Origin of the sequence: Streptomyces fradiae ATCC 10745 = DSM 40063 (assembly GCF_008704425.1) — a bacterium.
GTDB lineage: Bacteria > Actinomycetota > Actinomycetes > Streptomycetales > Streptomycetaceae > Streptomyces > Streptomyces fradiae.
Genome location: NZ_CP023696.1, coordinates 2,910,007 through 2,966,832 on the forward strand (window position 1 = coordinate 2,910,007; position 56,826 = coordinate 2,966,832).

The following is a 56,826-nucleotide window of genomic DNA, read 5'->3' on the forward strand; positions in this document are numbered from 1 at the left end:
CGTAGCCGCCCCGCCCCGACGGGCCGGCCGACCGGGCAACCCCGGCCGGCCGGCCCGTTGCCGTACGGGGACGGGAGGGGACGGGGGGGGAACGGGGGGGCGAGGCGGCGCCGACGCGTCCGGAGCGGACGCCACGCGGGCGCCACGAGTCGGGGCGGTCGCTCCGGTGTGGTGGCGGGCGGGGCGGACGCCACGAGGCGGCGCGGTGGGCGCGGACATCACGAGGCCGAGGCGACGGGGGCGCGGCCGGGGCGGTCACCGGACGGGGCGGACGGGGTGGACGGGTCGGACGGGGCGGACGGGGTGGGCGGCGTGAGCGCCACGAGGCCGTGGCGGGCGGCGTGCGGTCGGCGCGGTCGCTACGGGGCCGTGTCGGCGAGGAAGGGCCACAGGGCCTCCCGCCAGGCCTCCGGCTGGTCGTAGTGGAGGTAGTGGCCCGCGTCCGGCACTTCCGCGTACCGCCCCTCGGGCAGCACCCGGACCATCTCCTGCGCCTCCGCCCGGCCCAGCTCGCCGTCGAGGCCGCGCACCACCAGCGTCGGGCACCGCACCTGGGCCAGGGTGTCCCAGTGCGCGTCGTGCACCCAGGTCGAGCGCGCGGCCAGCATCTGCTGCGGGGCGAACACCGGGCGCCACCCGTCGGCCGCCTCGCGCATCACCTCCGCGAAGAACGCGCCCCGCGCCGCGTTGGGCCGCTCGACCCAGGGGTCGTCCTCCCCGAACCACCTGCGGACGTCCGCGAGCGTCCCGAAGGGCACCGGCCAGTCCCGGAACCACTGCTCCCACTCGCGCTGCGACGCCGCCCCGAGCGCGGACGCCCGCATGTCGGCGATGACCAGCGCGCGCACCAGGTCGGGGCGCTCCGCCGCCACCTGCCAGGCCGTCAGCGCGCCCATGGAGTGGCCGATCAGCGTGACCGGGGCGAGGCCGAGCTGCTCGATCGCGGCGACCGCGTCCGCCACGTACGCCTCGCGCGTGTAGGGGCCCGCGGCCGGCTTGTCGCTCTGCCCGTGCCCCCGCTGGTCCAGCGCGACCGCCCGGTAGCGCTGCGACAGCCAGCGGGACGTCTCCGCCCAGTGCGACGCCCGGCCCATCAGCCCGTGCAGCAGCAGGACGCCGCCCCCGGTCTCGGTGCCGTCGTCGCCCGGCCCCTTGGCCGGCTCGGCGAACTCCCAGGCGGCGAGGCGTACGCCGTCGGCCCCGGTCAGATCGGTGCGTCGCACCATGTGCCCTGGCACCCCCTTCAGTCACGTCGGAACCACGTCGGGACCCACGTCGGAACTCCCACGCCAGAGTATCGAACTTGCATTCGAACACCGGTCCGGGCGCGGCAACACCGCTCTTTCGAGTGACCCCGTTCCGGGGTTGACGTGCCCCGACGGGGGGAGATCTTCAACGGGAGGCGGACCACTCGGGGAAAAGGGGTCCGACGGGAGCGACCCTGAGAGCTCGGGGCTCCGGGTCGTACACGGGGAGGACGGGTCCCGGTGCCGTAAGGCGCCGGGACCTTTCACATGCGGGGTACGGGGCCCCTCGCCGAGCGCGGTGCCGGGGCCCCGGCCGTGCGCGCGGGCGCGGCGGGGTGCGGTCGGCGGGCCAGTTGGACGGTGGCGGCGGCGCATCGCACGGCTCCCCTCCCCAGGACGGACGGATCCAGGTCCCGGCCTGAGGCCCAGAGTGGCACGCGCGGAGCCGCCCTGCTGCCGTTCCGCGCGAAAGCACTCCGTAGGGTACGGCCGCCGCGCCCGTTCGGAACAGGCCGCCCGGAGCGCACCGGCTCGGGCGCCGTCCGCCCCGCCCCCGCACGCCCCGCCGCACGGGCGCCGTCCGCCCCGACCTCGCAGCCCCGTCGCACGGGCCGGGTGCCCGCGCGCGCCCCCGCGCCCGCCGCTCGGCCCGCGGGCCGCCCGCCGGAGCCCCCGCGCGGGCACAGGAAGGGCCCGGACCTCACCACCGGTCCGGGCCCCGCCGTCACCACGCCCGCCGTCACCACCGCGCCCCGGCCCCGCGGGGCGCGCGTCAGGAGAAGCTCAGCGCTTCGCGACGAAGACGTGCGACGCCACCTCCGCGTTCAGCTCCGCGGCCTCGCCGCTGCTGCCGACCAGCACACCGCCCGGCGACTCCGTCACGCTCACCACCGAGCCCGGCTGCACCCCCGCGCGCCGCAGCGTGTACATCAGCTGCGCGTCCGTCTGGATGGGCTCGCCGATCCGGCGCACCACCACGGTCTTGCCCTCCGTGCCCGCGTCCAGCTCGGCCAGGGACACCATGTTCTCGTCGAGGAACGGGTCGGCCTCGGCCTGCTCGCCCAGCTCGTCCAGGCCCGGGATCGGGTTGCCGTACGGCGACTCCGTCGGGTGCCGCAGCAGTTCGAGCACGCGCCGCTCCACGGCCTCGCTCATCACGTGCTCCCACCGGCACGCCTCGGCGTGGACCTGCTCCCACTCCAGGCCGATCACGTCGACCAGGAGGCACTCCGCGAGCCGGTGCTTGCGCATCACGCGCGTCGCCAGCCGCCGGCCCTCCTCCGTCAGCTCCAGGTGCCGGTCGCCCGCGACGGTCACGAGCCCGTCGCGCTCCATCCGGGCCACCGTCTGGCTCACCGTGGGACCGCTCTGGTCGAGCCGTTCCGCGATGCGGGCGCGCATGGGCACCACACCCTCTTCTTCCAGCTCGAGGATGGTGCGGAGATACATCTCCGTGGTGTCGATCAGTCCGGACATACGTGCCCCTCGATGCGTGACTTTTCAGTGTGCGCGGCCCTGGCTCAATTGTTGCGCATCCCGTGGGCGGCCGTGCCGCCGCCGACCCGCCCCCGGCCGGATACCGGCCCGACGCCGACCCGTCGCCGTATTGACACGGGAATGGTCCAGACCGCACCGTGATCCGCGACACAGACGAGAGGATGGCCGCCGATGGGCGACAGTACGCTGGCCGATCAGTTCTTCGACGCCGCGATCGGGCTGCTCCAGCGCGTACGGGACGAGGAGGCCGGGCCCATCGCCGCGGCGGGCGCCGCCGTCGCCGACACGGTCGCCTCGGGCGGTCGCCTCTTCGCCTTCGGGGCCGGGCACTCGTCGCTGCCCGCGCAGGACGTGGTCTACCGCGCCGGCGGCCTCGCCCTCATGAACCTGCTGCCCGTGCCGGGCGCCGTCGGCGTCGACGTGTCGCCCGCGACGCTCGGCTCCGCCCTGGAGCGGGTCGAGGGCCTGGCCGCCGCGGTCCTGGACTCCTCCCCCGCGCGCGCCGGCGACCTCCTGGTGATCATCTCGCTGTCCGGGCGGAACACCCTGCCGGTGGAGATGGCCGCCGGGGCCCGCGCCCTCGGGCTGAAGGTCGTCGGGGTCACCTCCGTGGCGTACGCGAAGGAGACCCGCTCCCGGAACGCCTCGGGCACCTTCCTGAAGGACCACTGCGACATCGTCCTCGACTCCAAGATCGCCGTGGGGGACGCGGAGCTGGTGCACGAGGGCGTCGCGGCGCCGTTCGGGCCCGCGTCCACGGTGGTGACCTGCGCCCTGATGCAGGCCGTCATGGCGGCGGCGGCCGAGGAGCTGGTCCGCCGGGGCGTGGAGCCCCCGCTGCTGCGCTCGGGCAACGTCGACGGGGGCCACGAGTGGAACGGCCGCGTGATGGACCGGTACGCGGACCGGATCTTCTACCGGCGCTGACGCGCCCCCGCGCCGGGCGCCCCGGGCCGGCCCGCCCGCACCGCCGCGGCGAACGGCGCCCACGCGCCCGCGGCGACCGCGGGGGCGGGCCCGCCCCCGCGGGCCCGGCGGGCCGCTTGGAGTCCCGCACCGGAAGCCACCGGAGGAGCCGTCGGCCACCTCCGGGCAGTCGCCGCCCGCCCCGTCGCTGTAGCTGTTCCTGCGCCGGCGGGCGGTGCTCAGGTCGACCTGGGCCCTCGCGGAACTCCTCTGGCCGCTGCCCCGACCACGGCAAGGGACGCCTCCGGCGGCAGCGCGACGGCCGCCGGCCGGTCGTACGACTCCGGCAGAGCCGCACGAGCCCTGCGCGGTCGACGAGTCGGCCGCTGTGCAGGTTCTCCGTCTTCGCACGTACGGGCGCTCTCAGGCCCCGCCCAGGTCCAGGGACGCCGCGACCCTGACCGCGACGCTCTCCGCGTAGGCGACGTCCGGGCGCTCGAAGGGCGGCCGGGTGGACGAGCGCAGGAACGTCACCACGCCCAGCGTGCGGCCCCGGCTGCGCAGCACCGCGCACAGGGCGTGCGCCGTGCCGTCCGGCCACAGGCGCTCCGCCGCCCACGCGTGCGCGGGGCCCGACGCCCAGGTGCTGGCCCGGACCGCGCCCGCCCGCTCCAGCGCCCGCAGGGCCGGGTGGCCGGGCCCGTACGGGACGGGCAGCCCGCCGCCCGCGACGGGCGCCACGGGGCCGGGCGCCTCCGCGGGCGTGGCCGCCACCCGCACCAGCCGGGCGCCGTCCTCGCGCACCACGTCCAGCAGGGCGTCGTCCGCGAAGCCGGCCAGCGCGAAGTCCAGGTACACGGTCGCCGCCTCCATCGGGTCCTCGCACTCGGCCGCCGCGGCGCCCGCCCGGTGCAGCTGGCTCGCCCGGAACCGCAGCCGGTCCCCGTCCTGGCCCGCGAGGCGCGCCTCGGTCACGTCCTCGAACAGCCACGCCACGCCCAGCGGCGCGGGCTCGCGCGACAGCGGCGACGTGAGGCGCACGAACCCGCTGCGCCAGCACCGGCGGCGCTCGCCCCGCGCCGTGCGCAGGGACGCCCACAGCTCGGCCGGGGCGGCCGGGTCGCCCTCCGCGAGGACGTGCTCGACGGCGGCCTCCAGCTGTTCGGCGCCCTGCGCCAGGACGTCGCCGAGCGGGCGGCCCAGCAGGGCGGTGCGGGAGACGCCGAAGGCGCGGGCCGCCGGGGTGTTGACGACGGCGGCCCGCAGGTCGGCGTCGAAGACGACGAGCCCGCAGGGGGCCTCGGCGAACAGGGCCTCGCTGAGGGCGACGGACCGCTCGAAGTCGAGCTGGGCGTGCACCTCGCCGAAGGCGCAGTACACCCCGGCGGGGCGGCCGTCGGCGCCGCGCACCGCGGACACCTGGGTGCGCACCAGGACCCGGCCGCCGCCCTTGCGGAGCAGCGCGAACTCGTGGAGGTCCCGGCCGGGCCCGTCCATGGCGGCCATCAGCCGCGCCTCCACGGCGGGGGCGTCGGCGGCGCGGGCGGCCCAGCCGGCGAGGCCCCGGCGGCCGACTGCCTCCGCGGCGGGCCAGCCCAGGATGCGCTCGGCCTCGTGGTTCCAGTGGGTGACCGTGCGGTCCGCGTCGAGCGCGAACAGCGCCGCGTCCATCCCGTCGAGCAGCGCGCCGAGCAGATCCCCGTCGGCCCTGGCCGTACCGCTGCCGAACGCACTCACCCCGGCACCCCCTGCGAGACATGAGCCGTCAACGCGCCCGTACGCGCGGCGCGTCCCGCCATTCAACTGGAACGTGACCCAGGACACACGGGGTTCGGAAAATTCGTTTGAACGTGGCGGGGGCGGTTCCTAGGGTGGGGGCACACGAGAAAGGAGGTGATCCGGAAGTGGTTTCTTTTCGGGTGCGTGAGGTGACTGCGGGCTGAGGCCTGCCGTCACAGGACGGCAGGCCTCCTGCCGTACACCCAAGCAGTCACCGGCCCGCGGGCTCGTCGGCACATCCGGCCGACCTCTCCCTCCGCGAGGGGGAGAGAGCAGAGCCCGCGGGCTTCTGCGTGCCCGCCGGCCGAATGCAGGCCCCGGCGCCCGGCGACTTTGCCCGACCACGGCCCCCGGTCCCCGGTCCCGCGCCGGGCCACGGCCCCCTCCCCCCGCCCCTGCGCAGCTACGGGGCGAGGCGTTCCACCCGCCAGCCGGCGGTGCCGTCGCCGTCGGCCTCGTGGACGTACCGGAGCCGGTCGTGGAGCCGGTTCTCGTGGCCCTGCCAGAACTCGACCGTGTCGGGCGCGACCAGGAAGCCGCCCCAGTGCGGCGGCACGGGGACGTCGGTGCCCTCCGGGTAGCGGGCGGCCAGCTCCTCGTACCGGGCGAGCAGTTCGGCACGGGAGGCGATGGGGGTGGACTGGGTGCTGGCCCAGGCGCCGAGCCGGGAGCCGTGCGGGCGGGTGCGGAAGTACGCGGCGGTCTCGTCGCGCCCGACGCGGGTGACCCGGCCGGTGACGACGACCTGGCGGGCGATCGGGTGCCAGGGGAAGAGGAGCGAGGCGTGCGGGTTGGCCGCCAGCTCCGTGCCCTTGCGGGAGTCGTAGTTGGTGTAGAAGACGAAGCCGCGCGCGTCGAAGTGCTTCAGCAGCACCGTGCGGGCCGAGGGGCGGCCCTGGGGCGTGGCCGTGGCCACGACCATGGCGTTCGGCTCGTGGATCGCCGCGTGGCCGGCGGCCTCCTTGAACCAGAGCGCGAACTGCTCCATGGGGTGTGCGGCGAGGTCGCGCTCGGCGAGCTCGGAGGTGTGGTACTGCTCGCGCATGGGCGCCGGATCGTAGGCGGGGTCCAGGGCGGGGTCCAGGGCGTCGGTCACGGCGTCCATCCTGCCTCAGGGCAGTCCGGCCGCAGCAGTCTGCCCGGCGGGCGGGGGGCTTAATCGCGTCGGCCCGGAACGGCGGAGTGTGCCTGATGTCACGCTTCCCCGCATCGGGGGAACCCGACAGACTCGACGCTGGGGCACTGTTCGGTCCCTCCAGACCCACGTGCACGTCGCGTACGCCGGCACCCCGTCGCGTACGCGCGCACACGGTCACCATCCGCCGGCACCCGCCGGCACCGTCGGCACCGTCGACACCATTGACAACCGTCGACAACCGTCGACAACCGTCGAGACACGCCACAGAAGCACTCACGCCGCACACATCACGCATACGTCATCCACACGTAGACACGAGGAGCCGCCAGATGTCCGACTTCGTACCCGGACTCGAAGGAGTCGTCGCGTTCGAGACGGAGATCGCCGAACCGGACAAGGAGGGCGGCGCCCTCCGCTACCGGGGCGTCGACATCGAGGACCTGGTCGGTCACGTGTCCTTCGGGAACGTGTGGGGCCTGCTGGTCGACGGGGCGTTCAACCCGGGCCTGCCCCCGGCGGAGCCGTTCCCGATCCCGGTCCACTCCGGCGACATCCGCGTGGACGTCCAGTCGGCGCTGGCGATGCTGGCGCCCGTGTGGGGCCTGCGGCCGCTCCTCGACATCGACGAGCGGCAGGCCCGCGACGACCTGGCTCGGGCGGCCGTCATGGCCCTGTCGTACGTGGCGCAGAGCGCGCGCGGGCAGGGCCTGCCGATGGTGCCGCAGAGCGAGATCGACAAGGCGCAGTCGGTGGTCGAGCGGTTCATGATCCGCTGGCGCGGCGAGCCGGACCCGAGGCACGTGAAGGCCGTCGACGCGTACTGGACGTCGGCCGCCGAGCACGGCATGAACGCCTCCACCTTCACCGCGCGGGTCATCGCGTCCACCGGCGCCGACGTGGCGGCGGCGCTGTCGGGCGCGGTCGGCGCGATGTCGGGGCCGCTGCACGGCGGGGCGCCGTCGCGGGTGCTCGGCATGATCGAGGAGATCGAGCGCACCGGCGACGCCGCGGCGTACGTGCGCAAGACCCTCGACAAGGGCGAGCGGCTGATGGGCTTCGGCCATCGCGTGTACCGCGCCGAGGACCCGCGCGCGCGGGTGCTGCGCCGCACGGCCCGCGACCTGGCGGCGCCGCGCTTCGAGGTGGCCGAGGCGCTGGAGAAGGCCGCCCTGGAGGAGCTGCACAACCGCCGCCCGGACCGGGTGCTCGCGACGAACGTGGAGTTCTGGGCGGCCATCGTCCTGGACTTCGCGGAGGTCCCGGCGCACATGTTCACCTCCATGTTCACCTGCGCCCGCACGGCCGGCTGGTCGGCCCACATCCTGGAGCAGAAGCGCACGGGCCGCCTGGTCCGCCCCTCGGCCCGCTACGTCGGCCCCGGCACCCGCGACCCCCGCGAGATCGCCGGATACGAGGACATCGCGTCCTGAGGCGAGGCTGAGCGGAAGGAGCGGGGCCCGCGCGGCGCGGCCCCGCTCCTCCCCCGCGTCCGGTCACGCCGGGGGCCCGTCCGCCGACGGCCCCGGCGGGCACCGGTCGCGTCGTCCCGTCGGCGCACCGCTCCGGCGACGATGCCGGAGATCCACAGCAGAGGCTCCGTCCACCCGCGCACAGCGCCCGTTCCGCGACCATGGCCGGATCCCGCCGACCGGACGCACCCCAGAGCGGTCCCCCATCCCGAAAACAAGCAAGCGTGCTTGCTTTTTGTGGAGGGGGCTGGGACAGTCGGCGGGCGTTGCCGTGTCGGCTGGCGAGGGAGTGTGCTGTGGACCATCCCGTGCTGGAGGATCTGCGGGCGGAGAGCGACGAGTTGGACCGGCTCGTCGGCGGGCTCGGGGCCGGTGGGTGGGGGCGGGCGACGCCCGCCGCCGGGTGGAGCGTCGCCCACCAGATCGCCCACCTCGCCTGGACCGACGAGGTGGCGCTGACCGCCGTCACCGCGCCAGGCGCCTTCGCCGCGCATGTGGCCGAGGCGGCTGAAGTCACTACCGAGGGAGGGGACTTCGTCGACCTGGCCGCTCGGGCCGGGGCCCGGGACGAGCCGTCCGTGCTGCTGGAGCGGTGGCGGGGTGGGCGGCTGCGGCTGGAGGAGGCCCTGCGCGGGCTGCCGGACGGGGCCCGGGTGCCCTGGTACGGGCCGCCGATGAGCGGGGCCTCGCTCGCCACCGCGCGGCTCATGGAGACCTGGGCGCACGGGCAGGACGTGGCCGACGCCCTCGGGGTCGTACGGGAGCCGACCGCGCGACTGCGGCACGTCGCCCGCATCGGCTGGCGGGCGCGGGACTACGCGTACGCCGTGCGCGGACTCACCCCGCCCGGCGAGGAGTTCCGCGTCGTGCTCGACGCCCCGGACGGCGCTGTCTGGGCGTACGGGCCCGAGGACGCCGGGCAGGGCGTCACCGGGCCCGCGCTCGACTTCTGCCTCCTCGTCACCCGGCGGGCCCACCGCGCCGACCTCGCGCTGCGCGCCCACGGGCCCGACGCCGACCGGTGGCTGGACATCGCCCAGGCGTTCGCCGGGCCGCCGGGGGCCGGGCGGGAGCCGAGGGGGGACGGGGAGGGGAGGGCCTGGGCGGACCCGGACGGGGCCGGCGCGGGGGCCGGCGCGGGTGCGGGGCCCGGCGCGGGCGGGGTGGGCGGCGCGGGTGCGGGCGGGGCCGGTGCGGGTGCGGGCGGGGCCGGTGCGATGGACGGCGCGGGTACGGACGGGGCCGGTGCGGGTGCGGGCGGGGCCGGTGCGGTGGACGGCGCGGGTACGGACGGGGCCGGTGCGGGTGCGGGCGGGGCCGGTGCGGGTGCGGGCGGGGTGGGCGGGTCGGGTGCGGGGGGCACCGGGGCCGGTGCGGGCGGGGCCGACAGGGCCGGCGGGGTGGGCCGGTGAGGGGCGGGGTGTTGCGGGTCGGGAACTGCTCCGGGTTCTACGGGGACCGGTTCTCCGCCGTCCGCGAGATGCTCACCGGCGGGCCGCTCGACGTGCTCACCGGCGACTACCTGGCCGAGCTGACCATGCTGATCCTCGGCCGCGACCGGCTGAAGGACCCCTCCCTCGGCTACGCCCGCACCTTCCTGCGGCAGATGGAGGACACCCTCGGCCTCGCCCACGAGCGGGGCGTGCGGATCGTCGCCAACGCCGGCGGGCTCAACCCCGCCGGGCTCGCGGGCGAACTGCGCGCGCTGGCCGGGCGGCTCGGGGTGCCCGTCCGGGTGGCGCATGTGGAGGGCGGTCAACTGCCCCTGGACGACGGCGCCCTGACCGCCGACGCCTATCTGGGCGGGGCCGGGATCGCCGCCTGCCTCGACGCGGGCGCCGACCTCGTCGTGACCGGCCGGGTCACCGACGCCGCCCTCGTCACCGGCCCGGCCGCCGCGCACTTCGGCTGGGCCCCCGACGCGTACGACGCGCTCGCCGGGGCCGTCGTCGCCGGGCACGTCCTGGAGTGCGGCGCCCAGGCGACCGGCGGCAACCACCCGTTCTTCCGCCGGTACGACGTGCGCCGCCCCGGTTTCCCGCTCGCCGAGCTGCACGCCGACGGCTCCGCCGTCATCACCAAGCACCCCGGCACCGGCGGCGCCGTCGACGTCTCCACCGTCACCGCCCAGCTCCTGTACGAGACGCGCGGCGCCCGCTACGCCGGGCCCGACGCGACCGCCCGCCTCGACACCGTACGGCTCACCCGGGAAGGTCCCGACCGGGTGCGGATCGACGGGGTGCGCGGCGAGCCCCCGCCACGCCTCCTCAAGGCCGGGATCACCCGCCTCGGCGGCTGGCGCAACGAGGTCGTGTTCGTGCTGACCGGCCTGGACGTCGACGCCAAGGCACGGCTCGTACGGGAGCAGGTCGAGGACGCGTTCGCGCGGGCCGGCGCCCGCCCGGCCGAGGTGCGGTGGGAGCTGGCCCGCACCGACCGGGCCGACGCCGCCACCCAGGAGACCGCCAGCGCCCTGCTGCGGCTCGTCGTGCACGACCCCGACCGGCGGGCCGTGGGCCGCGCCGTCACGGGCGCCGCCGTCGAACTGGCCCTCGCCAGTTACCCGGGCTTCCACGTCACCGCCCCGCCCGGCCGGGGCGACCCGTACGGGGTGTTCGAGGCCGTGTACGTCGAGCCGGGCGCCGTCACCCACACGGCCGTCCTGCCCGACGGGCGGCGCGTCCCCGTACCCGTGTCCGCCCCCTCGACGGCACCCCTGCGGGACGTCCCCGAGCCGCCCCTGCCCGAGCCCCTGCCACCCGGACCGGTCCGCCGCGCCCCGCTCGGGCTCGTCGCCGGGGCCCGCAGCGGCGACAAGGGCGGCGACGCCCACCTCGGCGTCTGGGCCGAGACGGAAGCGGCCTGGCGGTGGCTCGCCCACACCCTGACGGTGGAGCGGCTGCGGGAGCTGCTGCCCGAGACCCGTCCGCTGCCCGTCACCCGGCACGTCCTGCCGAACCTGCGCGCCCTCAACTTCACCGTCACCGGCCTGCTCGGGGAGGGCGCCGCCGCGCGCGCCCGCTTCGACCCGCAGGCCAAGGCGCTCGGCGAATGGCTGCGCGCCCGCCACCTCGACGTACCGGAGGCCCTGCTGTGAGGACCGTCCACGACACGCGGGAGGTCGCGCCGTGACCGTGCTCGCCTCCGCCCTCGACCCCGCCTCCCCCGCCTACGCGGCCAACCGCTCCGCCATGCTCGCCAAGCTCGGCGCGCTCGACGCCGAGCACGCCGCCGCCCTCGCCGGGGGCGGACCCGAGTACGTCGACCGGCACCGGGCGCGCGGCAAGCTCCTCGCCCGCGAGCGCGTCGAACTGCTCCTCGACGACGACACCCCGTTCCTGGAGCTCTCGCCGCTCGCCGCCTGGGGCTCGGAGTACCCGGTCGGCGCCTCCCTCGTCACCGGGATCGGCACCGTCGAGGGCGTCGAGTGCCTGATCACCGCCAACGACCCGACCGTGCGCGGCGGCGCCTCCAACCCGTGGACGCTGCGGAAGGCCCTGCGCACCAACGAGATCGCGTACGCCAACCGCCTCCCGGTCGTCTCGCTGGTCGAGTCCGGCGGCGCCGACCTGCCGTCCCAGAAGGAGATCTTCATCCCCGGCGGCGCGCTCTTCCGCGACCTGACCCGGCTGTCCGCCGCCCGCATCCCCACCGTGGCCGTCGTGTTCGGCAACTCCACCGCCGGAGGGGCCTACCTGCCCGGCATGTCGGACCACACGGTGATGATCAGGGAGCGGTCGAAGGTCTTCCTCGGCGGGCCGCCGCTCGTGCGGATGGCGACCGGCGAGGAGAGCGACGACGAGTCGCTGGGCGGCGCCGACATGCACGCCCGCACCTCCGGGCTCGCCGACCACCACGCCCTCGACGAGCACGACGCGATCCGCCAGGCCCGCCGGATCGTCGCCCGCCTCAACCACCGCAAGGCGCACCCCGATCCGGGCCCGGCCGAGCCGCCCCGGTACGACGCGGAGGAACTGCTCGGCATCGTGCCGGGCGACCTGCGCACCCCGTTCGACCCGCGCGAGGTGATCGCCCGGATCGTGGACGGCTCCGACTTCGACGAGTTCAAGCCGCTGTACGGGACGAGCCTGGTGACCGGCTGGGCCCGGCTGTGCGGCTACCCGCTGGGCGTCCTCGCCAACGCGCAAGGGGTGCTGTTCAGCGCCGAGTCGCAGAAGGCCGCCCAGTTCATCCAGCTCGCCAACCAGCGGGACATCCCCCTGCTGTTCCTGCACAACACCACCGGCTACATGGTCGGCCGCGCCTACGAGCAGGGCGGCATCGTCAAGCACGGCGCCATGATGATCAACGCCGTGTCGAACAGCCGCGTCCCGCACCTGTCGGTGCTGATGGGCGCCTCGTACGGCGCGGGGCACTACGGGATGTGCGGCCGGGCGTACGACCCGCGCTTCCTCTTCGCCTGGCCGAGCGCCAAGTCCGCCGTGATGGGCCCGCAGCAGCTCGCCGGGGTCCTGTCGATCGTCGCCCGCGCCTCCGCCGCCGCCAAGGGGCAGCCGTACGACGAGGAGGGCGACGCCGCGCTGCGCGCCGTGGTCGAGCGGCAGATCGAGGCCGAGTCCCTGCCGGTGTTCCTGTCGGGGCGGCTGTACGACGACGGGGTCATCGACCCGCGCGACACCCGCACCGTCCTCGGGATGTGCCTGTCGGCCATCCACACCGCACCGGTCGAGGGCGCCCGCGGCGGCTTCGGCGTCTTCCGGATGTGAGGCTCCCGTGATCGAGACCCTGCTCGTCGCCAACCGCGGTGAGATCGCCTGCCGCGTCTTCCGCACCTGCCGCGACCTCGGCATCCGCACGGTCGCCGTGCACTCCGACCCGGACGCGGGCGCCCTGCACGTGCGGGAGGCCGACGCGGCCGTGCGGCTGCCGGGCGCGGCCCCCGCCGACACCTACCTGCGCGGCGACCTCGTCGTCGCCGCGGCCCTCGCGGCCGGCGCCGACGCCGTGCACCCCGGCTACGGGTTCCTCTCCGAGAGCGCCGCCTTCGCGCGCGAGGTCGAGGCGGCCGGGCTGACCTGGGTGGGCCCGCCGCCCGGGGCCGTCGAGGCGATGGCGTCCAAGACCCGCGCGAAACGGCTGCTGGGCGTCGAACCGCTCGACCCGGACGCGCTGACCGAGGCCGACCTGCCCGTGCTGGTCAAGGCCGCGGCCGGGGGCGGCGGCCGGGGCATGCGGGTCGTACGGGAGATGGCGGCGCTGCCGGGGGAGCTGGCCGCCGCGCGGGCCGAGGCCCTGGCGGCGTTCGGCGACGGCGAGGTCTTCGCCGAGCCGTACCTGGAGCGCGGACGCCATGTGGAGGTGCAGCTCCTGGCCGACGCGCACGGCACGGTGTGGCCGCTCGGCACCCGCGACTGCTCCCTCCAGCGCCGCCACCAGAAGGTCGTCGAGGAGGCCCCCGCGCCGGGCCTGCCCGAGGCGCTGGTCGAGGAGCTGTACGGCACGGCCGTGCGCGCCGCCCGCGCCGTCGGCTACCGGGGCGCGGGCACCGTCGAGTTCCTCGTCGGCCCGGACGGCACCGCGCACTTCCTGGAGATGAACACCCGGCTCCAGGTCGAGCACCCCGTCACCGAGGCCGTGTACGGCGTCGACCTGGTGGCCCTCCAGCTGCGCGTCGCGGAGGGCGCCGCCCTGCCGCCCGAGCCGCCCGCGCCGCGCGGCCACGCCGTGGAGGCCCGGCTGTACGCGGAGGACCCGGCGCGGTCCTTCGCCCCGCAGACCGGCACGCTGCACGCGCTGGACGTACCGGGCGTGCGCCTCGACACCGGGTACGCGGCGGGCGACGCCGTGGGCGTCCACTACGACGCGCTGCTCGCCAAGGCCGTCGCCCACGCGCCGACCCGCGCGGAGGCGCTGCGCCTGCTGGCCCGCGCGCTGGAGCGGGCCCGCGTGCACGGGCCGGTCACCAACCGGGACCTGCTCGTGCGCTCCCTGCGGCACCCGGAGTTCGCGGAGCCGGGCCGCGCCGACACCGGCTTCTACGCCCGGCACCTCGACGCCCTGACGGCCCCGCTCCCCGGCGGCCGGTACGCGGCCGTGGCCGCCGCCCTCGCGGAGGCGTCCGCCCGTCCGGGGCCCGGCGCGTGGCGGAACCTGCCCTCCCGGCCCCGGCTGCGCGCGTACGGCGACGGGGCGGGGGCCGGCGGGGCGGGGGGCGGCGGGGCGGGGGTCCCTGAGGCGGGCGGCCACGAGGTGCGGTACGCCCGCGTCCGGGGCGGCTACGCCCTGCCGGACGACCCGGACGTGCGGGTCGTGTCGGCCACCGCGCGGGAGGTGCGGCTGGAGGTGGGCGGCGTCGTCCGCCCGTACCGCGTGACCGTGCGCCCCGGCTCGGACACCGTCCACGTGGACGGCCCGGACGGCGCCCACCGGTTCACGCGCCGCCCGCGCTTCCCCGACCCGGCCGAGCGGACCGCGCCCGGCTCGCTCCTGGCGCCCATGCCGGGCACCGTCGTCCGGGTCGCGGAGGGCCTGGCGGCGGGCGCCCGCGTCGAGGCGGGCCGGCCGCTGCTGTGGCTGGAGGCGATGAAGATGGAGCACCAGGTCACGGCGCCCGCCTCCGGTGTCCTCACCGCGCTGCACGCGGCGCCGGGCGACCAGGTCGAGCTCGGCGCGCTGCTGGCCGTGGTGGACCCGGCGCCCGCACCGGACGGGCCGGACGGGACCGGCACTCCGGGCGGCCCCGGTGGCCCGGGTGGCCTGGAAGTCCCGGACGACCCGGGCGGCGCGGAGGCCCCGGACGGCTCCCAGGCACCGGCTGCTCCCTGACGCCCCTGCCCGTACCGCCGTACCGCCGTACCACCCACGCCGCCCACCCCCCACACAGCCCGCACGCCCCGCACGCCCCGCTCACCCCGCACGCCCCGCTCACCCCACACACCCCGCACGCCCCGCCCGTCCATTCCGCACAGGAGGTACAGGCATGACCCCCGTCACCGGCACCAGCGGCACCACACCCCCCGCCCCCTCCCCCACCCCCTTCGAGACCGCCGAGCAGCGGGCGCTGCGCACCGCCGTCGCCGCCCTGGGGCGCCGCCACGCCGAGGGCCACGACGCCGACCCCGACGTGCTGTGGCGGGAGGCCGGCAAGGCCGGGTACCTCGGGGTGAACCTGCCCGAGGAGTACGGCGGCGGGGGCGCCGGGATCACCGAACTGGCCCTGGTACTGGAGGAGCTGGGCGCGCAGGGCTGCCCGCTGCTGCTGCTGATCGTGTCCCCGGCGATCTGCGGCACGGTCATCGCCCGGTTCGGCACCGGGGAGCAGAAGCGGCGGTGGCTGCCGGGGCTCGCGGACGGCAGCCGGATCATGGCGTTCGGCATCACCGAGCCGGACGCGGGCTCCAACTCGCACCGCATCACCACCACCGCGCGCCGCGCGCCCGGCGGCGACTGGGTCCTGTCGGGCCGCAAGGTGTTCGTCTCCGGCGTGGACCTGGCCGAGGACACGATGATCGTCGGCCGTACCGAGGACGCGCGGACCGGCGCCCTCAAGCCGTGCCTGTTCGTCGTGCCGCGCGACACGCCGGGCTTCGGGCGGACCCCCATCGACATGGAACTGCGGGCCCGCGAGCGCCAGTTCGAGCTGGTCCTGGACGAGGTGCGGCTGCCGGCCGACGCGCTGGTCGGCGACGAGGACGCGGGGCTGCTCCAGCTCTTCGCGGGGCTCAACCCGGAGCGGGTGATGACGGCGGCGTTCGCCCTGGGCATGGGCCGGTACGCGGTCGGCAAGGCCGTGCGGTACGCGCGGGAGCGGCAGGTGTGGAAGGCGCCCATCGGCGCCCACCAGGCCATCGCGCACCCGCTGGCGCAGGCGCACATCGAGCTGGAGCTGGCCCGGCTGATGACGCTGAAGGCGGCCCTGCTGTGCGACGCGGGCGACGACGAGGGCGCGGGCGAGGCCGCGAACATGGCCAAGTACGCGGCGGCGGAGGCGTGCGTACGGGCGGTGGACCAGGCCGTGCACACGCTCGGCGGCAACGGGCTCACGCGCGAGTACGGGCTGGGCAGGCTCGTCACCGCCTCCCGCGTGGCCCGCATAGCGCCGGTGAGCCGGGAAATGATCCTCAACTACGTCTCGCACCAGTCCCTGGGACTGCCCAGGTCCTACTGACCCACGCCGCCGGAGCCCGCTCCGCCGGACCGACCCCCCTCGGAGGCGAGCACCATGTCCCTGGTCACCACCGCCCACGACCGCGCCGTCGCGACCCTCACCCTGAACGCCCCGGACACCCGCAACGCCCTCTCCGCCGCCCTGGTCGCGGAGCTGGCGGACGCGCTCGACCGGTGCGCGAAGGACCCGGCGGTACGGGCGGTGGTGCTGGCCCACACCGGTGCCACGTTCAGCGCGGGCGCCGACCTGAAGGCGCCGCCGAGCCCGTACGCGTTCGTGGCGCTGCTGCGGCGGATCGTGGAGCTGCCCAAGCCGGTCGTCGCACGGGTCGCGGGGCGGGTGCGGGCCGGCGGGGTGGGGCTGGTGTCGGCGTGCGACCTGGTGGTGGCGTCCGAGGACGCGGACTTCGCGCTGACGGAGGTGCGGATCGGGGTGGCGCCCGCGCTGGTGTCGCTGACGCTGCTGCCGCGCCTCGACCCGCGGTCGGCGGCCCGGTACTACCTGACGGGCGAGCGCTTCGGCGCGGCCGATGCGGCGCGGATGGGCCTGGTGACGGCGACCGCCCCGGACGTCGACGAGGCGCTCACACCGCTGCTCGACGCCCTGCGGAAGGGGTCGCCGCAGGGGCTGGCGGCGGCGAAACGGCTGGTGGCGGCTAGGGTGCTGGAGACCTTCGAGCGCGACGCGGAGGAACTGGTGCAGCGCGCGGCGACGCTCTTCGCCTCGGCGGAGGCGCGCGAGGGGATGACGGCCTTCCTGGAACGACGGGACCCCGCATGGGCGATCTGACACCCCGCACGGGCGACACGCCCCCGAAGCAGGACCGCAGCCGCGCGACCCGGCGGCGGCTGCTCGAAGCCGCCGTGGCGTGCCTGGCGGAGCGCGGCTGGTCGGGCTCCACCGTGTCCGTCGTCGCCGAGGCGGCCGGGGTGTCGCGGGGGGCGGCGCAGCACCACTTCCGTACGCGGGAGGAGCTGTTCCTCGCGGCGGTCGAGTACGTGGCGGAGGAGCGGTCGCAGGCGCTGCGGGCGCTGGGCGGCAGGAGCCGGGCGGAGGTGGTGGAGGCGCTGGTCGCCCTCTACACGGGGCCGCTGTTCCGGGCCGCCCTGCACCTGTGGGTCGCCGCGTCCGACGAGCCGCAGCTGCGCCCGCGCGTGACGGAGCTGGAGGCGCGGGTGGGCCGGGAGGCCCACCGGATGGCGGTGGAGCTGCTGGGCGCCGACGAGGCGGAGCCGGGGGTGCGGGAGACGGTGCAGGGCCTGCTGGACATGGCCCGCGGGCTGGGCCTGGCGACCCTGCTGACCGACGACGCGGCCCGCCGGCAGCGGGTGGTCGCCCAGTGGTCCCGCCTCCTGGACGAGGCCCTGGGCTGAACGGCGGCCCTGGGGCTCTGGGGGGCGGCTCTGGGCTGAGCGGCGGCCCCCGGGGGGCGGCTCTGGGGCCGCCCCCCGGAAGGACACGCCTCCGCGGAGTACCCCCGGGGGCCCGGCTCCGGGCCCCCGATCCCCGCCCCCCCCGGGGCCGACCCCGCGGGCGGCCTACGGGGCGGGGCCCGTCGCCGCGTCCGTCAGCTCCCGGGGGCGGGGCGGGTGCGGGAGCGGACCGCGCCGATGCTGGCGGCGATCACCAGGGCGATGGCGGCGGCGTCCGTCGCCGACAGGGCCTGCCGCAGGACCAGGAAGCCGGCGAGGGCGGCCACCGCCGGTTCCAGGCTCATCAGCACGGCGAACGTGCCCGCCGGGATGCGCCGCAGGGCGATCAGCTCCAGGGTGTACGGCAGCACCGACGACAGCAGCGCCACCGCCAGGCCCAGCGCCAGCGTCGACGGCACGGCCAGTCTCGTACCGGCCTCCGCCAGGCCCAGCGGCAGGCTGAGCACCGCGCCGACCGCCATGGCCAGCGCCAGCCCGTCGGCCTGCGGGAAGCGCCGCCCGGTCCGGGCGCTGAACACGATGTACGTCGCCCACAGGGCGCCCGCCGCCAGCGCGAAGCCCGCGCCCACCGGGTCCAGCCGGTCGAACCCGCCGCCGCTCAGCAGCACCACGCCCGCCAGCGCCAGGCCCGCCCACACGAGGCTGAGCAGCCGCCGGGACGCGACGACCGACAGGGCGAGGGGGCCCAGGACCTCCAGGGTGACGGCCGCGCCCAGCGGGATGCGGTCGATGGCCTGGTAGATGCAGATGTTCATGCCGCCCATCGCGGCGCCGAACGCCACGACCGTGCCCCAGTCGGAGCGGCTGTAGCCGCGGACGCGCGGGCGGCACACGAGCAGCAGGACCAGCGCGGCCAGCGTCAGCCGGAGGGTCACCACGCCGAGGGCGCCCGCGCGGGGGATCAGCAGCACCGCGAGGGCCGCGCCGAACTGCACCGACAGCGCGCCGCCCACGACCAGGGCGACCGGCCCGGCGGCGCCCCCGCGTCGGGGGGCCGCCGGGCCGGTCGGGTGGGCCGCCGCCGTCTCGGGGAGGGCGACCGCCGAGGCGTCTGCGGAACGGGCGTCGGCGTGGTTCACCGGGACCTCTTCATTCTTCTCATGCGTACGCGGGAAGGCCCGCCCCGGACCGGAGGGGGCTGTTCCACTCGTGGAGTGACCCCCACACGGTAAGCAGTGAAACCGGTGTACGGCTATGGCACCCGGACGCTTCTCACCCGTCGGACGCCGGGCCGGGGCGCGGGCGAGCGGACGCGGTCGCGGGGCGCGCGGCCGGGGGCGGGGGCGGGCGGCTGGCCGCCCTTCCGGGTGGTGGGTCGCGCGGCCGGGGCGGGCGGGCCGCGGGCCACCCATCCGGGAGACGGGTCGCCCGGCCAGGGGACGGGTCGCCCTTCCGGGGGACGGGCCACCCGGCCGGGGGGGGGGGACGGGCCACCCGGCCGGGGTGCGGGCGGCGGGTCACCGGGCCGCGTCCGAGGGCGGGGCGCCCGGCCGGGGGGCGGCGGGCGCGACCGGCAGGGCCTCGGCGAGCACCTCCGCCAGGTGGCGGGCGCGGGCGCCGGCGAGCTGGGCGAGCTGCGTGCGGCAGGAGAACCCGTCGGCGAGCAGCTCCGTGCCGCGCGCGGCGGCGCGGACCGCGGGCAGCAGCCGGTCCTCGGCGCAGGCGACGGACACCTCGTAGTGGCCGCGCTCGAAGCCGAAGTTCCCGGCGAGGCCGCAGCACCCGCCGCTCAGCTCCCCGGTGAGCCCGGCCCGCTCCCGCAGCCGGCGCTCGGCGGCGTCCCCCAGGACGGCGTGCTGGTGGCAGTGGGTCTGCCCGGCGGCCGGCCGGTCCAGGCGCGGCGGGCTCCAGTCCGGCGCCAGCTCCTCCAGCGCCTGCGCGAACGTCCGCACCGACCCGGCGACCGCGCGGGCCCTCGGGTCGCCGGGCAGCAGCTCGGGCAGGTCCGTGCGGAGCGCCGCCGCGCAGCTCGGCTCCAGCACCACCAGCGGCAGGCCCCGCGCGAGGACCGGGTCCAGCGCGTCGAGGGTGCGCCGCATCACCGCGCGGGCCCGGTCCAGGCGGCCCGTCGACACGTAGGTGAGCCCGCAGCACACCCGGCCCGGCGGCAGCGCGACCGGGACGCCCGCCGCCTCCAGGACGGTGACGGCGGCCCGGCCGACCGAGGGCGTGAAGCGGTCGGTGAACGTGTCGGGCCACACGTACGCGCGCGGGGCGCCCTCCGGGGCCGTACGGCGGGACGCCCACGCGCGGAACGTCCGGCGGGCCAGCACCGGAAGCTCCCGCTCCGGCGCCACGCCCGCGGCCCGCTTGGCGAGCGCGGCGAGCGGCCGGACCCGCGCGGCGGCGTTGAGCAGCGGCGCGGCGGGCGAGGCCAGGCGCAGCAGGGCGGGCAGGGAGCCCATCGCGTAGTGGGCGGCGGGCCGCAGCCGGCCCGCGTAGTGGTGGTGCAGGAACTCCGCCTTGTACGTGGCCATGTCGACGCCGACCGGGCAGTCGGAGCGGCAGCCCTTGCAGGACAGGCACAGGTCGAGCGCGTCCCGCACCTCCGGGGACCGCCAGCCGCCGGTGACGACCTCCCCGGCGAGCATCTCGTGCAGGAGGCGGGCCCGGCCGCGCGTGGAGTGCCGCTCCTCACCGGTCGCCCGGTAGGAGGGGCACATCACGTCCGGCCCGGCGGCGGGCCCCTCGGCGCGGCACTTGGCGACGCCGACGCAGCGCCGCACGGCGGTGCCGAAGTCCCCGCCGTCGTCCGGGTAGCCGAAGGCGACGTCGACGGGGGTGCGCGGCAGCACGTCGAAGCGGAGGTTCGCGTCGAGGGGCGCGGGGCGGGCCAGCACGCCGGGGTTCATCGCGCCGTCCGGGTCCCACAGGTCCTTGAACCGGCCGAACAGCGCGACCAGTTCGTCCCCGTACATGCGCGGCAGCAGCTCGGCGCGGGCCATGCCGTCGCCGTGCTCGCCCGACAGGGAGCCGCCGTGCGCCACGACCAGGTCGGCCAGCTCCTCCGAGAAGCGGCGGAAGCGCCGTACGCCGTCGGGGTCGTCCAGCCGGAAGTCGATCCGCGCGTGCACGCAGCCGTCGCCGAAGTGCCCGTACGGCGTGCCGCGCAGCCCGTGCGCGGCGAGCAGGGCGCGGAAGTCGCGCAGGTACGGGCCGAGGCGCGCGGGCGGCACCGCGCAGTCCTCCCAGCCGGGCCACGCCTCGGCGCCGTCGGGGGTGCGGGTCGCGGTCCCGGCGGCGTCCTCCCGCACCCGCCACAGCGCGCGCCGCCCGGCCGGGTCGGCGACGACGGCGCCGTCCAGCGCGTCGGCGGCGCGCAGCACGGCGCGGGCGTGCGCGGCGGCCTCGGCCGGGCTGGCCCCGCCGGTCTCCACGAACAGCCAGGCCGCCCCGCGCGGCAGCCGGGCGCGGGCGGCCGGGTCGCGGACCAGGTCCTCCGCCATGCCCTCCACGGTGAGCGGGCCCAGCGGGAGCAGTCCGGGCGCGGCCTCGGCGGCGGCGCTCTCGTCGGCGTAGCCGAGGACGGCGAGCGCGCGGGCGGCCGGCTCCTCGACCAGCCGGACGACGGCCTCGCTCACCACGCCGAGGGTGCCCTCGCTGCCGCAGAAGGCGCGGGCCGTGTCGGCGCCGCGCTCGGGGAGGAGGGCGTCGAGGGCGTACCCGGAGATGCGGCGGGGCAGGCCGGGCGGGAAGCCGGTGCGGATCGCGGCGAGGTGGCCGCGGACCAGCTCGGCCACGCCGTCGGGGGCGCCCCGGCCGTCCGGCCCGAGGCGGAGGGCGGCGCCCCGGTAGGTGTGGACGGTCAGCTCGCGGACGTTGTCGGCGGTGGTGCCCCAGGCGACGGAGTGGGCGCCGCAGGCGTTGTTGCCGATCATGCCGCCGAGGGTGCAGCGGCTGTGCGTGGACGGGTCGGGGCCGAAGGTGAGCCCGTACGGGCGTACCGCCTCGCGCAGCCGGTCCAGGACGACGCCGGGCTGCACGGTGGCGGTGCGGGCGGCCGGGTCCACGTCCAGGACGGCCCGCAGGTGGCGGGTGAGGTCCAGGACGACGCCGGTGCCGGTGGCCTGCCCGCCGATGGACGTGCCGCCGCCGCGCGCCACGACGGGGGCGCCGTGCTCGCGGCACACGGCCAGGGCGGCGGCGATGTCGTCGGCGTCGCGGGGGGCGACCACCGCGAGGGGGACGCGGCGGTAGTTGGAGGCGTCCATGGTGGCGAGCGCGCGGGCGCCCGGCCCCGCGTCCACCTCACCGCGCACGGCCGCGCCCAGCGCCCTGGCCAGCTCCGCGTCGGGCACCGGGGCGTCCCGGCCCGGCCGCCGCCCCGGCCTGCCGGGCCCGCTCCGGCGCCCGGCGCCCCGCGGTCCCGCGCCTTCCGGCCCGGCGGCCCGCGGTGCCCCGTGCTCGCGGGCCCGCTCGCCGCGCCCGTCCGGCATCTCCTCGCGCCCGTCCGGCATCTCCTCGCGCCCGTCCGGCATCTCCTCGCGCCCGTCCGGCTTCTCCTCGCGCCCGTCCGGCGTCTCCGCGTGCCCGTCCGGCTTCTCCTCGCGCCCTCCGGACCGTTCCTCGCGCCGGCCCGGCCGTTCCCCGTGCCTGTCGGGCCCCTTCCGGCGCCCGTCCGGCCGGCCCCCGCGCGCGTCGCTCCGACCCCCGGTGTCACCCATGTCCCCAGCATGCCCACCGCGTCCCCGCGCCTCACCCCCGCCGCCGCGCCCCGGCAGGCGGGCCGCCCGGCAAGCCCGCGCCCCGCCCGCGCCCCTCCCCGCGCCCCGGCGGGCGGGCGGGCCGAGACCACCATGAGCACCCCGGACGCGGGCGCGCGGCAAGCGGAGGATGGGACTCCGCCGAGGGGTGCGGGGGTGTCCGGCGCCGGGGGGCGGGCGTCTCAGACGGCGGACGCCGGGCGTGGCGGGCGGCGCCGAGCCGATAGGCTCCGGGCGTGGCTGATATCCAGATCCCCGCTGACATCAAGCCCGCCGACGGCCGTTTCGGCGCGGGCCCCTCCAAGGTGCGGACGGAGGCGCTGGACGCCCTCGCCGCCACCGGCACGTCCCTCCTCGGCACGTCCCACCGCCAGGCCCCCGTCAAGAACCTCGTGGGCGAGGTCCGCGACGGCGTGCGCGCCCTGTTCTCCCTCCCCGAGGGGTACGAGGTCGTGCTCGGCAACGGCGGCTCCACCGCCTTCTGGGACATCGCGACGCACGGGCTCATCGAGAACCGCTCGCAGCACCTGTCGTTCGGCGAGTTCTCCTCCAAGTTCGCCAAGGCGGCCAAGCTGGCGCCGTGGCTCCAGGAGCCGACCGTCATCTCCTCGGAGCCGGGCACGCACCCGGAGCCGCGCGCCGAGGCGGGCGTCGACGTGTACGCGCTCACCCACAACGAGACCTCCACCGGTGTCGCCGCGCCCGTCCGGCGCGTCGCCGGCGCCGACGAGGGCGCCCTGGTCCTGGTGGACGCCACCTCCGGCGCGGGCGGCCTGCCGGTCGACATCACCGAGTCGGACGTCTACTACTTCGCCCCGCAGAAGTCCTTCGCCGCCGACGGCGGCCTGTGGATCGGCGTGTTCTCCCCCGCCGCGCTGGAGCGGGCCGCCCGCGTCCACGCGTCGGGCCGGCACGTCCCGGAGTTCTTCTCCCTGCCGACGGCGATCGACAACTCCCTGAAGAACCAGACGTACAACACCCCCGCCCTCGCCACGCTGTTCCTGCTGAACGAGCAGCTGAAGTGGATGAACGGGCAGGGCGGCCTGGACTGGGCGGTGCGCCGCACCGCCGCCTCCGCGCGGACGCTGTACGGCTGGGCGGAGGAGTCGAAGTACGCGTCGCCGTTCGTCGCCGACCCGGCCAAGCGGTCGCAGGTCATCGGCACGATCGACTTCTCCGACGACGTCGACGCCGCCGCCGTCGCCAAGGCGCTGCGCGCCAACGGCGTCGTCGACACCGAGCCGTACCGCAAGCTCGGCCGCAACCAGCTGCGCATCGCGATGTTCCCGGCGATCGACCCGGCGGACGTCGAGGCGCTGACGGCCTGCGTCGACTACGTCATCGGCCGGCTGTAGCCCCGCCGCCCCGCCTCGGGGCCGCACCCGAAGGGCCCGGTACCGCACGCCCCCCGGCGCGCGGTACCGGGCCCTTCGCCCTGCGGGGGTCCCGTCTCGCGAGACCCCCGCGGGGCGGGCCGGGCCTACCGGCTGAGGGCGCGGTAGCGGCGCACGGCCAGCGGGAGGCAGACGGCCGTGATGACCAGCGGCCAGACCACGGACATCAGCAGGGCGTGCTCCTGGATCCAGCTCCCGTCCGACGCCACCTCGTTGCCGAACAGGGCGCGGGCGGCCGACGCGGTGGAGGAGAGCGGGTTCCACGCGGCGATCACGCCCAGCCAGTCCGGCATCGTCGACGGCGGGACGAACACGCCGGAGACCATCGTCAGGGGGAACGCCACGGCGAACAGCGAACCGGCCGCCTCCGCGCTCGGCAGCAGCAGCCCCAGCCACACCCCCAGCCAGACGAGGGCGAACCGCAGCCACAGCAGCAGGGCGACCGCTCCCGCCGTCGCCGCCGGCCCGCCGTCCGCGCGCCAGCCCATGACCAGGGCCGTCAGGACGAGGATCGCCAGCTCCGCGCAGGCGATCAGCAGGTCGGTCACCCCGCGCCCGGTGACCACCGCCGAGGAGGCCATCGGCATGGACCGGAACCGGTCGGTGACGCCCTTCTGCACGTCCGTGACCACGGCCGTGGCCGTGTTCATGAAGCCGAAGGCCATGGTCATCACGAACATGCCGGGCATCAGGAAGTTCCGGTAGTCGGCGGCCGTGCCCTCGCCGCCGCCCGGCGGCCGCATCGCGCCGCCGAAGACGTAGCCGTACAGCAGCAGCGAGACGATCGGGAAGCCGAGCTGCCAGAGGATGTAGACGGGCTTGCGGCGGTAGTGGGTGAGCGAGCGGCGGACGATGCTCCAGCAGTCCGCCACCGCCCAGTAGGCCCGCGACCGGCCCTCGACGGGCCGCGGAGCCGGAGTCTGTTCTCGGGAGGGGGCGAGGCCGGGGGCGGGGAGGGGCGCGGTGGCGCTCACGCGGCGGCTCCTTCCGGCGTACGGCCGAGGGCGCCCGGTCCCGTACCGCCCGGACCCGTGCCGCCCGGTCCACCGCCGTCCGGTCCCGTGCCGCCCGGTCCACCGCCGTCCGGAGCCGCCTCGTCGGTACGGGGGTCCTCGGCCCCCGTACCGGTCAGCCGGAGGAAGACGTCGTCGAGCGTCGGCCGGCGCAGCCCGATGTCCTCCACCGCCACGCCCTCGTCGCGCAGGGTCCTGGCGACCTCCGTCAGTGCCGCCACCCGGTCGCGGACCTGCGCGTGGACCCGCCGCCCGGCCTGGTCCACGCGCGGCTCCCCGTCGCCGACCCGGGCCACGATCCCGGCCACGCGGGGCAGGTCGGCCGGGTCGGCGGCGACGACCTCCACGCGGTCGCCGCCGACCCGGTCCTTGAGCGCCTCGGGCGTGTCGTCGGCGATGGCCCGGCCCCGGTCGATGACCGTGATGCGCGAGGCCAGCTGGTCCGCCTCGTCCAGGTACTGCGTGGTCAGCAGCACCGTCGTGCCGCCCTCGACCAGGGCGCGCACGGCCTCCCACACCTCGCCCCGGCCACGCGGGTCGAGGCCCGTCGTCGGCTCGTCGAGGAAGAGCACGCGGGGCGCGAGGATCATCGACGCGGCCAGGTCGAGCCGGCGCCGCATGCCGCCGCTGTACCCCTCGACGCCCTCGTCGGCGGCCTCCGCCAGGTCGAACCGCTCCAGCAGCTCGGCGGCGCGCGACCGGGCGCCCCGGCCGCCCAGGTGGAAGAGGCGGCCGAACATCTCCAGGTTCTGCCGGCCCGTCAGGACCTCGTCCACGGCCGCGTACTGGCCGGTGAGGCCGATCAGCGCCCGCACCCGGCCGGGGTGGCGGGCCACGTCCACCCCGGCGACCTCGGCGCGCCCGCCGTCGAGGCGCCGCAGCGTGGACAGGACCCGCACGGCGGTGGTCTTCCCCGCGCCGTTGGGCCCCAGCAGCCCGTGCACCGTGCCGGTCCGCACGGCCAGGTCGAAGCCGTCCAGCGCGTCCTTGTCCCCGTACCTCTTCCGCAGGCCCTCGGCCCTGATCGCGTACGTCGTGTCCACGCGGCCCCCCTCCTCGTCGGCTCCAGAAACTGAGTACACCGTACCGCATTGACCGTACGGCGTACTCAGTTTTTTCGGGGGCCGGGGCGCCGCCCCGTACGCTGACGCCATGACCAGCGGCGCGGGCGACACCACCACGAGCGGCAGCGGCGACATCCGCCGCAGCCTGGAGCTCCTGTGGGGCGGGGGCGAGCCGCCCAGCCGGGGGCCGAAGCGCGGACTGACCCTGGACGCGGTGGTCACGGCCGCGATCGAGCTGGCCGACGCCGAGGGGTTCGACGCCGTCTCCATGCGGCGGCTCTCGACCAGGCTGAACATCGGCACCATGTCGCTGTACCGGTACGTCCCCGGCAAGGCCGAGCTGCTGGACCTGATGCTCGACCGGGTGCAGGGCCTCCCGCCGGGCACGCCCGAGACCCCGGACGACTGGCGCGACGGGGTGGAGGCGCTGGCCCGCGGCCACCTCGCCCTCTACCGGCGCCACCCCTGGCTGCTGAAGGTCAACCAGAGCCGCAGCGTCCTCGGTCCGGGCGCCCTGCGCGCGCTGGAGGCGGCGCTGGCCGCGCTGCGCGGGATGGGGCTCGGCGACGAGGAGACCCTGTCGGTGATCATCGCCGTGCAGGCCTTCACCCTCGGGATCGCCCGGATGGAGATCCAGGCGACGGAGGCGGCCCGGGAGACCGGGGTCAGCGACGAGGAGTTCTGGAACAGACAGGAGCCGGTCCTGTCGCGGGCCATGGGGAGCGGCGAGTTCCCGATGATGGCCGAGCTGTCGGAGGACACCTTCTCGAAGGAGTTCGACCACTTCGGGTTCGGGCTGCGGGCCCTGGTGCGGGGGTTCGAGGCGCGGGTCGCGGAGGTACGCGCGGAGCGGGGCGGTCCGGGCGGGGGCGGATGACGGCGTGACCCCGCCGGGGCCGGCTGACGGGGTGACCCGGCGGTGGCCCGTGGCGGGAGGACCCGGCGGCGGCCGGTGACGGGGCGTCGGGGCCGGGGTGGGGATCGGGGCCGCGGCGGGGCGTCGCGGGGCCGGGGTGCGGCGTCGGGCCGGGGTGGGGCGTCGGGCGCCGGGGGTACCGGGCGCGTCCTGATGGAGCAGTCGGCGCGCGGGCGGGCCGGGGGTCGCGCAGCATCGGTGGGGTACAGCCGACGCCGCCGCACAGACCTGGAGGCACGCAGTGCGTCTCGGAAACTTCCTGACGGCCGCCCTCGCGGGGGCGGCCCTGACCGTCCTGGCGGGCGCCGTCCCCGCCGCCGCCGCGCCCGCGCCGGCCGTCTCCCACTGCGCGCCCGCCGCGCCCCTGCGCCAGAGCGCGGCCGAGCGGCCCGCCGGGCCCTCGGTGGGGCTGTGCGTCACGCTCAGCGGGGTGAACATGAACGTCACCGCCGCCGCCGACTGCGCGTGCAGCGTGTCCGGGACGTGGACCGCCCGCCGGGACGGCGAGGACGCGGAGCTGTCCGGGACCCTCGGCGGTCGCGCCGAGTACGCCGGCCCCGGTACGTACGAGATCACCGCGACCGTCAGCGTGGGCGGGGCGGAGCGGAAGGGCGCCGCGCCGCTGGAGGGCACCGTCACCGGGACGTTCGCCCTCGCGGCGCCCCTGCCGGCCGCCGCGCACCGCGTGGAGGTCACCCCGGCGGGGCCGCTCTCCCCCGGCACGACCACGGCCCTCACGTACACCGTCGAGCGGATCACCGACGGCGGCGACGGCAGCGCCCGCCTCGGGGTCATCGCCGAGCCGGACACGGGCGTCCAGCTCGCCTCCACCGACGTGCGCTGCGTCAACCCGCTGACCGGCCGCTACCCGTCGACGGCCCGCAGCCCGCACGCCGTGGACTGCACGCTCACCGACCTCCAGCCCGGCCGGCCCGCCACCGTGACCGTCCATGTCACGGTGCCGCCCGGCGCCTGCTCCACCGTCGTCTCCAAGCTGGGCTACTGGTCCCCGCAGGGCCAGCAGGTGGCCGGCGGCATGGTCAACGGGCCGACCGTGCAGTGCGCTTGACGCCCCCGGGCGGCACGGGCGGGGACGGCGCGGCGTACCGCCGGGCGAGGGCGGTCCCTCACCCACCCGGCGGTACGTGCCCCGGAGCCGCCCGCCCGGCGCCGGGGCGCCCGGACCGGGGCACCCCTCCGGGCCGGCACCACCGGCGCCGGGGCACTCCTCCGGGCCGGGGCCACCGGCGCCCGGGCGCCCGGACCCCGCGGCGCATCAGGCGCCCGGCGCCCCGCCCCCGCCGCCCTTCCCGCCCCTGGCGCGCAGCCTCCGCAGGCCCAGCAGCAGCGCCGCGCCCAGGGCGAGGAGGCCCACGGTGTAGGCCGAGCCGCCCGGCGCGCCGTCACCCTGGGCCTGCCCCCCGCCCGTACCGGCGGCTCCCGTACCGCCCGTACCGCCCGTACCGGACGGGCCGCCCGGCGCGTCCGGTGAGGGCGCCGCGCCCGTGCCCTCCACGGGCACCCGCGCCACCCGGCTCCGCGCGCCCTCCGTGCCGAACAGCAGGGCGGTGCCGTCCGCCGTGTACGTCACCGACTCGGACTGGCCCAGGATCGGCGCCCGCACCCGGTCGTCGGCGCCGAGCCGCCCGTCCTTCCAGGCGTAGCCGCGCGCGCTGAAGTAGCCGCGCAGCACCAGCCGCGTGCCGTCCGGCGAGAAGGCGCCGTCCGTCACCCACGGCACCTCCCCGACGCGCCGGAAGACGTTGACGCCCTCGGCGGACAGCTTCGCCGGGCCCTCGTAGAGGCCGCCGCCCTCCTCGTTCTTCGAGGCGATGTAGGCGCGGCCGGTGCGCGGGTGGACCATCAGCGCCTCCGCGTCGCGCGGCCCGTCCTCGTAGCGGACGGTGTACTGGGTGGCGTCCACGGCGGTGTCGCGCAGCCGCTCGGGCTCGCGGAAGCGGTAGATCCACACATGGCTCCAGGAGCCGTTGAGGTTGTCCCCGATGTCGCCGACGTAGACGTACCCGTCGGGGCCCACGGAGATCGCCTCCATGTCGCGGGGCTTGCCGACCCCGCGCAGGGTGACCGTGGCGACGGTCTCGCCGGTGCGCCCGTCGACGGCGAAGACGCGCGGCTCGTCCTGGTCGTTGTGCGTCCAGTAGACGCCGGGGTGGGCGCGGCTGGCGGCGAGGCCGCTGGACTCGGTGATGCGCGGGTCGGTGAGGGTGAACCCGTCGTCCTCGGAGGCGGCGGAGACGGCGCTGGTGCCGGAAGCGGCGGAAGCGGCGGAGACCGCGGCGACCGGGGAGGCGACCGGAGAGCTTGAGGAGGCCGCGGGGGCGGCCACCGCGGGGCCGGCCGGCGCGAGCAGCGCGACCGCGGCGAGGACGGCGACGGGCGGGCGGTGGAGGGGCATGCCGTCCAGTGTCCATGGTCACGTGGCGTCGGGCACCGCCCACCGGCCATGATGGCGGCCATGCGTCCCAGGTTCATGTTCGTCGGCGACTCCATGACCATCGGCAGCGCCGGCGAGCACACCTGGCGCTACCGGATGTGGCAGCACCTGGAGGCGTCGTTCGGGCCCGGCGGGTACGCCGTCGTGGGCCCCCGCACGGCGCTGTACGACCACGAGGCCGGGGCGCCGGTGTCCACGGCGTACGCGGACCCGGCGTTCCCCGCGCAGGCGCGGGCGCACCTGGCGGGGTGGGGCGAGGGGTGGCTGCACATGGCGCCGGTCGTCGGGGAGGCCGTCGCGGCGGGCCGGGCGGACGTGCTGCTGGTCTCGCTGGGCCTGATCGACCTGGGGTTCTACACGAACAGCGACCAGACGGCGCGCAACGTGCGGGCGTTCGTCGCGGCGGCCCGCGCCGCGAACCCGGACGTGCGGGCGGTGCTGCTGCCGGTCATCCCGAACGTACGGGCCGAGGAGGAGCCGCCCTTCGCGGCGGAGTGCGCCCGCTTCAACGGCCTCCTCGCGGCGGTGGCGGCCGAGCTGTCCACGCCCCGCTCGCCGCTGGTGCTGGCCGACCCGCCGGCCGGGTACGACCTGCGGGCCGACACGTACGACGGCACGCACCCCGGCCCGTCCGGGGAGCACAAGCTGGCCGCCGCGTTCGCCGGCGCCCTGCACCGGGCCTGGGGGTGGGGCGGCCCGTACCGGCCGGCCCACCCCCGCGGGGCTCAGAAGTGCACCCGGCGGTTGTCCGGGGTGACGCGGTAGCGGATGTCCCACAGGTTGCGGCGCACGTAGGTGCGCTGGAGCCAGCGGTCCCGGCCGTCGTAGCGGGCGGTGAAGGTGGACCGCGCGTGGACGCCCTTGCGGTTGTTGATCAGCAGGGCCTGCCCGGGGCGGAGCCGTACGGTGTGGGACACCGCGCGGCAGACCTCCTGGAGCCGGTCGAGGGCGGCCTCGGCGCCGCTGGTCAGGGCCCGCACGCCGTTGGCGGAGATGACGATCTCCGGGTGGTCGCCGACGCCGCTGATGAGCGGGACCGGGTCGGAGAGGACCTCCGTGTCGCCGGCCACGTCGCGGGTGTAGCTGCCGGGGGCGTTGAGCCGGAACAGCGGGGAGCGCAGGGTCTCCAGCACCTCCGGTTCGAGGGCCGCCGAGATGTCGCGGGCGTCGGCGTAGCTGGTCATGGCGACGCCCTCGTGGTCGGCGCGCAGGCAGCTCAGGACGAGGAAGTCCGGGTTGGCGATGTCGTAGCGGCCGATCACGTCGTGGGTGATGTCGCTGTGGTAGTTGAGGAACACCTCCGAGCCCTGGTTCGTCTGGGTGCGGGCGCCGCCCTGGACGGGGATCACGTCGTGGACGAGGCGCCCGTCCTTCTCCGTGGTGACGCCGATCGGCTCGCCCAGCAGGCCGCTCAGGCCGAGCAGGACGCCCTCCGCGACGAAGGTGGCCTTGCCCCGCGCGGGCCCGCCGTCGCCGGGGGTGTCCGGCAGGACGGGGTCGACGGGCAGGTTGCCGACGAGGGCGACGCCCGGCGCGTCGATGTGGCGGCCGAAGTCGACGAGCCGCTGGAGCAGACCGGTCGGCAGGGCGGCGAACGCCTGGAGGTAGCGGGTCATCGCGTGGTCGACGTCCGCGGTGGGGTCGCCGACGGCGGTGAGGGCGGCCCCGAGGGCGTCGCGGACCTCGTCGGGGAGGCGGATCTCCGCGAAGGTGGGCACCGGGGCGGGTGCGAGCGGACGGTCGGCGGTGGCGGTCATGTCGGTCACACTCCTTGCAGTGCGGGTATGGAGCCCGGTTCGGGCAGCGGGGCGTCCGGGTCCTGGAGGCGGTCGTGCAGCCACTGCGCCAGGTGCAGGGCGGCGTCCTCGCCGGACGCGAGGTGGGTGGCGACCTTGCTGCCGCGCAGCGCCGTGACGGGCACCCCGGCGTACGTGCCGGGGGCGAGGCCCTGGCGGCGCTGGAACTCCTCCAGGTCCACGAAGCCGCCGATGACGGCGACGAGCGGCCCGGTGGTGAGGCGGATGGTGTCGATGTTGGCGTGGTGGAAGGCGCTGAACGCCCGGTCGGCGTCGGCGTCGGTGTCGTACGACAGGGCGACGGAGCGCTGGTTGAGCACCACCGCCGACGCCTCGGTGCCGGCCTCGCCGATGACCGAACCGGTGGTGAACGGCGCCCGGTTGAGGCGGCAGACGATCTCCACCCGGTTCTTCTGCGCCAGCCGCACCGACCTGCGGTGCAGCACCTTCGCCCCGTACAGCGACATCAGCGCCGCGATGTTGTACGAGACCTCCTTCAGCAGCCGGGTGCCGCTGACCAGGTGGGGGTCGGTGCTGTAGATGCCGTCGACGTCGGAGTGGATCTCGCAGCGGGGCGCCCCGACGGCGGCGGCGACGGCCACCGCCGACAGGTCCGAGCTGTTCTTGCCGAGCCAGGTCGGGCGGCCCCGCTCGTCGGCGGCCTGCCCGCCCGGCACGACGACCACGTCGTGGTCGCGCAGCGCGGCGCGCAGCGGCTCGGGGTCGGTGTGCTGGAGGCGCGCCCACATGAAGTTGGAGTTGGTGACGAGGCCCAGCTGGTGCCCGGCGAGGACGGTCGCGGAGCGCCCGACCCGGTTGAGGGCGGTGCACAGCAGCTGGGCGCCGATGGTGTCGGCGAGGGTCAGCAGGCCGGCGACGGTCTCGTCCTCCGGGTGCGGGTTGACCTGGCTGAGGCGTTCGCGGAACTGCTCGGTCTCGCCGGGCTGGCCGCTGACGACCACGACGAGCCGGGTGCCCTCGCGCTCGACCCGGTCGCTGAGCGCCTGCGCGAGGTCCCCGTACGCGGCGAGGGTGCGGAAGCTGGACCCGCCGAACTTCAGGACGGCGGGTGCGTTCACGGCCTGGCCTCCAGGGTGCCGCGGGCGACGATCTCCTCGCCGATCTGGAGGGCGTTGAGGGCGGCGCCGATGCGCAGGTTGTCGGCGACGAGCCACAGCCAGAAGGCGCGCGGGTTGTTCTGCGTGACACGGACGCGGCCGACGTGGACGACGTCGGAGCTGTCGACCACGGCCGGCGTCGGGAACGCGGTCGCGCTCTCCCGGTCGTGCACCCGCACCTCCGGCAGGCCGGCGAGGACCTCGACCAGCTCGGCGCGGTCCACCGGCTCCTGGCACTCCACGTACACGGCCTCGGAGTGGCAGTTGGCGACGGGCACGCGGACGCAGGTCGTGGTGACGTCCAGGTGCGGCATGCCGAGGATCTTGCGGGACTCGCGGAGCATCTTCTCCTCCTCCAGCGTGAAGCCGGAGTCGAGGAAGCGGTCGATCTTCGGGATGACGTTGAAGGCGAGCGTCGGGCGGAAGTGGTTCGCCTCGAAGTCGGCGTCGGGGCCCTGGAGGGCGGCCCGGCTGGACTCCTGGAGCTCCTCCACGCCGGAGTAGCCGAGGCCGGAGGCGGCCTGGTACGTGCTGACGACCGCGTTGCGGATGCCCCAGCGGTCCTCGACGCCGCGCAGCAGGCGGACGAGCGGGATGGTGGAGCAGTTGGGGTTGGCCACGACGCCGGAGGCGGGGCGCCGGTCCAGCTCGTGCGCGTTGACCTGCGGGACGACGAGCGGGGTGTCCGGGTCCATGCGGAAGGCGATGGTGTTGTCGATGACGAGCGCGCCCGCCTCGGTGGCGACGGGCACCCACTTCTCGCTGACGGCGGTGCCGGCGGAGAAGAAGGCGACGTCGGCGCGGCCGAAGTCGAAGTCCTCGACGGCGACGACGGTGTACTCGCGCTCGCCGACGGTCAGGACGCGCCCGGCGGAGCGGGCGGAGGCGACCAGGTGCAGCTCGCTGTAGCGGAAGCCGCGGGACTCCATCAGCTCCAGGAGCGTGCTGCCGACGGCGCCCGTGGCACCGACGATGGCGACGCGCGGGGCGGAGGCGGTGGAGGTGGCGGTCGTGGCCGTGGTGGCTTCGGTGGCCGTGGTGGCTTCCGGGGCCGTGGTGGCAGGAGTCATCGCGACTCTCCAATCGTGATCTTGTCGTCTGCGGTGGTGGTCCCGGCGGTGGTCCGGGCCTCGGACGGCAGCGGTGCGGACGGAGAAGCGGGGGCGGACGGGGAGGCGGAAGCGGCGGGGGCGGCCGGCTTCCCGGCGGTGGGCGCGGTGCCGGCGGCCGGGCCGGCGGGCGCCTCGGGGGCGGGGCGGCGCGGGCCGAAGGTCCAGCCGAGGTTCACGCCGAGGCTGGCGCCGACGATGAGCGGGATGCCGAGCGCCTGGAGCAGGGAGATGCTGTGCCCGTACACGGCCCAGTCGCAGAGCATGGCGACGGCCGGGTAGACGAAGGCCAGGACGGCGATCTTCGCGGTGGGCAGCTTCTGGTACGAGGAGTACATCAGCACGTACATCAGGCACGTGTGGATGAGGCCGAGGCCGACCAGCCAGCCCCAGTCGGCGCCCATGCCGGCCATGTCGCCGAAGGTGGCGAAGGGGAGGAGCAGCGGGATGCCCAGCACGACCTGGATCAGCGCGACCAGGTGCGGCCTGACGCCCGTGACGCGCTTGGTGATGACGGTCGAGAAGGCGTAGAACACGGCGGCGAGCAGCGCCATGCCGAGTCCGGCGAGGTAGCCGCTCTTGGCGCCGTCCTGGAAGTCGGAGACGGACACCCCGGCGACGAGGATCAGGCCGGCGAACGCGACGACGAGCCAGCCGAGCTTGGTCGCGGTGATCTTGTCGCGGAAGAGGACGGCGCCGAGCAGCATCACGTAGAACGGCTGCGTGTGGTAGACGACGGTCGCCACGGAGATCGAGGTCGACTCGTACGCCTCGAAGAGGAACGCCCAGTTGAAGACGATGAAGGCGCCGCCGAGGGCGGCCATGCCGACCTTCTTCGGGGTCAGTCCGTGGTTCTTGAAGAAGCCGCGCACCAGGCAGTACAGGCCGAGCGCGATCGCGCCGAACAGGCAGCGGAAGAAGACGACGTTGAAGGGCGAGGCGCCGGACTCGACGACGAAGATGCCGAGGGTGCCGGACAGGACCATCGCCGCGGTCAGTTCGATGGAGCCTTTCAGCTCGGTGTTGCCGGAGCGTGTCTCCGTACTCATAGGGGGTCCTCTCACACGGGGTGGGCGGGGTGGGCGGGGGTGACGGGGGTGACGGGAGGTGACGGGGATACCGGGGCGCGGGGCCGGGCGGGGCCCGCGGGGCGGGCGGGTCAGGCCAGGGGGACGGCGTAGTGCAGGCCGCCCCTGGTCCACAGCTCGTTGAGCCCGCGCGGCACGCCCAGCCCGGAGGCGGCGCCGAGGTTCCGCTCGTAGAGGTCGCCGTACGTGCCGCCCGCCCCGAGCGCGCGGGCCGCCCAGTCCTCGTCGAGCCCCAGCGCGGGGCCGTGCCGGCCCGCCAGCCGGGCGGCCTCGGCGATCCCGGCGGCCCGCCCGCCGGGACCCCGCTCCGCCTCGTCGGCGTGGTGCTCGGCGGCGACGAGGAGTTGCAGCACCCAGCGGCACAGCCGGTACCAGTCGGGGTCGTCGTCGCGGACGGCGGCGGCCATCGGCTCGCGCGAGATGGCGTCGTCCAGGATGACGTGCGCCTCCGGGTCGGGCAGCGCGGCGCGCTCCCCGGCGAGGGCGGTGCGGTCCAGTACGTACGCGGCGCAGTCGCCGCTCGCGTACGCGGCCAGGGTCTCGGCGGGCGTCGGGTACGCGACGGGCTCCACCGACAGGCCGCGCGGGCCGTACCAGGCGGCGAGGTTGGCGGCGCTGGTGGTGCCGGCCTGCACGGCGAGGCGCCTGCCGGCCAGGTCCGCGGGGCCGTGGACGCCGCTGTCCCGGCGCACCAGGAAGCCCTCGCCGTCGTAGCAGGTCACCCCGGCGAAGAGGACCGGCCACGCGGCCTCGCGGCCGAGCGTCCAGGTCAGGTTGCACACGGTCAGGTCCGCGTCGCCGGAGCGCAGCGGGTCCAGCCGCCCGGCGGGGTCGGCGGGCAGCCACTCGACGGCCTCCGGGTCGCCGAGCGCGGCGGCGGCGACCGCCCGCGCCACGTCCGTGTCGAGGCCGGTCCAGCGGCCGTCGGCGCCGCGCAGGGACAGCCCGCGGATGCCCCGGCTGACGACCGCGCGGACGGCGCCGCGGGCCCGGACGCCGTCCAGGGTGCGGCCGGCGGCGGTGGCCGGGCGGTTCAGGGTGAGGGCGTCGCTCATGTCAGGCTCCCCTGCGGGTGGTGGACGCGGGTCAGTTGCTCGCGGTCGAAGCGGCGCTCGTTGTAGCCGAGCATGTCGATGAGGCCCTGCGCGGACAGCGGGCGGCGGGCGGCGGCCGGGTCGGCGGTGACGGGCATGGCGCCCGGGTCGCCCCAGCGGAGCAGGCCGCGCGGGTCGACGAAGGCGCGGGCGCGGTTGGCGTTGTCGAGGTGCAGGCAGTACGGCACGTCGAGGTGGCCGCGGGCGAACGCGGCGACCAGGGCCGCGCCGACGGTCGGCGCCAGGTCGAGGGTGGAGTCCACGAGCATCCGGGCCTCCTCGTAGACGCCGGTCTCGGTGGCCTGGTGCGGCCGGCCGTGGCGGGCCTCGTCGTCGGCGACGTACGCGGCGAACTCCAGCGCGTCGACGTTCTCCTGGACCGTGGGGATGCGGTGGGCCTCGGCGGGCGTCTTGACGATGAGCCGCTCGGTGCCGCTGCGGACGGCGAGCCGGGCGCTGTCCTCCAGGATGCGGAACGAGCCGACGGGGGTGCGCGGGTAGACGCCCATGTAGGTGTAGAGGACGACGTGCCAGTCCAGGCCGGAGAGGCGTTCCCCGGCCAGGCGGCGCAGCGCGGCGAGGGCCTCCAGGTCCTGGCCGGCGTGGGTCTGCTGGGCGTAGCTGAGGGAGATGCTGCGCAGCCCGTGCTCGGCGAAGAAGAGGGCTTCCAGGACGCTGAGCGCCACGAGCAGGCCGGGCGGGCAGAGCTGGCCGAGCATGCACCCGCCGAAGCTCTCCAGGTGCATCTGCCGCTCCTGCGCGGCGAGCAGCTCGCAGCAGCGCGACCACGCGTCGACGGCCTCGGTCAGCGGGACGCGGCTGTAGGGCAGGCAGTACGAGACGGGGCCGCCCTCGGTGGCGTCGATGTCGGCCTCGACCATGGCCTCGAACAGGGGGTACGGGAGGGCGGAGCCGTGCCGCACCTGGACGGGGAAGTCCGGTCCGGCGACCCCGTCGAGCATGGCGGTCGTCGCCTCGGCGCCGTGGGCGACGAGCGGGAAGCCGTTGAGGTCGGCGCCGGTGCGCAGGGCCTCGCGGGCGGAGTCGTGGTCGTTGACGCGGGTGTAGCTGTCGAGGGTGACGGTGCCGACGGAGGCGGCGCGGGCGGCGCGCACGCCGAGGAGGCCGTCGCGCATGACGGGGATCTCGGCGAAGCCCATGCGGGGCTGGACGACGAGCCCGCCCGCCTGGCTGGTGCGGTGCACGAAGGCGGAGAAGCGGTTGCCGGTGCCGGGGCGCACGGCGGGGGCGGGGGCGCCGGAGCCGGACGTCGGGGCCGGGGGCACGGCGGGGGCCGTGGCGGTGCCGGTCGCCGGGGTCAGGAGGCTCATGCCAGGGCCTCCGCCATCCGGTCCTCATGGGCCTCGCGTGCCTTGTGCGCCTCGTAGGCCTCGCGGGCCTCGCGGGCCACACGGACCCCCATGGCCTCACGGTCCTCACCGGCCTCGCGGGCGGCGGGCGCCTCGGTGCCCGGCACGCGGACCGGGGGCCGGGGGCGCGGCAGGGCGCGGGGCGCGGGGCGCCCGGAGAGGCCGAGGAACTCCTGGAAGTTGCGCAGCCCGCCCTCGGACTCGAAGACGCCGTCGAAGCCTCCCTCGGCGAGGCCCTCGATGAATTGCACGTTCTCCGCGCCGCGCACGCCGAGCTTGCCGCCGATGACGACGCGCAGGTCCTTCAGATCGGGTTCGCTGCGAATCTTCTTGATGAGCCGGAGGCCGTCGATGTGGCCGTGCCCGTTGACGGTGCTGAGCACGAGGACGTCCGGCCTGGCCTTCCGGCATTCGTCGATGATGACCTGGTCGGGGACGCAGGCGCCGAGATTCCGGACCTCTCCGCCGTGTTCCTCCAGGAGCAGTTGAAGGAAGACCAGGTTCCACATGTGGGCGTCGGAGGAAACGCTCGACACGATGAATTTTCTGGCCGGGCGCACGATATTCGTCATGACCTTCTCCGCAATGGGGGGAGTGACGGATGAAATGCTGTCCGCTCGGGTGCTGGGGGGTCCAGGACGGACCCCAGGGCATTCCCGATGGCGCTTATCGCCCGCTTCGATGCCCGGCGGTACGGGGTGGCGGATGCGCGGCCCGCGCCCGGGGCGCCCGACGACGCGCGGCGGTGCGCGTCGGTGCGTCGGCGCGCGTCGTGTCGGTGCACGACGGTGCGTGTCGGCGCTGTGGTGCCCGGGGCCCGGCGCGGTACGCCGAGGTGCCGGTGGTGCCGGTGGTGGCGGTACGGGGAGTGCCGGCGGTGAGGGGCGCGGGGCCGGGCCGCCGCGCGGGGCGCCACCCCGCCGAGGGGGCGCGGGGGGTGCCGGTGGCGCGGGGGCTGCCGGGGGGCGGCGCGGCGGGCCGGCCGTGGCGCCCGCGCGGCAGGTCAGTCCGTCCCGCCGCCGAGGGGGGCGGCGCGGTCGGCGACCCGCTCGTACTCGCTCGCCATGCACTCCATGGTCCGCTCGACGAACAGCCGCATCTCGCGGGTCTGCCGGCGGCCCCGGCGCCAGGCGAGCTGGGTGTACACCTCGAACGGCGGCTCCCAGGCGAGCGCCGCGAACGAGCCGGCCGCCAGGTCGTCGGCGACGGTCATCGTGGGCAGCAGGGCCACGCCGAGCCCGGCGGCGAGGCCGCGCTTGATGGACTCGATGTTGCCGAACTCCAGGAACGGCACGGGCTCGCCGGTGCCGTCGTTCAGCTCGGCCTCGAACAGCTCCCGGTAGGCGCAGCCGGCCTCCGGGGCCAGCACCTGCACCTCGCGGAGCTGGTCCAGGGTGACCTTCTCCTCGCGGGCCAGGGGGTGGCCGGGAGCGGCCACGACGACGAGCGGCTCGGCGCCCAGCACCTCGCTGTCGACGCCGGGGTGCTTCGTCTCGGCCTCCATGAGGAAGCCCATGTCGAAGATGCCCTGGCGCAGCGCGTACAGGGTCTCCGCGCAGAGGCTGGGCCGCAGCACGAGCTGGAGCTGCGGGTAGCGGTGGTGGAAGAACTCCAGGACCGGCGGCATGCGGTAGGAGGTGATGCTCTCCATGGTGCCGACGGTGAGCATCCCGGACGGCTCGCCGCCGCCCGCCGCGATGCCGCGCGCCTCACCGGCGAGGGCGAGCATCTGCTCGGCGTACGGGAGGAGCCGCTGCCCGGCGGGGGTGAGCTGGATCCGGGCGCCGAGCCGCTCGAACAGCTCGGTCCCGAGGGACGACTCCAGGCTCTTGATCTGGGCGGTCACGCTCGACTGCGCGTACCGGAGCTCCGTCGCGGCCCGGGTGAAGCTCAGCAGGGTCGCGACTTTGTGGAAGGTGGTCAGTTGCCGAATGTCCACGGGGACTCCCAGGGTTCGGTCACGGGGGCGGGTGGCGGCCACGAGGTCACCGCTGCCAGGTCCAGTCGTCCTCGCCGCTGTCGGTCGACGTGGGGGCCGGCGAGGTCGACGCGGAGGCGACCAGGGCGGACGACGCGTCGACGCTCGCCACGGCGGCGGAGCCGGCGAGGGCGGCGAAGCCGAGGACGGCGGTGGCGGCGGCGGCACGAACGACGAGACCGAGCGGGAACATGGCTGATTCCTTAAGTTGAAAGGCGGACTGAAACAGGCACGGTTTACGCGTCCGAAACTCGCCTGTGAAAGGCGCGAAGACGCGCGGTGTGCCGACGCACGGAAAGAGCGATGCGCCAGACGTACTTCCGGAAGGCCGCCGACGGTTCCGGTGCCGTCGACGGGATCAAGCTTTGCCGGTCGCGCGGTGCCGGTGAAGCGGTATCCGGTGGCCAGATCCGTCCTTGACCCAAGGTGTCCACGCCCGGAGCACCGCGTTCCGGCCCGTTCGGGGCACCCGCATGGGCTCTGACGTGGACGGAAGGGCAATAGAGCCTTGTTGCCGAAGTGGAACCGGCCCTATCATCGCGCGGATGCTCCAGGCATATTCGCGGCTCAAGGGGGAGAGCTAGATTGCTCGAAACGCTCGGACTGGACGGAACCGCCGAGTCGGTCTACCGCCTGATGCTGAGATGCCCGGGCGACGACGAGGAGCGATTGGGGAGCCGGCTGGGCATCCGGGTCGAGTCCGTGCGTACCGCGCAGGAGCGGCTGGCCCGTCTGGGCCTGGTGCAGGACTCGTACGAGCACCCCGGCCGGCTGCGGGCCGTCAGCCCCGACCTGGGCCTGGAGTCCCTGCTCGCCCGCCAGTCGGCAGAGCTGGCCGCGCACCAGCACCGGATCGAGATGTCCCGCGCCGCCGCCGCGAAGCTGATCTCCGAGTACGCGGGACAGGAGGCCGACGCCGCCAATCCGGGCGTCGAGCAGCTCGTGGGCCTCGACGCCGTGCGGGAGCGGCTGGCGTCGCTCCAGCGGGACATCCGCCACGAGGTGCTGTCCTTCGCGCCGGACGGGGCGCAGACGGAGGACGCCCTGCGCTCGTCGCGCCCGCTGAACGAGCAGCTGCTGCGGCGCGGGGTGCGGATGCGGACGGTGTACCTGGACTCGATGCGCAACAGCGCGGCCACGGTCGCCCACGCGGACTTCCTCACCGAACTGGGCGCCGAGGTACGCACGGTGGCGGCGCTGCCGACGCGCATGCTGATCGCCGACCGGGAACTGGCGCTGCTGCCCGTGGACAGCGAGGACACCAGCGCGGGCGCGGTGATCCTGACGGGCCGGGGCACCCTGACGGCGCTGTGCGCCCTGTTCGACAGCATCTGGGAGATGGCCGCCCCGCTGGGCACGGTGCGCCGGCGGGACGTGAACGGCCTGAGCGGCCAGGAGGCGACGGCGCTGCGGCTCCTCGCGGAGGGCCACACCGACGAGGCCATCGCCAAGCGCCTGGGCGTCTCGCACCGCACGGCCCGGCGCATCGCGACGCAGCTCATGGAGCGCCTGGGCGCCCGCAGCCGCTTCGAGGCGGGCGTCAGGGCGGTCCAGAACGGCTGGCTCCCCCGCGACCGCTGAGCGCCGCCGCGCACCCGGGCCCCCGGCGCGGGCCCCCGGCGCGGGCCCCCGGCACGCGGGCTCCCGGCACACCCCCTCCCGGTGCCTGCCCCCCGGCGCGCTCCACCCTCCCGGCACGCGGGGCCTTCCCGGCACGCGCCCTCCCGGTACGCGGAGCCTCGCCCCGTGCGGGCCCTCCCCCGGGCCCAAACCCAGGCCCGAAGCGGCCACCCCGCGCGCTCCCGCCCCGAAGGCCCAGCCGCGGCCCCCTCCGGTGCCGCGCGCACCCGCCCCCGCCCGCTCCCGCCCACGCGGCGGTCCGCTACCCCGCTCCGCCGCGGCGCCGCTCCCACTCGGCGCGGGTCAGCGCGTACGCGACCTCCCCGTGCTCGGAGCCCTCGATCCGCTCGGGCCACTCCCCGAAGTACGTCCGTACGTACCCGAGCCCGCTCTTCTCCATGACGCGCCGGGACCCGGTGTTGACCGCCATGGTCTCGGCGGTGACCCGCTCGGCGCCCAGCACCGTGAAGGCCCGCTCGACGAGCGCCCGCGCCCCCTCCGTGGCGTATCCGGCGCCCCAGGCCGCGCGCCGCAGCCGGTACCCCAGCTCCAGGGTGTCCGCGCTGTCCTCGCGGACCGGCCGCAGCTCGAACCACCCGAGGAACACGCCGCCCTCCCGCGCGGCCCAGAACCCCGGCAGCCCGCCGAGGCACGCGTAGGGCCGCATGAGCCGGGGCAGCACCCGCTCCCGCACCTCCTCCGGCGGCGTCGGCCGCCCACCGGTGAGGTACCGCATCACCTCGGGGTCGGCGTCCAGCCCGACGACCAGCGGCTCGTCCCACACGGTGAAGCGCCGCAGCTCCAGCCGGTCGGTGCGCAGAAAGGGCTCGTCCTCGACAGTCACGCTCCCATCGTCACCACCCCCGCCGCCCGGCCTCCACCGATTAACCGGGACACCGACCCCCGCGAGGCCTACCGCTCCCGCAGCACCGGCTCGAGCATGTCCCGCAGCTGCTCCTCGTTCAGCGCCTTCATGGCCCGCGCCGCGATGCGACCGTCCCGGTCGATCACGAGGGTGGACGGGATGATCTGCGGGTTCAGGCTGCCCTTCGGGAACCGCAGCAGCAGCTCCCCGTAGGGGTCGTAGATGCTGGGGTACGTGACCCCGTAGTCCTCCTCGAACTTCACCGGCTGGGTCTTGTCGCGGTTGCGGGTGTTGATCCCCACGAACTCCACGCCCTCACCTTTGAGTTCTTTCGCGGCCTTGGCGAAATGGGGCGCCTCCGCCCGGCAGGGGTCGCACCACGACCCCCACACGTTGAGCGCGACGACCTTGCCCCGGTAGTCGCCCAGATCGATCCTCTCGCCCTGAAGGCTCTCCCCGGTGAGCCGGGGCGCCGCCACTCGGCGGGCCTTCTCGACCCGGTCGACACCGTCGTCACCGGCCGTGAACCCGGCGGTCGGCGGGGTTCCCCGGCCGGGAGACCCCGTGGTGCAGCCCGGTATGAGGAGGAGGCAGGCGGCAGGCACCAGGACGCGCGCCCGAAGGCGCCGCGCCGGCCGCCGCCGGACAAGGGCGGTCACGCTGTCGGCAGTCATGGCGACAGCCTTCCACCGCCCGGCAACCCACGGCGCGGCGGGCCCGCGCCGCGAGCCGCCCCTCCGCTCCGCATGCTTGAAGCAACCGCGAGGAGGCCGTCTTTTCGACCGTGTGTCGAGGACTGTACGGTCCGAGCGCGTTTCAGCGAAGGGGAAGTGAGTCGATGGCCCGAGTAGCTCTGCCGGCGGCCGCGGCCATGCTGGCTCTGCTGACCTGCCTGCCGAGCTGTACATCGGCTTCTACCGCCGTCGAGGGCTGTATGGGGAAGCAGGCGGTCGGCATGACTTCCGGACAACTCGCGGGTACCTACCGGGGTGACGGCGACGCGAAGGGTGTGAGGCTCACCTGACTGCGTCGCAGGGCAAGCCGTGTCTGTAAGCACTCGTTTCGGCTCCGGTGCACGGACTTCCTTTGGCTCCACTCACCGGCTGGAGGGGGCGTGGATTGGTGTGATCCACGAGCCTGCAGCAAGGTGATTCGGCCCGACTTCGAACGAGTGGTTCCGCTGGCCGGGACCGGGGGTCGGCGCGGTAGTTTCGGAGCCTCGGTCAGCCTCTCCAGATCGAGACGTCTGTCCCTCCGGATCGCGGCGAACAACTCAGCCCGCGACAAACCCACCCCGGCCTCCCGACAGACCGCGATCAACACACACGGCCGCCGACAAGACCGTGATCGACGCACACACCCTGCCGTCGTCGGGCGGACGGAGTAGTGCATTCACTATTCACTCCGAATTGGGCACGTCGCAGCCGGAGCAAGCAGGCCAGGCGTGTCGGTGATGCCTCAGTGCTGGATCAGGCCACCGACCGGGACGGGAGGGACGTGGCCGGTCGCCGGAAGGGTCTGCGCCAGGGCGAGGCCGATGTCGACCAGCGATGACCGTCGCAGCTCGACGACGTCGGGGATCGGAGTCCAGACTGACTCGGCGGTCTCGCCGTTCGGCTCGGGCCGGAGCTGGCCGCCGGTAATGCAAACCTGGTAGAAGATGCCGACATTCTGATGCTCGCGGTCGCCGGGGACGTTGCGTTCCGCCGCGGGGATCACTCTTGAGTCCACTCCCAGCAAGCGTTCGACCACAGCCTTGCAGCCGGTCTCCTCGGCGACCTCCCGGATCACTGCATCGAACGGATCCTCCCCGTGCTCGACCCTTCCGCCCGGAAGAGTCCAGTTACTCCCGCCCTCCGGTGTGACGTGACGGGCGAGCAGCACCCGCCCGTCCTCGATGCACACGGCGTACGCCGCCAACCGGAAACTCATCCCCGCACCTCCCATTGGACCCTATCCACGGTCCAGAGTCCGCGCACCGCTACGCGGAGTGGAGCCAGAACGACTTCCCACGCCCTGGCGCTACTTCTGTTCCGTGCAGTGGAGCCTGAAGAAGTGCTTACGGGCAGGCTGCGGCTCCAGGGCGACTGAGCCCGCCCGGACGGGTGCCGGCCGGTGAGGGTGCATGTGGCGGGGCCCTTCGATGGGAGGTGGTTCCGCCAGTGCTCCATGGTGGCGACGGTGTCAGGCTCGGTTCGCTTGCAGCCGTGCGTCGAGGACCGCACGCGGAATCCGCCCGCGCGCGGGTACGTCGATTCCGTTCGCGCGGGCCCATGCCCGGACCGCCGCAGCGTCGATCGGCCCCTGCGGGACGACGGACTCGGTCTTCCACGCACTCGGGGTCAAGGGCTCGAACATCGCTGGAGAGTCGAGGAGATCCGCCGGGAACTGGGGCACGCGGGTGAGTCCGCTGAGCACGGCGACGAGAAAGCCGGTCAGTGACCCGTCGTGGGTGTACCAGCGGGGGCCGCGCGCTTCGTTGACGGCGACGCGCCAGGCGTCCGGATCGGCATCCGGCGCGGTGATCCAGAAGATGCACTCGCCGTTGTCGGTCGATCCCACAGCGAAGAGATGATCCGGGTCGCAAGGCACCGGATGCGTGCCCTGGTCGTAGTCCTTGCGCAGGTGAGCGCGCATCCGCCCTGGTACGGGGCCCGTGAGACCGACGAACTCGGTCACACCGTGCGGGTGGAAGACGCTCAGGAAGTCGCTGAACCTTCCCGGCCCGTAACGCTCGGCGAGCCGCTTGTAGTCGCAGGGCAGCCGCTTGCCCAAGTCCGCCTCGACGGCGTCCCACCGGATGGTCGTGGGCCGACCGGGCGGGGGCGGGGGGCAGAGCCGCACGAGCGCGGCGAGGTCGGTCACGAGAGTCCTCGGTGGCATCGGGGTGGTCGAGGCGGTCCGGGTACTCAAGGTAGTCCCGCACGCGTCGACTTGGCCCTCGTCGCCCTCGGCTGGTTGGCCGACCGACGCCCGCGCCGTGCAATGCCACCCCACCCACGAGCGGCCGGAAAGGGCCATCGGCGGCCGTACAACCTTCACCCTTCATCGAATGTCTGAGCGAGCGGTACGCGCCATGGGCGTGCCGCTCGGCCATCTCCGGAAGGGACCTCCTTGGCTTCCGCACGTTCCCCCCGACGCCGGCTCGCCGCCTCCGTCGCGCTCGTCCTCGCCGTGACGGTCGGCGCCGGTGTCCTCGCCTCACCGGGGGCCACGGCCTCCCCCGCCGCCGCCACGGGCGCCCCCGCCCTCGTTCCGATGAGCACCACCAGCACCACCAGCAGCGACGCAGCCCTCCTGCCGGTCGGCGCCGAGGTCGTCAGTGCCGGCGAGACCGGCCACCTCACGTCCCGGAAGGACGACACCGGCGCCACGGTCCTGGAGTGGCGCCGGACCGCAGACGGGTCGGTGACACCCCTCGGCTCGGGCACCGTGGGCCACGACAGCGGCTCCGACACGGTCGTGACCGGCGACGGCGGCAGCGTCGTCCACCTGCGGGACATGGCGCCCGGTGCGGACTGGTCGGCCTCCTTCGACCTGGCCGCCGAGTTCACGGCGGGTGCGAAGCTCGTCGGGGTGATCGGCCGGAACCTGTACGTCAAGGTCCCGACCACCGCCGACTACCACGAGCTGTGGCACCTGACCGAGGTGGACGGCGCCGCCCGCAAGACGAAGCTCAGCTCCGGCGCGTACGGCATGGACTACAAGGTCGTCGCCTCCACCGGTTCCCGGGCGCTGCTCCTGGGCACCAACCGGGTCTTCTCCGGCGCGGGCTTCCGCACCCACTTCTGGCAGGCGACCATGACCGTCGGCAGCGACGAGGTGGTGGACCGCACCGGCGTGGAGAGCATCGGGCCGTGGCGCGCGACCTCCACGGGCGCGCTCACCGCCGACTACACGGCGCGGGTCGAGTACCCCTCCGCGGGCCCCCGGATCGTCGTGGACGGGGACCGCGTCCACCGGGACTTCCCCCTGGACGCCGGGCAGGCCGACGCCCGCGTCGCCGGGATCCTCGGCGACACCCTGCTCTACGGCGTCCCCGGCACGGCGGACGGGCAGACGCCCGCCCCGCTGTACGCCCGGAGCGTCACCGACGCGACCGCCGAGCCGTACCGGCTGCTGGAGCACCACTCCAGCGTCGCCCACGCCCCCGACGGAGGGCTGCTGGTGCGCGGCGCCACCGCCGACGCGGACGGCCTGTTCCGCGTGTGGGTGGGCGACGACGGCCGCCCGGCCGCCACGCTCGTCGCCGACACGGGCCGGGTGAAGGCCCTCGCGGTGACCGGCTCGCAGGTCCCCGCCACGGTGGACCTGGAGCGGCCGGGCGCCCTCGCCCCGATGGAGTGGACCCTGACCCGCGCGGACGCCACCGTCGACGTCACACTGACCCACACGGCCACCGGCAGGGCGCGCACGGAGCGCCTGGCGCAGCCGGCCTCCGGCACCCGCTTCGCCTTCACGTGGGACGGCCTCCTCGACGGTGCCAGCGCCCCGAACGGCGCCTACACCTGGCAGGTCACCGCCACCCGCGCGGACGGCTCCGGCGCCCCGGCGACCGCCTCGGGCGGCTTCCGGGTCACCCGCGAGGCCAACCCGCACGACTACAACGACAACGGTTCGACGGACGTCCTCGCGCGGGACGCCTCCGGCGTGCTGTGGCGGGACGACCTCCTGGACTGGCCGTCCGAGGGCGGGATCGAGACCGCGCAGCGGGCGAGCATCGGACGCGGCTGGCAGATCTACGACCGGATCGAGGCCGCCGGGGACCTCGCGGGCGGCCCCGTGGGCGACCTGGTGGCCCGCGACACCTCCGGTGTCCTGTGGCTCTACCAGGGCACGGGCGCGGGCACCTTCACCGCCCGTACGCAGATCGGCAAGGGCTGGCAGATCTACGCCACGCTCACCGGCGGCAGCGACCTCACCGGCGACGGCCGCGCCAACCTCCTCGCCACCGACACCGCCGGCGACCTGTGGCTGTACCGGGGCACGGGCAGCGCGACCGCGCCCTTCGCGGCCCGCGTCCGGCTCGGCGGCGGCTGGCAGGTCTACCGCGAGATCACCGCCGTCGGCGACATCGCGGGCGGCGCGGCGGGCGACCTCGTGGCCCGCGACGCCGCCGGGGTCCTCTGGCTCTACCAGGGCAACGGCGCCGGCAACTTCCTGGCCCGCGTACGGGTCGGCTCCGGCTGGAACGCCTTCACCCACCTCGTCGGCGCGGGCGACGTCGACGCCGACGGCCGCCCCGACCTGGTCGCGTACGGCCCGAACGGCACGCACGTCTACCGCTCCACCGGCTCGGCGACGGCCCCGTTCAGCCGCCTGACGACCACCCTGTACACGGGCGAGGGCACCGCCTTCGACACCATCGCGTAACACCCCCGCCCTTCCACCCCGGCCCGGAGCCCCCCCAACGGGACGGCTCCGGGCCGCGGCCGTTCCACCGCGCCTGCGGCGCCGGCTCACGAGACCGGCACCCATGCGGCCTCAAGCCCCCAGTTCCGGCCCCACCGCGTAGTCGCCGATGTCGGTCGGGGCGTGCTCCCTGCGGGCCAGGGCGCGGCGGACCGGGGCGGCGAGGCGGTCCCGCTTGGCCGCGTCGCGGGCCGGGCGGCGGGCCGCGAACTCGGGCATCACCTCCTGGGCGAAGAGCCGCAGCGACGCGCAGATGTGCTCGTGCCGGTTCCTCCCGAGCTGCGCCGCGAAGATGACCTGGTCGACCCCGGCGGCCTCGTACCGGCGCACCAGGTCGGCCAGTTGCTCCGGGGTGCCGATGCCCTGCCGGAGCGACGCCATCTCCGCCAGCCGCGCCTCGGGGCTGCCCGGGGCGGGCGGTGCGCCCGAGGGGTCGCGGGTCAGGCCGTGCCGGGCGCGTGCCTCCTGGAACGAGCGCCACATGTCGCTGCCGCCGGGGCGGTGCCTGCCGAGGAAGTAGTAGTACATGAGCGCGTACGACCAGAACTGCGCCCCGTCCAGCCCCCGGTCGAGCGCCGTCTCCTCGTCCCGGTGGCACATGAACGGCAGCGCCACCGCGAAGTTCGGGTTCACCGCGAGCCCGGCCGGTACGCACGCGTCCGAGGCGATCACCTCGTAGTACAGGTCGGCCCACTCCTTGGCCTCCTCGGGCGCCGCGAACGACAGCGCCAGCGCGCCGAGCCCCGCCCGCGCGGCGGCCTCGATGGTGGGCCGCGCCGTGCAGCCCACCCACAGCGGCGGGTGCGGGCGCTGCCTCGGCTTGGGTACGACGTTGCGCGGCGGCACGTCGATCCAGCGGCCCTTGTGCCCGGTGAACGGCTCCTCCGCCAGCATCCGCGTCACCACCCCCAGCGCCTCCCGCCACTGGTCCCGCTTGGCGGCCCGGTCCACCCCGAAGCCGTCCAGCTCCATCTGCGAACTGCCCTGCCCCGTACCGAAGTCGACGCGCCCGCCGGAGATCAGGTCCAGTGTCGCGATCCGCTCCGCGACACGCGCCGGGTGGTTCACCGACGGGGAGAGCGTGACGATGCCGTGGGAGAGCCGGATGCGCTTCGTCCGGGCGGCGGCGGCGGCCAGGAACACCTCGGGCGCCGAGGAGTGGGAGTACTCCTCCAGGAAGTGGTGCTCCGTCGCCCACACGTGGTCGTAGCCGAGCCGGTCGGCCAGTTCGATCTGCTCCAGCGCCTCCCGGAGGAGGCGCTCCTCGCTGTCGCGCTCCCACGGCCGGGGCAACTGGAGCTGGTACAGCAGTCCGAAACGCATGGTACGGCTCCTCGAAAGGGTGGGGGGTTGGGGGAACGGATCGCTCAGCCGTCACACGGGCCACCGGGGGCAACACCGGCCCCGGCGACGGTCACGGGCTGCCCGCCCGCCCCCGCGCCCATGCCCGGTCGGCCCCGCTTTGGCCGGGAGCCGACGGAACTTCGGCCTTCAACCACCCTGCGTGGCCGCCGCCTCGGCGTGCTCCGCGCACGCCTCCGTGACGTGCGGGTGCAGCAACCCCGGCTCCACGAACGGCATGGCGCGCGTCGGCCGCGACCGCCAGTCCAGCGGCCACGTCAGCCCCTCGAACGCCGGGACGCCCACGTACGCCGCCCGTCCGCTCCGGCGCGTCAGCGTGCGCGCCTCACCGGGCGGCCAGCGGTACGCCCCGGCCGTACCGGGCGGGAGCAGGAAGTACAGGTACCTACGCCCCGACAGCTCCCGCACGATCGGCCCGGCCTGGAAGTCCGTGTACGTCATCAGCCGGTACGCCACGTCCTCCGCGAGCAGTCCGGCGATCCGCACGGCGTCGAAGTGCACCCCGGCGTGCCGGAGCGCATGGCCGGAGGCGGGTACCCAGGAGGGCGGGCTGTCAAGCGGTTCGGAGAAGTCCATGCGGCCAGCTTGCTGGCTGCGCTACCACTGTGACCAGCGCCACACGAGGTCCGTGCGGGGCTGTGACCAGGGGAGTTCGGAAGGTGGACGTGGTGAACAACGGCAAGAAACCGAGCAGCGGATCGACCGGCGCGGCGAAGGTGTTCGGGCGGCTGCTCAGGTTCCATCGCGAGCGGGCCGGGATCACGATGGAGGTGCTGGGCAAGCACACCTCGTACTCCAAGTCCCAGGTGGCGATGATCGAGAAGGGCGAGCGCAGGCCGAAGGACCACTTCGTGCGGGTCGCGGACGAGGTGCTGGGTGCACAGGGTGCACTCCTGGAGGTCGCGCAGGAGATCACCCCGAGCGGGGTGGCCGCGTGGTTCGAGGACTATCTGGTGGAGGAGGCGCAGGCGGCGGGAATCCACATGTACGCCAATCATGTGATCCCCGGCTTGCTGCAGAGTCCCCATTACGCCGAGGCGGTCTTCAGGTGTGATGTGCCCGCGTTGGACGAGGACGAGATCGAGACAGGAGTCGCCGCCCGTATCGACCGGCAGAAGGTGTACCACCGGGACCCCCGGCCGCACGTCACCTACATCCTGGAGAAGATCACGCTGACCCGGCCCATCGGCGGCCGTGAGGTGCTCAAGGACTGCCTGCTGCACCTGCTCGACATCGCCCGGCTGCCCAACGTCGAGATCCAGGTGATGCCGGAGGATCGGACGACGCACGCGGGACTGAGCGGGCCGTTCATTCTGCTGGAGACGGCCGGGCGCCGACGGCAGCTCGTCTACGTGGAAGGCCAGGGCGGTCGCTACTTTCTCAGCGAACAGCCGCTGCTCGGCGACCTGTTCACACGCCATGGCACTATGCGAGCGCAGTCCATGTCCCCCGAAGACTCCGTACGACTGATCGAACAGGTGGCACGAGAGCTATGACCGATGACCTGAACTGGTTCAAGAGCAGCTACAGCAGCGGCCAGGGCGGCGAGTGCGTCGAGGTCGCCTTCACCAAGTCCTCCTACAGCAGCGATCAGGGCGGCGAGTGCGTGGAGGTCGCCGCCTGTGCGCATGCCGTGCGGGTCCGGGACTCCAAGGACACCGCCCGTCCCGGTCTCGCCGTGGCACCCGAGGCGTGGAGCGCCTTCGTGCGCGCCGTGGGCTGAGCGCGTACCCGAGACGGCGGAAGGGCCTCCGCGATCAGTCCGTCGCAAAGGCCCTTCCGTGCTGTCGTGCCGGGTGTGTCAGAAGATGCCGTTCAGGTGGTGCCAGTCGACCGCGACGACCTCGCCCGGCTGGAGGGAGCCGGTGCCCCTGCCGTGGTAGACGAGGTGGCAGCCGACTCCGCGGCACGTGTCGTTCGCGAAGGCGCTGGTCGTGGAGGTGGCCAGGTCGGCGTTGCCGTCGCCGTTGATGTCGCCCAGGCCGAGGATGTGCTCCATGACGTTCCAGCCGCCGGAGCCGACCAGGACGCGGGCGCCGAGGGCTCCGGTGCCGCCCGGGTACAGCCACAGCTTGCCGGTGGAGGCTTCGCGGGCGATCAGGTCGGGGCGGCCGTCGCCGTTCATGTCGCCCGCGCCGACGAGGGCGTTCATGGCGTTCCAGCCGCCGTTGCCGATCAGCTTGCGCGCGCCCAGGGCGCCCGTGGACGTGCCCGGGTACAGCCACAGCCGGCCGGTGGACTTCTCGACGGCCAGCAGGTCCGTACGGCCGTCGCCGGTCAGGTCGCCGTAGCCGACCAGCCGGCTCATGGCGTTCCAGCCGCTGTTGCCGATCAGCGTGCGGCCGCTCAGGGTGCCGCTGCCCGTGCCGGTGTACAGCCACAGCCTGCCGGTGGACGCCTCGCGGGCGATCACGTCCTCGCGGCCGTCACCGCTGAGGTCGCCGTGGCGGACCAGGCCGTTGAAGACGTTCCAGCCGCTGTTGCCGATCAGCTGCCCGCTGCCGTCGCCGCGCAGGAACCACAGGCGCCCGGCCTTGTCCCGGACGAGGACGTCGGCCTGTGCGTCGCCGTTCATGTCGGCGAAGCCCTGCGCCTCGGGGGCGGGCGACGCGTACCAGGCCGGGTAGGCCGGGGAAACGCACTCGCGTGAGGTGGCGACGAACTTCAGCGAGCTGACGTTGCCCTGGTCGTGGACCCACTCGGTGCCGGCCGGGTCCGGGTCCCACACGCCGACCATGCCGGACGTGCCGTGGTTCGGGTCGTCGTACAGGCAGGCGTACTTGCCGGTGCGGTTCACGACCGAGCGGAACGTGTTGTCCCAGGCGCCCAGCGTCGCCTGGTCCGCGTTGGTCTTGTACATGGTGCCGGTGCCGTTGTCGGTCTTCCAGGCGCAGAAGTAGCCCGACGGGCAGTCGCTGATCGCCGCCTGCGCGGGCGCCGCGGTGGCGCCGAGGAGACCGAGCGAGGTGAGCCCCAGTGCCGTGGCCAGCGTGGCCAGGCGCCGCAGCAGTGGTACGCGCATGTGTTCCCTCCCCTGGGGCGGCGCGGGAAGATCGACGCGCCGAGGGAGGCGACGATATCCCGCCACCCGGATCACGCCACCGCCGGGTCACCCCGGGGTGCGGGGCGACGTCGGCGCCGGGCGGTCGCGCCCCCGTGCGCCGCCTCGCACCATGGAGAGAGCGCCACCGTACCGGCGCGGGATGCGGCGCCCACGCCGCTCGGACGCGGGGCGGGCCCGGCGCGGGGCGGGCCCGGCGCGGGGCGGGCCCGGCGCGGGGCGCGGGAGAAGCCGGGAAGCGGGAGAAACCCGGGGAGCGCCATGGAACGTGCGAGGGGCATACCGCCCGGACCACCTGAACCACCCGAACACAAGGCGCCGTGGTGGCAGAGGCTCGGGGTGTTCGTGATGTCGGCCGTCGCCCCGTTCACGGGGCTCCAGGCGGGCCAGGCGCCTGCGCCCGCGGGGGAGCCGCCGGGCATCTCCGTCGTCCAGCGCCGGGACGACGAGCCCGAGGGTCTCGACCCCGAGCGGTGGGAACCGCGCGAGGACGACGTCGAGCGGCTGTGCGCGGCGCTGGCGCGGCTCGACTACCCGTCCGGGTTCGCCGAGGCCGACATCGCCTACAGGCTCGCCGAGGAGTTCCTGCGCCAGGTGCATCTGACGCGCAGGCGCGGACACGCGTGGGGGGAGTCGGCGGCGCGGTGCCGGGAACTCGCCGGTGCGGCGTTCCACGACGTGGTGGCGGGGCCTCCCGGGCACGCGGGGGCGCCGCGCGACACGGCGCCGGGTGGGCCGGAACCGGGGCTCCAGGTGCTCGGCGCCACGCCCGTGGGGGAGCCGGGTCCGGGCGTGGAGCCCTTCGGCGACGAGGCGGTGATCGCGCTGGTGTCGCAGGGGATGCGCGAGGGCCTCCGGTCGGCGGGTCTGCCGGCCGGGCTGTCGGACCGCTGCGCCGAGACGGCCGCCCACCACGCGCCGCGCACGCCCGGAGCGGACCCGTCCTGACCGGGACGGGCTCCGGCACCGCCGGTCAGCGGGTGCGGAGGGGGGCCGTCTCGGAGCGGAAGCCGTGGCCCAGCTCCGGGCCGAGGCCGTGGTAGTGGCGGAAGTTGTAGACGAGCGGGCTCCACCGGGCCGGGTCGACGTACTGCGTGTCCGGGACGGTGACGGCCGGGTCGGCGTGGACGTGCACGACCTCCGCCTCCACCGTCCAGAACGAGCCGTCCGCGCTGCGGGTGCGCTGCCGTACGCGGGCCTCCAGCTGGAGCGGGCACTGCGCGACGCGCGGCGGCCGGACCCGTACCGACGCCTGCGGGGTCAGTCCGGCGGCGGCGAACTTGTCCGGCTCGTACCGGTAGACGGGCCGCTTCTCCGGCGGTACCGGGTCGGCGCCGGTCAGCGGGGCCAGGCGCTCCACGGCCGGCCACAGGTCCGGCGACGGCAGGTTGACGACGAGGCCGTGGCGGTCGGCCAGGTTGTGCGCGGTGCGGCTGTCCCGGCCCAGGCCGAGCACCACCGTCTGGCCGAGCGCCCACGCGGACGAGAACGCCGCCAGGTTGGGCGTGCCGTCCGGGTTCTCGGTGGTGAGCAGTACGACCGGGGTGCCGAAGTACAGGACGCTGGGCGTGATGGTGCGGTGCGGACGGGCGGGGGCCTCGGTGGTGGTGCCGTTCATGTCCCCGACCCTAGGAGCCGGACACTTCGGCGGCCGTCGAAGCGTCCGGGGGCGGGACCTGTAGGGGGCTGGGGGCCCGTAGGGGGGCCGGGGCCCGTAGGGGGCCGGGGCCCGTAGGGGGCGGGGGCCCGTAGGGGGCGGGGGCCCGTAAGGGCCGTAAGGGGGCAAGGCGCCCGTAAGGGCCCGTAGGGCCTTCAGGGGTGTCTCGTCGCGCGCGCCCCTGGGGGCGGCTCCCCGCCGGGCGGGCTCGCGCGCCCGGCTCACGGGGCGGGTGCCGTCACGCCCCGCAGGCCGAAGAAGTACGTCGTCACGAAGCCCGCCGCGTACCCGGCCAGCAGCCCCGCCGCGTAGGCCCCGACCGTGGCCAGGGCGCCGCCCGGACCGGACAGCAGCGGGAACAGCGCCCAGCCCGAGGGGCCGATCGCCGTCGACCCGACCGTGTCGCCCCACATCCCGAACAGGCCGATCACTCCCCCGCCGACCGCCCCGCCCACGCACGCCGTCGCGAACGGGCGGCCCAGCGGCAGCGTCACGCCGTAGATGAGCGGTTCGCCGACGCCCAGCAGGCCCGCCGGGAGCGCCGAGCGGATCGTGCGGCGCAGGCCCTCGGCGCGCCGCAGCCGCACGTACACGGCGAGCGCCGCGCCCACCTGGCCGGCGCCCGCCATCGCGAGGACCGGCAGCAGGGCCGTGTACCCCTGCTGCTCGATCAGCGTGGCGTGCAGCGGGATCAGCGCCTGGTGCAGGCCCAGCATGACGAGCGGCAGGAACAGCCCGCCCAGCACGAAACCGGCCGCCGCCCCACCCTGCGCGAGGAGCCCGTCGGTGGCCGTGCCGATGGCCGCCGCGACCTTCCCGGCCGCGTACATCAGCCCGTACACGGTCACCAGCCCCGCGACGAGGACCGTCAGGGTGGGGGTGACCAGCACGTCCAGCGCCTCGGGCACCCGGTGGCGGCACCACTTCTCGACGCGCGTCGCCAGGAACGCCGCCGCCAGCGCGCCCAGCACCCCGCCCTGGCCGGGCGCCAGGGGCTGCCCGAACACCTCGACCTCGGCCACCCCCGCGTACACCACGATCGCCGCGACCGCCCCGCCCAGGACGGGCGTCCCGCCGAACTCCTGCGCCGTGTTGTAGCCGACGAACACCGCGATGAGCGCCATGAACCCGGACGCGATGACGGTCAGGGCGGGCGTGAGGGAGGGCAGCGCGCCGAGGTTGACGAGCAGGCCGTTCAGACCGGCGATGACGCCGCAGCCGATGAGCGCGGGGATGAGCGGCACGAAGACGTTCGCGACGCGGCGCAGGGCGCGGCGCACCGGGCGGGCCTCGTGGGGCGGGTCGGTGGCGGGGGCCGCCTGTGTGCCGGGCGGGGTCTGCGGGGGCGCCGCCGCCGACCGTGCGAGCAGCGCCTGGAACTCCGGGGTGACCCGGGCGACCGTGCCGGGGCCCAGCACGATCTGGTACGCCGCCCCCTCCTCCACCACGCCCAGCACCGCCGGGTGCGCGCGCACCTCGGCGTCCCGCACGAGGGCCCGGTCGTGGAGGGTGAGGCGCAGGCGGGTCATGCAGTGCGCGACCGCCCCGACGTTCGCCGCGCCGCCCACGAGCGGGAGGAGGGCGGCGGCCGTCGCCTGGTGGGGGGTGGTGGCCGTCGCCTGGTGGGGGGTGGCGGGGGTGGCGGCTTCGGTGGGTGGGGCGGGGGCGGCCGGCGGAGGGAGGCCGTCCGGCGGGGTGGGGCCGCCGGGTGGGGTGGGGCCGCCGGGTGGGGCGGAGCCGCCGGGTGGGGCGGAGCCGCCGGGTGGGGCGGAGCCGGCCGGCGGGGCGGGGCGTTGTGGGCCGGACGGGTCGTCCGGGGTGGGGTCCGACGAGTGGGGGTCTTCGGTCGTCGTCATGGGGGCCTCGCGTGCGGGGGTGCGTCAGGGGGCCGCCGCCAGTGCGGCGCGGAGATGACCGTGGTGCTCCGCGAGGAGGCGCGCGGCGGTCGGTGCGTCGACCCCGCCCAGCAGGACGAGCACGGCGTGCTTCACCTCGCCGCCCGTCGCCTCCAGGGCGCGCGCTATCTCCTCGTCGGAGGCGCCCGTGGCCTGCGCGACGATCCGGTGCGAGCGGGCCCGCAGCTTGGCGTTGGTGGCGCGGACGTCCACCATCAGGTTCCCGTACGTCTTGCCGAGGCGGATCATGGTGATCGTCGAGATCATGTTGAGGACGAGCTTCTGCGCCGTACCGGACTTCAGGCGCGTCGAGCCGCTGATGAACTCCGGCCCGACGACCACCTCGACCGCCAGGTCGGCCGCCGCCGCGAGGGCGCTGCCCGTGTTGCAGGCGAGGCCCACCGTCAGGGCGCCCGCGTCCCGCCCGTACTCGACGGCCCCCAGCGCGTACGGGGTGCGGCCCGACGCGGACACGCCGACCACCGTGTCCCGCTCGGAGAGGCCCAGCGCCTTCAGGTCCTCGTGGGCGAGGGCGGCGGAGTCCTCGGCGCCCTCCACCGACCGTACGAGCGCGTCGGGGCCGCCCGCGATGAGGCCGACGACCTGCGACGGGTCGGCGTTGAAGGTGGGCGGGCACTCGCTGGCGTCCAGCACCCCGAGCCGCCCGGCCGTGCCCGCGCCCGCGTAGACGAGGCGCCCGCCGCGCGCCATGCGGGCCGCGATGGCGTCGACGGCCGCCGCGATCCGCGGGAGCTGCGCGGCCACCGCCTCGGGCACGGCGCGGTCGCCGGCGTTCATGGCGCGGGCGATGTCGAGGGTGGGCCACGTGTCGACGTCCGCCAGGTCGGGGCGGAACTCCTCGGTGGCGAGGGTGCCCAACTGGGCTCGGAGGGTTGCGGGTTCCCGGACGGGGTCGTTCATGCGCGGCTCTCTCGGTGCTCGGCGGGATCGGCGTCGTCGGGGTGCGCGGATGGGCGGGACCGGGTCGGACGGTGGGTGGTGGACGGTGGTGCGGGCGGGCGGGTGGTGCCGGCGGTGCGGGTGGTGTGGGCCGGTTCAGCGCGGGTGGGTGCGCTGGCGCGGGGTGCGGCGGTGGGCCAGCGCCTCGTACGACGCGGAGAGCGCGGGCGCGGCCGTCGCGTACGTCCGCTGCGTGACACACGTGAAGAGGCAGTCCACCACCAGCAGTTGGCTCGTGCGGGACGACATGGCCGCCGGTCTCAGCTCCGTCTCGCGCGCCGTGGACGTGGTCAGCAGGTGGTCCGCGTACTGCGCGACCGGGCCGTCCGGGCGGCCGGTGACGGCGACGGTGGTGGCGCCGCGCTCGAAGGCGACGCGCAGCGGTTCGATGACGTCGGCGGTGGCGCCCGAGTGGGTGATGGCGACGGCCACGTCCCCCGTGCGGAGCTGCACCGCGCCGGTCACGGCGACGTGCGGGTCGCTGTGGGCGTGCGCGACCAGCCCTATGCGCAGCAGCTTCTGCGCCAGGTCCTGGGCGACCAGGCCGGAGGCACCGATCCCGTACACGTCGATCCGGCGGGCGTCCGCGAGGGCGGTGACGGCGGCGGCGAGCTGCGCCGTGTCGAGCGCGGCGGCCGTGTCGGCGAGGGTCTGCTGCTCGTCGCGGGCGAGCTTGGCGACGACGGCCTCGACCGGGTCGTCCACGGTGATGTCGGACGTGACGGCCGGCGGCCGGCCCGAGGTGCGCTGCGCGGCCAGCCCGGCGAGGGCGAGGCGCAGGTCCCGGTAGCCGGGGTAGCCGAGGGCGCGGGCGGTGCGGACGACGGTCGCCTCGCTGGTGCCCGTGCGTTCGGCGAGACCGGTGACGGTGAGCGCGGCGCAGCCCGCCGGGTCGGCCGCGACGGCCTCGGCGACGCGCTGCATGGACCGCGTCATGGACGGGGCGAGGGCGCGGACCTTCGCGGCGAGCGGATCGGGCGCCGCGCCGACGGGGGCGGGGGCGGGGCCGGGGGCGGTGGGGCCGACGTGCGTACCGGGGCGGGCGGGCGTGCCGGGGGCGACGTGGGCGGAGGGGTCGGCGGGCGTGCCGGGGGCGGAGGGGGCGCCGGGCGTGCCGCCGGCCGGTGCGGGCGGCCCGGGCGGCAGGGCCCCGGTGAAAGTTTCCTTCAGCTCCTCGGTCACCCTTGAAACGTATTTTCAGCGATGGTGGCCGTCAACCCCGCGCGTCAGAATGGCCGTATGACCGAGCCCGGCCCCCTGGAGCAGGCGCTGCACGCCGCACGCGCGCTGGTCCTCGCC

48 protein-coding genes and 1 pseudogene (2 of these 49 cut by a window edge) are annotated in these 56,826 nt (G+C 75.7%); 20 read left to right on the forward strand and 29 right to left on the reverse strand.

Annotated features, from left to right (window positions below):
- Positions 1 to 5 carry the 3' portion of a transporter gene (locus CP974_RS12800; RefSeq protein ID WP_373276765.1) on the forward strand. 1,651 nt of this gene lie to the left of the window's left edge, so 5 of the gene's 1,656 nt are visible here — the last part of the coding sequence; its start codon lies beyond the left edge, outside the window; the stop codon is at positions 3 to 5.
- 354 nt (positions 6 to 359) lie between these two features.
- Here CP974_RS12800 and CP974_RS12805 read toward each other — a convergent pair whose 3' ends face one another.
- Complete coding sequence (locus tag CP974_RS12805) at positions 360 to 1,226, reverse strand: alpha/beta fold hydrolase (protein ID WP_031129567.1); 867 nt, start codon at positions 1,224 to 1,226, stop codon at positions 360 to 362.
- Between the two features lie 804 nt (positions 1,227 to 2,030).
- Positions 2,031 to 2,723: an iron-dependent transcriptional repressor DtxR gene (locus CP974_RS12810; RefSeq protein ID WP_031129566.1), complete on the reverse strand. Its 693-nt coding sequence runs from the start codon at positions 2,721 to 2,723 to the stop codon at positions 2,031 to 2,033.
- Positions 2,724 to 2,915: 192 nt separating this feature from the next.
- Here CP974_RS12810 and CP974_RS12815 point away from each other — a divergent pair, with 192 nt between their 5' ends.
- Positions 2,916 to 3,671 (forward strand): SIS domain-containing protein, encoded by a 756-nt coding sequence (locus tag CP974_RS12815; protein ID WP_031129565.1) that lies wholly within the window; start codon positions 2,916 to 2,918, stop codon positions 3,669 to 3,671.
- Positions 3,672 to 4,073: 402 nt separating this feature from the next.
- Here the strand turns inward: CP974_RS12815 and CP974_RS12820 are convergent, their stop codons facing one another.
- Both CP974_RS12820 and pdxH read right to left on the reverse strand, forming a co-directional pair.
- Positions 4,074 to 5,387, reverse strand: coding sequence for a PAS domain-containing protein (locus CP974_RS12820; RefSeq protein WP_031129564.1), 1,314 nt, complete (start codon positions 5,385 to 5,387; stop codon positions 4,074 to 4,076).
- Between the two features lie 445 nt (positions 5,388 to 5,832).
- Positions 5,833 to 6,474: a pyridoxamine 5'-phosphate oxidase gene (gene pdxH / locus CP974_RS12825; protein ID WP_037937018.1), complete on the reverse strand. Its 642-nt coding sequence runs from the start codon at positions 6,472 to 6,474 to the stop codon at positions 5,833 to 5,835.
- Positions 6,475 to 6,896: 422 nt separating this feature from the next.
- On the opposite strand from pdxH, the gene CP974_RS12830 reads away from it, so the two are divergent.
- The 8 genes and pseudogenes from CP974_RS12830 to CP974_RS12865 all read left to right on the forward strand — a co-directional run bounded on the left by CP974_RS12830 (position 6,897) and on the right by CP974_RS12865 (position 17,537).
- Positions 6,897 to 7,997: a citrate synthase 2 gene (locus tag CP974_RS12830; protein ID WP_031129561.1), complete on the forward strand. Its 1,101-nt coding sequence runs from the start codon at positions 6,897 to 6,899 to the stop codon at positions 7,995 to 7,997.
- A gap of 347 nt (positions 7,998 to 8,344) precedes the next feature.
- Positions 8,345 to 9,124, forward strand: a pseudogene (locus CP974_RS30210) (TIGR03084 family metal-binding protein); the annotation flags it as partial.
- A gap of 392 nt (positions 9,125 to 9,516) precedes the next feature.
- Positions 9,517 to 11,133, forward strand: coding sequence for an acyclic terpene utilization AtuA family protein (locus tag CP974_RS12840; RefSeq protein ID WP_231717365.1), 1,617 nt, complete (start codon positions 9,517 to 9,519; stop codon positions 11,131 to 11,133).
- Between the two features lie 31 nt (positions 11,134 to 11,164).
- The gene (locus CP974_RS12845) at positions 11,165 to 12,763 is read left to right on the forward strand and encodes an acyl-CoA carboxylase subunit beta (RefSeq protein ID WP_031136205.1); all 1,599 of its coding nucleotides are present in this window, start codon (positions 11,165 to 11,167) and stop codon (positions 12,761 to 12,763) included.
- A 7-nt stretch (positions 12,764 to 12,770) separates the two neighbouring features.
- Positions 12,771 to 14,822 (forward strand): ATP-binding protein, encoded by a 2,052-nt coding sequence (locus CP974_RS12850; protein WP_078915886.1) that lies wholly within the window; start codon positions 12,771 to 12,773, stop codon positions 14,820 to 14,822.
- Positions 14,823 to 14,976: 154 nt separating this feature from the next.
- Positions 14,977 to 16,164 (forward strand): acyl-CoA dehydrogenase family protein, encoded by a 1,188-nt coding sequence (locus tag CP974_RS12855; RefSeq protein ID WP_031136607.1) that lies wholly within the window; start codon positions 14,977 to 14,979, stop codon positions 16,162 to 16,164.
- A gap of 54 nt (positions 16,165 to 16,218) precedes the next feature.
- Positions 16,219 to 16,953 (forward strand): enoyl-CoA hydratase family protein, encoded by a 735-nt coding sequence (locus CP974_RS12860; protein ID WP_031136606.1) that lies wholly within the window; start codon positions 16,219 to 16,221, stop codon positions 16,951 to 16,953.
- On the forward strand, positions 16,941 to 17,537 hold the full coding sequence (locus CP974_RS12865; RefSeq protein ID WP_031136604.1) for a TetR/AcrR family transcriptional regulator: 597 nt from the start codon (positions 16,941 to 16,943) through the stop codon (positions 17,535 to 17,537). The genes CP974_RS12860 and CP974_RS12865 overlap by 13 nt, the downstream gene beginning before the upstream one ends.
- A 194-nt stretch (positions 17,538 to 17,731) precedes the next feature.
- Here the strand turns inward: CP974_RS12865 and CP974_RS12870 are convergent, their stop codons facing one another.
- Both CP974_RS12870 and CP974_RS12875 read right to left on the reverse strand, forming a co-directional pair.
- On the reverse strand, positions 17,732 to 18,676 hold the full coding sequence (locus tag CP974_RS12870; RefSeq protein ID WP_031136602.1) for an EamA family transporter: 945 nt from the start codon (positions 18,674 to 18,676) through the stop codon (positions 17,732 to 17,734).
- 378 nt (positions 18,677 to 19,054) lie between these two features.
- Positions 19,055 to 22,261 carry an FAD-linked oxidase C-terminal domain-containing protein gene (locus tag CP974_RS12875; RefSeq protein WP_223844363.1) on the reverse strand — a complete coding sequence of 1,069 codons (3,207 nt, stop codon included), beginning with the start codon at positions 22,259 to 22,261 and terminating at the stop codon, positions 19,055 to 19,057.
- A 275-nt stretch (positions 22,262 to 22,536) separates the two neighbouring features.
- Here CP974_RS12875 and serC point away from each other — a divergent pair, with 275 nt between their 5' ends.
- On the forward strand, positions 22,537 to 23,655 hold the full coding sequence (gene serC / locus CP974_RS12880) for a phosphoserine transaminase (protein WP_031132685.1): 1,119 nt from the start codon (positions 22,537 to 22,539) through the stop codon (positions 23,653 to 23,655).
- A 125-nt stretch (positions 23,656 to 23,780) separates the two neighbouring features.
- On the opposite strand, the gene CP974_RS12885 is transcribed toward serC, so the two are convergent.
- Both CP974_RS12885 and CP974_RS12890 read right to left on the reverse strand, forming a co-directional pair.
- The gene (locus tag CP974_RS12885) at positions 23,781 to 24,668 is read right to left on the reverse strand and encodes an ABC transporter permease (protein WP_078915661.1); all 888 of its coding nucleotides are present in this window, start codon (positions 24,666 to 24,668) and stop codon (positions 23,781 to 23,783) included.
- Positions 24,665 to 25,750 (reverse strand): ATP-binding cassette domain-containing protein, encoded by a 1,086-nt coding sequence (locus CP974_RS12890; protein ID WP_078915662.1) that lies wholly within the window; start codon positions 25,748 to 25,750, stop codon positions 24,665 to 24,667. Before CP974_RS12890 ends, CP974_RS12885 begins: the two co-directional genes overlap by 4 nt.
- A 109-nt stretch (positions 25,751 to 25,859) precedes the next feature.
- On the opposite strand from CP974_RS12890, the gene CP974_RS12895 reads away from it, so the two are divergent.
- A complete protein-coding gene (locus CP974_RS12895) occupies positions 25,860 to 26,648 on the forward strand; it encodes a TetR/AcrR family transcriptional regulator (protein WP_037938150.1) in 789 nt (262 codons plus the stop codon).
- 280 nt (positions 26,649 to 26,928) lie between these two features.
- Entirely contained in the window at positions 26,929 to 27,756 is an 828-nt protein-coding gene (locus CP974_RS12900; protein WP_031132692.1) for a hypothetical protein, read from the forward strand.
- 207 nt (positions 27,757 to 27,963) lie between these two features.
- On the opposite strand, the gene CP974_RS12905 is transcribed toward CP974_RS12900, so the two are convergent.
- Complete coding sequence (locus CP974_RS12905) at positions 27,964 to 29,103, reverse strand: hypothetical protein (RefSeq protein WP_031132694.1); 1,140 nt, start codon at positions 29,101 to 29,103, stop codon at positions 27,964 to 27,966.
- 60 nt (positions 29,104 to 29,163) lie between these two features.
- Between CP974_RS12905 and CP974_RS12910 the strand changes: the two genes are divergently transcribed.
- On the forward strand, positions 29,164 to 29,907 hold the full coding sequence (locus CP974_RS12910) for a GDSL-type esterase/lipase family protein (protein WP_373276711.1): 744 nt from the start codon (positions 29,164 to 29,166) through the stop codon (positions 29,905 to 29,907).
- Here the strand turns inward: CP974_RS12910 and CP974_RS12915 are convergent.
- From CP974_RS12915 to CP974_RS12955, 9 genes are all read right to left on the reverse strand, one after another.
- Complete coding sequence (locus CP974_RS12915; protein WP_031132698.1) at positions 29,868 to 30,899, reverse strand: TauD/TfdA family dioxygenase; 1,032 nt, start codon at positions 30,897 to 30,899, stop codon at positions 29,868 to 29,870. The two genes, CP974_RS12910 and CP974_RS12915, sit on opposite strands and share 40 nt — an antisense overlap.
- Before the next feature lie 5 nt (positions 30,900 to 30,904).
- Positions 30,905 to 32,017 carry an amino acid kinase family protein gene (locus tag CP974_RS12920; RefSeq protein WP_051839555.1) on the reverse strand — a complete coding sequence of 371 codons (1,113 nt, stop codon included), beginning with the start codon at positions 32,015 to 32,017 and terminating at the stop codon, positions 30,905 to 30,907.
- Entirely contained in the window at positions 32,014 to 33,126 is a 1,113-nt protein-coding gene (locus tag CP974_RS12925; protein ID WP_078915664.1) for an aspartate-semialdehyde dehydrogenase, read from the reverse strand. The genes CP974_RS12920 and CP974_RS12925 overlap by 4 nt, the downstream gene beginning before the upstream one ends.
- Positions 33,123 to 34,214, reverse strand: coding sequence for a DMT family transporter (locus CP974_RS12930; protein ID WP_078915665.1), 1,092 nt, complete (start codon positions 34,212 to 34,214; stop codon positions 33,123 to 33,125). The genes CP974_RS12925 and CP974_RS12930 overlap by 4 nt, the downstream gene beginning before the upstream one ends.
- A gap of 110 nt (positions 34,215 to 34,324) precedes the next feature.
- Positions 34,325 to 35,308 (reverse strand): transporter substrate-binding domain-containing protein, encoded by a 984-nt coding sequence (locus tag CP974_RS12935; protein WP_031131704.1) that lies wholly within the window; start codon positions 35,306 to 35,308, stop codon positions 34,325 to 34,327.
- A complete protein-coding gene (locus CP974_RS12940; protein ID WP_078915597.1) occupies positions 35,305 to 36,678 on the reverse strand; it encodes a methylaspartate mutase in 1,374 nt (457 codons plus the stop codon). Before CP974_RS12940 ends, CP974_RS12935 begins: the two co-directional genes overlap by 4 nt.
- Positions 36,675 to 37,289 carry a cobalamin B12-binding domain-containing protein gene (locus CP974_RS12945; RefSeq protein ID WP_078915598.1) on the reverse strand — a complete coding sequence of 205 codons (615 nt, stop codon included), beginning with the start codon at positions 37,287 to 37,289 and terminating at the stop codon, positions 36,675 to 36,677. The genes CP974_RS12940 and CP974_RS12945 overlap by 4 nt, the downstream gene beginning before the upstream one ends.
- A gap of 431 nt (positions 37,290 to 37,720) precedes the next feature.
- Positions 37,721 to 38,656, reverse strand: a complete 936-nt coding sequence (locus tag CP974_RS12950) for a LysR family transcriptional regulator (RefSeq protein WP_031131698.1) — start codon at positions 38,654 to 38,656, stop codon at positions 37,721 to 37,723.
- A 46-nt stretch (positions 38,657 to 38,702) separates the two neighbouring features.
- The gene (locus tag CP974_RS12955; RefSeq protein WP_031131697.1) at positions 38,703 to 38,888 is read right to left on the reverse strand and encodes a hypothetical protein; all 186 of its coding nucleotides are present in this window, start codon (positions 38,886 to 38,888) and stop codon (positions 38,703 to 38,705) included.
- A 392-nt stretch (positions 38,889 to 39,280) separates the two neighbouring features.
- On the opposite strand from CP974_RS12955, the gene CP974_RS12960 reads away from it, so the two are divergent.
- Positions 39,281 to 40,276: a helix-turn-helix transcriptional regulator gene (locus CP974_RS12960; protein ID WP_031131695.1), complete on the forward strand. Its 996-nt coding sequence runs from the start codon at positions 39,281 to 39,283 to the stop codon at positions 40,274 to 40,276.
- A 301-nt stretch (positions 40,277 to 40,577) separates the two neighbouring features.
- Here CP974_RS12960 and CP974_RS12965 read toward each other — a convergent pair whose 3' ends face one another.
- The 4 genes from CP974_RS12965 to CP974_RS12980 form a co-directional block, all read right to left on the reverse strand.
- A complete protein-coding gene (locus CP974_RS12965) occupies positions 40,578 to 41,159 on the reverse strand; it encodes a GNAT family N-acetyltransferase (protein WP_031131694.1) in 582 nt (193 codons plus the stop codon).
- 68 nt (positions 41,160 to 41,227) lie between these two features.
- On the reverse strand, positions 41,228 to 41,854 hold the full coding sequence (locus CP974_RS12970; RefSeq protein ID WP_031131692.1) for a TlpA family protein disulfide reductase: 627 nt from the start codon (positions 41,852 to 41,854) through the stop codon (positions 41,228 to 41,230).
- A 784-nt stretch (positions 41,855 to 42,638) separates the two neighbouring features.
- Positions 42,639 to 43,112: an NUDIX hydrolase gene (locus tag CP974_RS12975; RefSeq protein ID WP_031131691.1), complete on the reverse strand. Its 474-nt coding sequence runs from the start codon at positions 43,110 to 43,112 to the stop codon at positions 42,639 to 42,641.
- 252 nt (positions 43,113 to 43,364) lie between these two features.
- Positions 43,365 to 44,045 carry an SMI1/KNR4 family protein gene (locus CP974_RS12980; protein ID WP_223844364.1) on the reverse strand — a complete coding sequence of 227 codons (681 nt, stop codon included), beginning with the start codon at positions 44,043 to 44,045 and terminating at the stop codon, positions 43,365 to 43,367.
- A 249-nt stretch (positions 44,046 to 44,294) separates the two neighbouring features.
- Between CP974_RS12980 and CP974_RS12985 the strand changes: the two genes are divergently transcribed.
- A complete protein-coding gene (locus CP974_RS12985) occupies positions 44,295 to 46,553 on the forward strand; it encodes an FG-GAP-like repeat-containing protein (protein ID WP_031131687.1) in 2,259 nt (752 codons plus the stop codon).
- Between the two features lie 111 nt (positions 46,554 to 46,664).
- Here the strand turns inward: CP974_RS12985 and CP974_RS12990 are convergent, their stop codons facing one another.
- Together CP974_RS12990 and CP974_RS12995 are read right to left on the reverse strand one after the other, a co-directional pair.
- A complete protein-coding gene (locus CP974_RS12990) occupies positions 46,665 to 47,915 on the reverse strand; it encodes an LLM class flavin-dependent oxidoreductase (protein WP_031131686.1) in 1,251 nt (416 codons plus the stop codon).
- Positions 47,916 to 48,083: 168 nt separating this feature from the next.
- Entirely contained in the window at positions 48,084 to 48,530 is a 447-nt protein-coding gene (locus CP974_RS12995) for a hypothetical protein (RefSeq protein WP_051839413.1), read from the reverse strand.
- 92 nt (positions 48,531 to 48,622) lie between these two features.
- Here CP974_RS12995 and CP974_RS13000 point away from each other — a divergent pair, with 92 nt between their 5' ends.
- Together CP974_RS13000 and CP974_RS13005 are read left to right on the forward strand one after the other, a co-directional pair.
- Positions 48,623 to 49,450, forward strand: coding sequence for a helix-turn-helix domain-containing protein (locus tag CP974_RS13000; RefSeq protein WP_224354479.1), 828 nt, complete (start codon positions 48,623 to 48,625; stop codon positions 49,448 to 49,450).
- A complete protein-coding gene (locus tag CP974_RS13005) occupies positions 49,447 to 49,677 on the forward strand; it encodes a DUF397 domain-containing protein (protein WP_031131681.1) in 231 nt (76 codons plus the stop codon). The genes CP974_RS13000 and CP974_RS13005 overlap by 4 nt, the downstream gene beginning before the upstream one ends.
- A 78-nt stretch (positions 49,678 to 49,755) precedes the next feature.
- On the opposite strand, the gene CP974_RS13010 is transcribed toward CP974_RS13005, so the two are convergent.
- A complete protein-coding gene (locus CP974_RS13010; RefSeq protein WP_031131680.1) occupies positions 49,756 to 50,976 on the reverse strand; it encodes an FG-GAP-like repeat-containing protein in 1,221 nt (406 codons plus the stop codon).
- A gap of 387 nt (positions 50,977 to 51,363) precedes the next feature.
- Between CP974_RS13010 and CP974_RS13015 the strand changes: the two genes are divergently transcribed.
- On the forward strand, positions 51,364 to 51,963 hold the full coding sequence (locus CP974_RS13015; protein WP_140160812.1) for a hypothetical protein: 600 nt from the start codon (positions 51,364 to 51,366) through the stop codon (positions 51,961 to 51,963).
- 25 nt (positions 51,964 to 51,988) lie between these two features.
- Here the strand turns inward: CP974_RS13015 and CP974_RS13020 are convergent, their stop codons facing one another.
- From CP974_RS13020 to CP974_RS13040, 4 genes are all read right to left on the reverse strand, one after another.
- Complete coding sequence (locus tag CP974_RS13020) at positions 51,989 to 52,633, reverse strand: flavin reductase family protein (protein WP_031131677.1); 645 nt, start codon at positions 52,631 to 52,633, stop codon at positions 51,989 to 51,991.
- Between the two features lie 260 nt (positions 52,634 to 52,893).
- Positions 52,894 to 54,528 carry a PTS transporter subunit EIIC gene (locus CP974_RS13025; protein WP_223844366.1) on the reverse strand — a complete coding sequence of 545 codons (1,635 nt, stop codon included), beginning with the start codon at positions 54,526 to 54,528 and terminating at the stop codon, positions 52,894 to 52,896.
- 24 nt (positions 54,529 to 54,552) lie between these two features.
- A complete protein-coding gene (gene murQ / locus CP974_RS13035) occupies positions 54,553 to 55,488 on the reverse strand; it encodes an N-acetylmuramic acid 6-phosphate etherase (RefSeq protein ID WP_037940130.1) in 936 nt (311 codons plus the stop codon).
- 135 nt (positions 55,489 to 55,623) lie between these two features.
- A complete protein-coding gene (locus tag CP974_RS13040; RefSeq protein ID WP_223844367.1) occupies positions 55,624 to 56,709 on the reverse strand; it encodes a MurR/RpiR family transcriptional regulator in 1,086 nt (361 codons plus the stop codon).
- Positions 56,710 to 56,766: 57 nt separating this feature from the next.
- Between CP974_RS13040 and CP974_RS13045 the strand changes: the two genes are divergently transcribed.
- Positions 56,767 to 56,826, forward strand: partial view of a DUF8819 family protein gene (locus CP974_RS13045; protein ID WP_031133982.1) — the 5' portion only. 297 nt of this gene lie beyond the right edge of the window; only the first 60 of its 357 coding nucleotides appear in the window; it begins with the start codon at positions 56,767 to 56,769; the stop codon falls past the right edge of the window.

Bases quoted from the DNA above. Each gene is read 5' to 3' on its own strand.
- CP974_RS12805 (WP_031129567.1), bottom strand. From the start codon at position 1,226: ATGGTGCGACGCACCGATCTGACCGGGGCCGACGGCGTACGCCTCGCC.
- CP974_RS12810 (WP_031129566.1), bottom strand. From the start codon at position 2,723: ATGTCCGGACTGATCGACACCACGGAGATGTATCTCCGCACCATCCTC.
- CP974_RS12815 (WP_031129565.1), top strand. From the start codon at position 2,916: ATGGGCGACAGTACGCTGGCCGATCAGTTCTTCGACGCCGCGATCGGG.
- pdxH (WP_037937018.1), bottom strand. From the start codon at position 6,474: ATGCGCGAGCAGTACCACACCTCCGAGCTCGCCGAGCGCGACCTCGCC.
- CP974_RS12830 (WP_031129561.1), top strand. From the start codon at position 6,897: ATGTCCGACTTCGTACCCGGACTCGAAGGAGTCGTCGCGTTCGAGACG.
- CP974_RS12840 (WP_231717365.1), top strand. From the start codon at position 9,517: ATGCTCACCGGCGGGCCGCTCGACGTGCTCACCGGCGACTACCTGGCC.
- CP974_RS12855 (WP_031136607.1), top strand. From the start codon at position 14,977: ATGACCCCCGTCACCGGCACCAGCGGCACCACACCCCCCGCCCCCTCC.
- CP974_RS12860 (WP_031136606.1), top strand. From the start codon at position 16,219: ATGTCCCTGGTCACCACCGCCCACGACCGCGCCGTCGCGACCCTCACC.
- CP974_RS12865 (WP_031136604.1), top strand. From the start codon at position 16,941: ATGGGCGATCTGACACCCCGCACGGGCGACACGCCCCCGAAGCAGGAC.
- CP974_RS12875 (WP_223844363.1), bottom strand. From the start codon at position 22,261: ATGGGTGACACCGGGGGTCGGAGCGACGCGCGCGGGGGCCGGCCGGAC.
- CP974_RS12895 (WP_037938150.1), top strand. From the start codon at position 25,860: ATGACCAGCGGCGCGGGCGACACCACCACGAGCGGCAGCGGCGACATC.
- CP974_RS12905 (WP_031132694.1), bottom strand. From the start codon at position 29,103: ATGCCCCTCCACCGCCCGCCCGTCGCCGTCCTCGCCGCGGTCGCGCTG.
- CP974_RS12910 (WP_373276711.1), top strand. From the start codon at position 29,164: ATGCGTCCCAGGTTCATGTTCGTCGGCGACTCCATGACCATCGGCAGC.
- CP974_RS12915 (WP_031132698.1), bottom strand. From the start codon at position 30,899: ATGACCGCCACCGCCGACCGTCCGCTCGCACCCGCCCCGGTGCCCACC.
- CP974_RS12925 (WP_078915664.1), bottom strand. From the start codon at position 33,126: ATGACTCCTGCCACCACGGCCCCGGAAGCCACCACGGCCACCGAAGCC.
- CP974_RS12930 (WP_078915665.1), bottom strand. From the start codon at position 34,214: ATGAGTACGGAGACACGCTCCGGCAACACCGAGCTGAAAGGCTCCATC.
- CP974_RS12935 (WP_031131704.1), bottom strand. From the start codon at position 35,308: ATGAGCGACGCCCTCACCCTGAACCGCCCGGCCACCGCCGCCGGCCGC.
- CP974_RS12940 (WP_078915597.1), bottom strand. From the start codon at position 36,678: ATGAGCCTCCTGACCCCGGCGACCGGCACCGCCACGGCCCCCGCCGTG.
- CP974_RS12945 (WP_078915598.1), bottom strand. From the start codon at position 37,289: ATGACGAATATCGTGCGCCCGGCCAGAAAATTCATCGTGTCGAGCGTT.
- CP974_RS12955 (WP_031131697.1), bottom strand. From the start codon at position 38,888: ATGTTCCCGCTCGGTCTCGTCGTTCGTGCCGCCGCCGCCACCGCCGTC.
- CP974_RS12970 (WP_031131692.1), bottom strand. From the start codon at position 41,854: ATGACTGCCGACAGCGTGACCGCCCTTGTCCGGCGGCGGCCGGCGCGG.
- CP974_RS12975 (WP_031131691.1), bottom strand. From the start codon at position 43,112: ATGAGTTTCCGGTTGGCGGCGTACGCCGTGTGCATCGAGGACGGGCGG.
- CP974_RS12990 (WP_031131686.1), bottom strand. From the start codon at position 47,915: ATGCGTTTCGGACTGCTGTACCAGCTCCAGTTGCCCCGGCCGTGGGAG.
- CP974_RS12995 (WP_051839413.1), bottom strand. From the start codon at position 48,530: ATGGACTTCTCCGAACCGCTTGACAGCCCGCCCTCCTGGGTACCCGCC.
- CP974_RS13005 (WP_031131681.1), top strand. From the start codon at position 49,447: ATGACCGATGACCTGAACTGGTTCAAGAGCAGCTACAGCAGCGGCCAG.
- CP974_RS13010 (WP_031131680.1), bottom strand. From the start codon at position 50,976: ATGCGCGTACCACTGCTGCGGCGCCTGGCCACGCTGGCCACGGCACTG.
- CP974_RS13015 (WP_140160812.1), top strand. From the start codon at position 51,364: ATGTCGGCCGTCGCCCCGTTCACGGGGCTCCAGGCGGGCCAGGCGCCT.
- CP974_RS13020 (WP_031131677.1), bottom strand. From the start codon at position 52,633: ATGAACGGCACCACCACCGAGGCCCCCGCCCGTCCGCACCGCACCATC.
- CP974_RS13025 (WP_223844366.1), bottom strand. From the start codon at position 54,528: ATGACGACGACCGAAGACCCCCACTCGTCGGACCCCACCCCGGACGAC.
- murQ (WP_037940130.1), bottom strand. From the start codon at position 55,488: ATGAACGACCCCGTCCGGGAACCCGCAACCCTCCGAGCCCAGTTGGGC.